The organism is Pseudomonas sp. MYb327 (assembly GCF_040438925.1).
GTDB lineage: Bacteria > Pseudomonadota > Gammaproteobacteria > Pseudomonadales > Pseudomonadaceae > Aquipseudomonas.
Window position 1 is genome coordinate 285,878 of record NZ_CP159258.1, and the last position, 57,671, is coordinate 343,548.

Sequence of the window (57,671 nt, forward strand, 5' to 3'; positions counted from 1 at the left end):
CGCGCCTTTTATTTGGAGAGATTACATGCCGTCGTTCGACGTGGTATCCGAACTGGACAAACACGAAGTCACCAACGCGGTCGAGAACGCCGTCAAGGAACTCGATCGTCGTTATGACCTGAAAGGCAAAGGCAGCTTCGAGTTCAAGGAAAAGGACCTGACCGTCAACCTGACCGCCGAAGCGGATTTTCAGCTCGAAGCGATGATTGAGATCCTCAAGCTGGCACTGGTCAAGCGCAAGATCGACGTGCAGTGCCTTGAAGTCAAGGATGCCTATGCATCGGGCAAGCTGATGAAGCAGGAAGCGGTCCTCAAGGAAGGCATCGACAAAGAGCTGGCGAAGAAGATCGTCGCTCACGTCAAAGACGCCAAGCTCAAGGTGCAGGCCGCCATCCAGGGCGAGCAAGTGCGCATTACCGGCAAGAAGCGCGACGACTTGCAGGAAGCCATCGCAGCGCTGCGTGCCAAGACGTTCGATATGCCGCTGCAGTTCAACAACTTCCGCGACTGACCTGCGGCGGGAACCTCTCGGCGTTTTCGGCGTCCGAGGCCCAAGCAACGGCAGAAACGATCGATCCGGGCAGGTTCGGTTTTTTCTGCCGAATTTTTTTCGAGTGTCAGATAGCCGCAAAGCAGGAGAACGTACATGGATTTAAATGCTGAAGTAGAAAACCTTGTCAAGGAATCCCAAACCTGGATTCCGATGATCATGGAATACGGCAGCCGCGTGCTGCTGGCAGTCCTCACCCTGGCCATCGGCTGGTGGTTAATCAATAAGGTCACGCAAAAGCTCGGTGGCCTGCTGGCCCTGCGTAACGCTGATCTGGCCCTGCAAGGGTTCATCAGCAGCCTGGCGAACATCATCCTCAAAGTACTGCTGATCGTCAGTGTGGCGTCGATGATTGGTGTGGAAACCACTTCGTTCGTAGCGGCGATTGGTGCGGCGGGTCTGGCCATCGGCCTGGCTTTGCAGGGCAGCCTGGCGAACTTCGCTGGCGGCGTGCTGATTTTGCTGTTCCGTCCGTTTCGTATCGGTGACTGGATCGAAGCCCAGGGCGTTGCCGGTACCGTCGACAGCATCCAGATCTTCCACACCGTGCTGCGTACCGGCGACAACAAGACCATCATCGTACCGAACGGCAACCTGTCGAACGGCATCATTACCAACACCAACCGTCAACCGACCCGCAAGGTGGTGTTTGATGTTGGCGTTGATTACGAAGCGGACCTGCAAAAGGCCCGTCAAGTATTGCTGGAACTGGCCAAGGATCCGCGCGTGTTGGCTGATCCGGAACCGCAGGCGGTCATCTCGACGCTGGGCGACAGTTCGATCACTGTTTCCCTGCGCGTGTGGGTAAAGACTGCGGATTATTGGGATGTGATGTTCATGTTTAACGAGCAATCCCGTGATCGTTTGAAAACCGCCGGTATCGACATTCCATTTCCACAGCGGGTTGTTCGCGTGGTTCAGGAAGCAACAGTGCAGTAAGCCTTGTTTTATTAGTTGGTACTGACAGTAATGAGCCCAGGAGATTAATAGTCTCTTGGGTTTTTTATGTCTTTCTATCAGTTCATTGAAAAAAGTTCTGATGTTATGCGGCGAAGTTGTTTGCTGGTGTATTCAGTATGTGGCAGGCATAAAAAAACCGCCCACCTGGAAGGGTGGGCGGTTTTTGTCTTAACAGTACTGCCGGTGTTACACCCTGATTACAGGATGCTCAGCGGGTACTCGACAATCAGACGCACGTCGTTGTTGTCCGCAGTGTAGTCAGCGTTGTAAGCACCGTTTGCACGGTAGATTGCGCTACGCAGACGGAAAGACAGGTCTTTTGCCGGACCTTCTTGCAGCACGTACTTGGTTTCGAAGTTGAACTCGTGTTCCTTACCTTCGGTGCCTTCGGACGTTTCGATGTTGTCACCGTATACGTAGCGAGTCATGAAGCTCAGACCAGGTACGCCGTAGGTGGCCATGTTCAGGTCGTAGCGAGCCTGCCAGGATTTCTCTTCCACACCGATGAAGTCGGAGATCTGGATGGAGTTGGATACGAAGATGGCACTGCCACCGTCAACACCGTACAGGTAGTTGGTGTCGCCGGACGAACGCTGGAACGCGAGGGTGAACTTGTGCGCGCCCAGGCTGTAGGCAGCTGCAAGGCTCCACAGTTTGTTGTCAAGCTCGCCGTACAGCGCCTGACCCTGATCTTTGGTGCGATAGGCGTTCAGGTCGAAGTTCAGCGACTGATCGTCATTGATCGGCAGGGTGTAGTTGGCGTTGATGTATTGCTTCTTGAAGTAGTCGTCAACGTCGGACGCAGCAACACCAGCAACGAAGTTATCGGTGAACTGATAGGTTGCGCCAGCGATATTGGCGGAGGTCAGGCCTGGGGTGTGCTTACCGTTGATGGTGTCTTTGCCCATGCCGGTTTGCGAGCTCATCGCAGTGAAATGGCCGGCGCTGAGTTCCAGGCCTTTGATTTCTTTGCTGGTGAGCAAGGTGCCTTCGGCGACTTCTGGCAGCAAACGGCTGTCATCGGTGGCGAATACTGGGCTGGCAACGAATTGACGACCGTACTTCAGAGTGGTGTCGGAGAGGCGGACTTTAACGGCACCGCCGGTCTTACCCTGGCTTTTTTCCGGGTTGCCATCGCTATCGGTGGCGAACAAACCGTTACCGGCACGACCTGAACCGCCGTCCAGCTTGACGGTGCCCATGGCCATGGCGTCGAGGCCGAATCCAACAATCCCTTGGGTGAAGCCCGATTCGTAGGTCAGCAACTGGCTGATACCGGTATCCTGACGATAGCCGCTTTTGAAGCCGCCAGCACCGTCGCTAATATTACCGGCGCCATTACGGAAATCGCGGTTCATGTATTCCAGACGTGTTTTGAGTTTCAGGCTCGAGTCTTCGATGAAACCCTTGGATTCGTCTTGGGAAGACGCTACTGCGAACTGCGAGGTACCAGCTGCAACAGCCAGTGCGATCATGCTCCACTTCATCACGCGCATCGTGATTTGCTCCTTTGGTTTTTAGAAGAGTACTGCCGTCCCACCTGTTTTATTATCTGGGCGGCTCTTTCTTTTTGTGTCGGCGCAAACTTATATCACGCCGACAATGTTGGCGATACTTGCACATCTAACCTTTCAGCTTCTTTACGACCCTGTCGCTAACAGCTTGCTAGATGTCGCAAATTTACAGCCCCGATGCAACCGGAGTGACAACTTTAGTGCTGTTTTCCTGGGGGCTAGCATCGGTAAAAAGAGTCCCTGGTGAAACGTTTGAATCTCCATTGGGCTACCCTGCCACTGTTTTTTTTGTCTAGAAGGTTCCGCTTCCAGCGGTGCCTTATAGACGATGTGGGTGTGAATGCAACAAGCGTGCACAAATCAAAGTTTTACCCGTATTTTTTTTTAAGAGCTGTCTGATACCGTAAAAACCTCATAAAACCGGGGGTCTCATGCTTCTGCCGTTCAGGGTTGACGCGATGGTTTGCATCGTGTTGACCTCCTTGTTACCGCCCGGTGACAACCAAAAACGTTACCGGTTCACCCCGCCAGTGAGTAATTGGCGGATATCGAAGCACTCAGCGTAGACGTGCTGTGCAGTTTTGGTGCAAAAAATTTCAATCACTGTACTGAATTCATACAGTTCGACGTTTCTCTAGGTTTGTACGGATCGGTGTTTATCAGTCATTCCGGCGGGCTTGTTCGGGATGCTGGTCCGGTAATGGTGCGCACTGGCAAGAAATGTTTCATCTCGGGGCAGGTTGTGGGCCATTCGGCGATCCTCGAGCGGGCTTCGGCTGTGGTTCGTCGTGAAGCCAGCGACGTTCGCAGGTATGCTGCCGTCCAGTCGCTTGATGCGCGGTCCCTCGGGATGGGCGCTAAGCTGAAAATGATAACCAGGCAGGAGTGCGCGCAGTGTTCGCTTTAGATCCACGACTTCAACAAGACACGTTACCGATCGGCGATTTCCCGCTTTCTCGGTTGTTGTTGTCCAATGATTCGAACTACCCCTGGTTCATCCTGGTGCCACGCCGCGACGATATCAGTGAGATATTTCAGTTGGATGTCGCCGATCAGCAGCAGCTGTGGCAGGAAACAACCGCGCTGGCGGAAGTACTCAAGGACTCGTTCGACGCGGACAAGCTGAACGTCGGCGCCCTGGGTAACGTGGTCAGTCAGTTGCACATGCATGTCATCGTACGCAAACGAGAGGATGCCGCCTGGCCGGCTCCGGTCTGGGGCAAACACCCGGCCATTCCCTACAGCGCAGAGCAGGTTGCCGTTATACGCAAGCGGTTGCGTCTGGTATTGACCGAAGATTTCACGTTTCTGGAGGGTTGAAACATGAGCCTGGAAGACCGCGTTACCGATTTGGAGAGTCAATTGGCGTTTCAGGATGACACCATCCAGGCGTTGAATGATGTGTTGGCAACACAGCAACGTGTGGTTGAGCGTCTGCAACTACAGATGACCGCATTGCTCAAGCGCCAGGAAGAAATGGCCGGCCAGTTCGAATCATTCGAAGAAGAAGCGCCACCACCGCATTACTAAAATGCAGGCAATAAAAAACCGCGAACAGTCAGGCTGTTCGCGGTTTTTTTATGCCTTGAATCAGCGTCGCGGCAGGGCGGCAATCACATCTTCGGCTTGCAGGCCTTTATCACGATTCATCACAGAGAACTCCACGCGCTGGCCTTCGACCAGGACGCGGTGACCTTCTCCGCGAATGGCCCGGAAATGCACGAAAATGTCGTCACCGGAGTCGCGGGAAATAAAGCCGAAGCCCTTGGAAGTGTTGAACCACTTGACGGTGCCGGTATCGCGGTTGCTCATGTCATAGCTTGGCGAGGCGGCGGCCGGTGACGATTTGTAGAAGCTGATGGTCAGGTGCAGAACAACGGCGATCAAGGCAGCGACCAGGCTGAACAGGACGGCAGGTTGACCAGCAATGACCGGCATTGGTGCGATCAGCGTCAGGGTTTGCAGAACAACGGCGAGTATCAGCAAGGCGCTAACCAGGTTTTGCAATTGATGGCGCGTGCCTTTGTTCCAGTTGGGGATGACAGGTGCAAGGGTGAGGTTGAGCAGGCCGAACAAGGCCAGATACAGCGCATCGGGTTGTTGCAGGTAAGGTACGGCTTCGGTTCGCAGGCTAGGGATGAAGGACAGCAGCAAGGCCGCTGCGCCCATTAGCAGGTGGACGATTTTCAACATTTTGATTAACTCACGTTAAGACGGATCACAAGGAAGAGCTGATGGGGTACGGTTCGCTTCAGAACAATAAAAGAGGCGTAGGGCACGTATCCGGTATCAGCCTATGCGCAGCGCCCGGAAAATATGGGCGCCAGCGACACGTTGTCTATTTAACAGCAAAGCTTGTGGCTACTCAAATCAAGGAGTCCAGCGGTGCATTCGGGGCGATTTGTCGCAACCTGACGGGTAATCCAGGGCTGCAGCGTGCCAACAGGCTTGCTAGAGTGCTTCTGCACCTGTCGGATGAAATCAATCACCTTTAGGGGAAAAGCATGGCAATCGATATCGGTATCAGTGAAGAGGACCGCAAATCCATCGTAGATGGGCTTTCACGTCTGCTGTCGGACACTTATGTGCTTTATTTGAAAACCCATAATTTCCATTGGAATGTCACCGGTCCCATGTTTCGGACCCTGCACTTGATGTTCGAAGAACAATATAACGAGCTGGCACTGGCGGTGGACTCCATCGCCGAGCGAATTCGCGCCCTCGGTTTTCCTGCGCCTGGCGCCTATTCCGTTTATGCGCGTCTTTCTTCTATTAAGGAAGAGGAGGGTGTGCCGGCCGCCGAAGACATGATCAAGCAATTGGTCGAGGGTCAGGAAGCGGTGACGCGTACGGCACGCGGGATCTTTCCGCTGCTCGATAAAGTCAGTGACGAGCCTACGGCTGACCTGCTGACCCAGCGCATGCAGGTTCATGAGAAAACCGCGTGGATGTTGCGGTCGTTGCTGGCAAATTAAGAGTCATTGGTGCGCGGGTAACGCCTTTCTGGCGTTGTTCGCGCCCTGCCTTTCCCCTCGATTTCCCCTGTTCGCCGAATGATCTTTCGCCAGTCAATGTGGGAAAAAGCCCGGACTAGGACGCTCTCCATGATCCGCCTTCTGTTGTTGGCTTATCCTACGTGGATGGTCATAAAGTCATCTGGATATAACTTTGCCCTCGCGGTTTTATAGGCCAACAGATTGCGCTTATGCAAAACCAGGGATGGCAAAGGAGTGTCAACGGTATGGTTTATGAAAGCAGGCAATGCGGGGGGAGGGTCAGTCCCTACAAGGACATCAGGATTGATCCGTTTGTCAGTGAATTCGACATGGGGTTGGCCCAGCCGCTATCCCGATCGGTGCGTTTGAACGGCTTCGCCACCTGTTTGCGACTTGAGCAGGTCTACTGGGATATTTTGGGCGAAATGGCCAGGGTCAATTGCTGCTCGGTCAGTGCGCTATTGTCCCATGTGGATCGACAAGTGCATTTGCGTCATGGCGGGGTGAAAAATTTCAGCGGGCTGGTGCGGGTCGTCTGTGTTGTGCACAGCCTTAAGGAAGAAGGATGTGTCGTGTTGGCTTAGCTAAGCCAGTAAAAGAGCGGAGTATCAGTCTGTGCAGTCTAACGGCTGCACAGGCTGCATTTAATGGATATAATCCCGCTCTTTGCCGCAAAACCCAGCGTGTGCGGTAGCAATCTGATCGCCGAGACAACCCCCATGCCGATGTACGATTATCAATGTGCTTCCTGTGGTCATCAGTTGGAAGCCATTCAAAAGATCAGCGATGCACCGCTGGTCGACTGCCCTGCGTGCCAGGCGCCAGAGCTTAAGAAGATGTTGTCCATGCCAGGTTTCCGCCTCAGCGGCAGCGGCTGGTACGAGACCGATTTCAAGACCGGTTCGAAGAAGAACCTGGCCGGCGGCGACAAAGCTGACTAGGGTCGAAAGTCTGAACTGAACGACACGCGTGAGTTCTTGCATCATCGGCCATCTGGTTCATGTGCAAGACCTCCAACCGAATTTCGAATTACGAGAAGTGAAACCACGACCATGATGCGCAGCCATTATTGCGGCCAACTGAACGAAAGCCTGGAAGGCCAGGAAATTACCCTTTGCGGATGGGTCCACCGTCGTCGTGACCACGGTGGGGTGATTTTCCTCGATATCCGTGATCGTGACGGTCTGGCCCAAGTGGTATTCGATCCGGATCGCGCTGAATCCTTCGCCGCTGCCGATCGCGTGCGCAGCGAATACGTTGTGAAGATCACCGGCAAGGTACGCCTGCGTCCAGCCGGTGCCACCAACGCCAACATGGCGTCGGGCATGATCGAAGTCCTCGGCTACGAGCTGGAAGTGTTGAACGAGTCGGAAACCCCGCCGTTCCCATTGAACGAATTTTCCGACGTCGGCGAAGAAACCCGCCTGCGCTATCGCTTCCTGGACCTGCGCCGTCCGGAAATGGCCGAGAAGCTGCGTCTGCGTTCACGCATGACCACCAGCATCCGTCGCTACCTGGACGAGAACGGCTTCCTCGACGTCGAGACGCCGATCCTGACCCGTGCTACTCCGGAAGGCGCGCGTGACTACCTGGTGCCAAGCCGTACCCACGCCGGTTCGTTCTTCGCCTTGCCGCAATCGCCGCAGCTGTTCAAGCAACTGCTGATGGTGGCCGGCTTTGATCGTTACTACCAGATCGCCAAGTGCTTCCGCGACGAAGACCTGCGTGCCGACCGCCAGCCGGAATTCACCCAGATCGACATCGAGACCAGCTTCCTCGATGAAAAAGACATCATGGGTCTGACCGAAGGCATGATCCGTAATCTGTTCAAGGAAGTGCTGGATCTGGAATTCGGTGAATTCCCGCACATGACCTTCGAAGAGGCCATGCGTCGTTACGGTTCCGACAAGCCGGACCTGCGTAACCCGCTGGAACTGGTCGACGTTGCCGATCAACTCAAAGAAGTCGACTTCAAGGTGTTCAGCGGTCCGGCCAACGACCCTAAATGCCGCATCGCTGCCCTGCGCGTTCCAGGCGGGGCGAGCATGCCGCGCAAGCAGATCGATGATTACACCAAGTTCGTCGGCATCTACGGTGCCAAGGGCCTGGCGTACATCAAGGTCAACGAGCGCGCCAAAGGCGTCGAAGGCCTGCAGTCGCCAATCGTGAAGAACATTCCTGAAGCCAACCTCAACGTGATCCTCGATCGCGTGGGCGCGGTCGATGGCGATATCGTGTTCTTCGGTGCAGACAAAGCCAAAATCGTCAGCGAAGCCCTGGGCGCGCTGCGGATCAAGCTCGGCCACGATCTGGACCTGCTGACCTGCAAGTGGGCGCCAATGTGGGTCGTCGACTTCCCGATGTTCGAAGAAAACGACGACGGCAGCTTTAGCGCACTGCACCACCCGTTCACCGCGCCTAAGTGCACGCCGCAAGAGCTGGAAGCCAACCCGGCGGCCGCTCTGTCCCGTGCCTATGACATGGTGTTGAACGGTACCGAACTGGGCGGCGGTTCGATCCGTATCCACCGCAAAGAGATGCAACAGTCGGTGTTCCGCCTGTTGGGTATCAATGAAGCGGAACAGGAAGAGAAATTCGGCTTCCTGCTCGATGCCTTGAAGTACGGCGCGCCTCCACACGGTGGCCTGGCCTTCGGTCTGGACCGTCTGGTGATGCTGATGACCGGTGCCCAGTCGATCCGTGAAGTGATCGCCTTCCCGAAAACCCAGAGTGCTGCGGATGTCATGACGCAGGCGCCGGGTGTGGTGGATGCCAAGGCGCTGCGCGAGCTGCACATTCGTCTGCGCGAAACGCCTAAGGCCGAGTAAGGCTGACCTGAAAGGGCGCATCTGAGGATGCGCCCTTTCTTTATAGATGGAACAGGTCGATATTTTTGTTTGCTGGCCGGCGCGATACCGCGTGGCGGGCAATGTTTCAAAGAGAATTCGGAGCGAGTTATGGCAGGTCATTCCAAGTGGGCGAACATCAAGCACCGCAAAGAACGTCAGGATGCCAAGAGAGGCAAGATCTTCACCAAGTGGATTCGTGAGCTGACCGTCGCTGCCCGTCAGGGAGGTGGTGATCCGGGCTCCAATCCGCGTCTGCGTCTGGCCCTGGACAAGGCTTTGGGCGCGAACATGAGTCGCGACATCATTGATCGCGCCATTGCCCGCGGTACCGGCGCTGCCGACACTGACGATGTGGTCGAACTGACCTACGAAGGTTACGGCCCGGGTGGCGTGGCGGTGATGGTCGAGTGCATGACCGACAACCGCAATCGCACCGCAGCGGCTGTCCGTCACGCGTTCAGCAAGTGCGGCGGCAACCTCGGTACCGACGGTTCTGTGGCCTACCTGTTTGAGCGCAAGGGGCAGATTTCCTTCGCGGCCGGTGTCGATGAAGACGCGTTGATGGAAGCGGCCATGGAAGCCGACGCCGATGACGTAGTGACTAACGAAGATGGCTCCATCGACGTATTCACTTCGTTTGCCGGTTTCTATTCCGTGCGTAATGCTCTGGAAACGGCGGGTTTCAAGGGTGATGATGCGGAAATCGTCATGCTGCCGACCACCAGCGCCGAGCTGGATCTGGAAGGCGCAGAAAAGGTCCTCAAGCTGATCGACATGCTCGAAGATCTGGATGACGTGCAGAACGTCTACTCCAATGCGGATATTCCGGAGTCGGTCGCCGCACAGCTCGGTTAAGGGCGAGTAGGATTCATTGTGGGAGCGAGCCTGCTCGCGATAGCGGTTTTTCAGGCAACATCGTTGCCGATTATGAAACCGCTATCGCGGGCAGGCTCGCTCCCACATTTGTTATTCGCTGTATTGAATATCGTGCTTTTACTTAGCCGCAGGCGTTATGACTTTAATTCTAGGTATCGACCCCGGTTCGCGCATTACCGGTTATGGCGTGGTACGCGATACCGGTCGTGGCTGTGTCTACGTGGCATCGGGCTGCATCCGCACGGGTTCCGGCGAGTTGCATGAACGCTTGCAGATCGTCTATCGCGGCGTTCGCGAAGTCATCCAGACCTATGGCCCGGTGACGATGGGCATCGAAAAAGTCTTCATGGCGCGCAATGCCGACTCGGCGTTGAAGCTCGGCCAGGCTCGCGGCGCGGCTATCGTCGCCGGTGCAGAAGAAAACCTGGAAATTGCCGAGTACACCGCGACCCAGGTCAAGCAAGCGGTGACCGGAACCGGTGGCGCGAACAAGGAGCAGGTACAAATGATGGTCATGCATATGCTGAAGTTGACCAGCAAGCCGCAAATCGATGCCTCGGACGCCCTGGCCATCGCTATTTGCCATGCGCACACCCGATCCAGCCTGTTGCCACATGGCTTGGGCACCGCACGCAGTCGTGGCGGGCGCCTGCGTCTCTGATAGCATCAGCAGTCAATTTTAGGGAATGAGGCTTTTGCGCCTGGGTTGTCGGCGCAAATCCCTTGTTGCCGTCAGACGCCAGCAACGATCTGGCCAACGCTCAAGGATCTGAAACGTGATTGGACGCTTGCGCGGCACATTGGCTGAGAAACAGCCGCCGCACCTGATACTCGATGTAAACGGTCTGGGGTATGAGCTGGAAGTGCCCATGACCACGCTTTATCGTCTGCCGTCGGTCGGTGAACCGCTGACGCTGCACACCCATTTGGTTGTACGCGAAGACGCACAGTTACTCTATGGTTTCGTCGGCAAGCGTGAGCGAGACTTTTTTCGCGAGTTGATCCGTCTCAATGGTGTGGGGCCGAAATTGGCCCTGGCCTTGATGTCGAGCCTGGAAGTCGACGAGTTGGTCCGTTGCGTGCAGTCCCAGGATACTTCGGCACTGACCAAGGTGCCGGGCGTGGGCAAGAAAACCGCCGAGCGCCTGTTGGTTGAACTCAAGGATCGCTTCAAGGCTTGGGAAACCGTTCCGGCCATGTTTGCCCTGGTGCCGAATCAGCCTGATGGACCCGCTCCGGTGAACACCGCCGAAAACGACGCGGTCAGCGCGCTGATTTCCCTGGGTTACAAACCGCAGGAAGCCAGCAAGGCGATTTCCGCGATCAAGGAGAAAGGTTTGAGCAGCGAAGACCTGATTCGTCGTGCCCTGAAGGGAATGATCTAAGTGATTGAAGCTGATCGTCTGATCGCCGCCACGGGTGCCCCTCGTGAGCGCGAGGAAGTCCAGGACCGGGCGATACGTCCTGTCAGCCTGGCCGAATACATCGGTCAGCCGACCGTACGCGAGCAGATGGAGTTGTTCATCCAGGCCGCTCGTGGGCGTAGCGAGTCGCTGGACCACACGTTGATTTTCGGTCCGCCGGGTCTTGGTAAAACCACCCTGGCCAACATCATCGCCCAGGAAATGGGGGTCTCGATCAAGAGCACCTCGGGCCCGGTTCTCGAACGCCCGGGTGATCTCGCGGCGCTGCTGACCAACCTGGAACCCCATGACGTGCTGTTCATCGACGAGATCCATCGGCTGTCGCCGATAGTCGAAGAAGTCCTGTACCCGGCGATGGAGGATTTCCAGCTCGACATCATGATCGGCGAAGGGCCGGCCGCGCGTTCGATCAAGCTGGATCTGCCGCCGTTCACCCTGGTTGGCGCCACCACACGTGCCGGCATGCTGACCAATCCGCTGCGTGACCGTTTCGGCATCGTCCAGCGCCTGGAGTTCTACAGCACCGCCGACCTGGCGACGATTGTCAGTCGATCGGCGAATATCCTCGGTTTGCCGCTGGATCCGGAAGGCGCCTTCGAAATCGCCCGTCGTGCCCGCGGTACCCCGCGAATCGCCAACCGCCTGCTGCGTCGGGTGCGGGATTTCGCCGAAGTTCGCGCCAAAGGTCATATCACCAAGCCGATTGCCGACCTGGCTTTGAATTTGCTCGATGTCGACGAGCGTGGCTTCGATCATCAGGATCGGCGTCTGTTGCTGACCATGATCGAGAAGTTCGATGGCGGGCCGGTCGGGGTCGACAGCCTCGCCGCAGCCATCAGTGAAGAGCGCCACACCATTGAAGACGTGCTGGAGCCGTATCTGATCCAGCAGGGCTACATCATGCGCACCCCGCGGGGGCGGGTGGTAACCCGGCATGCGTATCTGCACTTCGGCTTAAACATTCCGTCACGATTGGGCGAAATGCCCGTAGTAGACGAGTTCCTTGATGCCGTGGACGATTAATTAACTTTGCGTGCTGATTTTTTCGGGCAATGTGTGGTCCCAGGACCGTACTTTTGCGCGAAAGCCGCAGAACATCGAAAAACAGTTGCCTGGCCGGATTGGCAACCTGAGGAGTAAGCACTAGAGTATGCGCGCGCAAAACGGGCTTGAGCCTTTCGCACATCGTTGTCGCGTTTATTACGAGGACACCGATGCGGGCGGCATCGTGTATTACGTTAATTACCTCAAGTTTATGGAGCGGGCTCGAACCGAGCGGCTACGAGATCTGGGCTTTGCCCAATCGCAGCTGGCAGGGGAGGACCTGTTGTTCGTCGTGCATTCCAGCGAAGCGCGCTATCACGCGCCGGCGCGACTGGATGACGAACTGCTGGTAAGCGCTGAAGTAATCGAATTGAACCGTGCCAGCCTGCGTTTCAAACAGCAGGTCAGGCGGGCTACGGATGATGCGCTGCTCTGTGAAGGGCAGTTTCTGGTGGCCTGTGTGCGCACTGAAAGTTTAAAACCCCGGGCCATTCCCGAAGCTCTACGAGCGGCCTTTGCCGACGTGAGCGGCGCGGGTACACACTCAAAGCAGGAGATAAAGCGTGGAAGCTAACGTCGTCGACCATTCCTCCATGTGGAGCCTGGTCAGCAATGCCAGTATCGTGGTGCAACTGGTAATGCTGATCCTGGTAGCCGCATCGGTGACCTCATGGATCATGATCTTTCAGCGCAGCAATCTGATACGCGCCGGCCGACGTGCCCTGGAGAGCTTTGAAGAGCGCTTCTGGTCAGGCATCGACCTGTCCAAACTCTACCGTCAGGCGGGCAGCAACCCGGACCCGGATTCGGGTGTCGAGCAGATTTTCCGCGCCGGTTTCAAGGAATTCTCCCGTCTGCGTCAGCAGCCAGGCGTCGACCCTGAAGCGGTCATGGAAGGTGTGGCCCGTGCCATGCGCGTTGCCATCTCCCGCGAGGAAGAAAAGCTCGAGCAGAGCCTGCCGTTCCTGGCCACCGTCGGTTCCGTCAGCCCCTACATCGGTCTGTTCGGTACGGTCTGGGGCATCATGAACTCCTTCCGTGGCCTGGCGACTGCCCAGCAAGCGACTCTGGCCACTGTAGCGCCAGGTATCGCCGAAGCACTGATCGCCACCGCGATCGGCTTGTTCGCCGCCATCCCGGCCGTTATCGCTTACAACCGCTTCTCTGCTCGCAGCGAAACCCTGCTGAGCCGTTACTACACCTTCGCCGATGAATTCCAGGCGATCCTGCACCGCAAAGTGCACACCAGCGAAGAATAAGCAGGTAATTTCCAATGGCTTTAATCGCTCGAGCTCGACACAAGCGCAAGCCGGTCGCCGAGATGAACGTAGTGCCTTACATCGACGTGATGTTGGTACTGCTGGTCATCTTCATGGTGACCGCGCCGATGCTCAATCAGGGCGTGAAGGTTGATCTGCCCAAGGTTTCCAGCGAAGCCTTGCCGCAGGACAACAACACCCAGGTCCTGACCATTTCGATCAAGGCTGACAAGACCTACTACTGGAACCTTGGCAGCGAAGTCGACACAGAGAAGCAGCAAGACCGGGCCATGACCCTGCCGCAGATGACTGACGCCGTGACCAAGATCATTCGCGTCGGCAACGAAGGCGGCAAGCGCACGCAGGTCTTCATTCGCGGCGACAAGACGGTTGACTACGGTGCCGTCATGGGCGCCATGGGCGGGTTGCAGAAAGCCGGGGTCGGTAATGTTGGCTTGATTACCGAGGCGCCCTGATGCAGCAACAGCGAGAGCCGTCCGCCTCGGAAAGCTACTTCTGGCCTAGTGTTTGGGCGATTGGCTTGCACGTGCTGGTGTTCGGCATGCTGTTTGTCAGTTTTGCCTTCACCCCGGAATTGCCGCCGGCCAAGCCGATTGTCCAGGCGACCCTGTACCAGCTGAAATCGAAAAGTCAGGCAACCACCCAGACCAATCAGAAGATTGCGGGTGAGGCGAAGAAATCCGCCGCGCGCCAGACCGAAGAAGAACAGATGGAACAGAAGAAGGTCGAGCAGGAAGCGGTGAAGGCTGCGGAACAAAAGAAAGAAGAAGCGGCTCAAAAGGCCGAGGAAGCCAAGAAGGCCGACGAGTCGAAGAAAGCGGAAGAGGCGAAAAAGGCTGATGAAGCCAAGAAAGCCGATGAAGCGAAGAAGACCGCCGAGGCCAAGAAGGCAGAAGAGAAACAATTGGCTGATATAGCCAAGAAGAAAGCGGAAGAAGAAGCCAAGAAGGCTGCTGAAGAAGAGGCCAAGAAAGCGGCCGCTGAAGAAGCGAAGAAAAAGGTCGTAGAAGACGCGAAGAAGAAAGCCGCGGAAGACGCCAAGAAAAAAGCTGAAGCTGAAGAGGCGAAGAAGAAAGTCGCCGAGGAAGCGAAGAAGAAAGCTGCTGCCGATGCTGCGAAGAAGAAATCGCAGGATGCGGCGCGTAAATCCGCCGAAGACAAAAAGGCTCAGGCCCTGGCAGATTTGCTTTCCGACACGCCACAGCGTCAACAGGCCTTGGCCGATGAGCAGGGTGACGAAGTCGCCGGCAGTTTCGATGACTTGATTCGGGCTCGTGCAGCGGAAGGCTGGGCTCGTCCACCTTCGGCCCGCAAAGGCATGACGGTCGTATTGCAAATCGGCATGTTGCCGGACGGTACGGTGACTTCGGTCAGCGTGGCCAAGTCCAGTGGTGACGGTCCGTTTGACGCATCGGCTGTAGCGGCGGTGAAGAATATTGGACGTTTGACAGAAATGCAGGGAATGAAGCCGAGCGATTTCGCTCCGTATCGTTCATTCAAGATGACATTCACACCTGAGGATCTAGCCTTGTGAGAAACCTTCTTCGAGGAATGCTGGTCGTTATCTGCTGCATGGCAGGGATGGCGATGGCAGATGAGAAAAACATTCTGGTCACCAGCGGCAGCGATCGGGCAACTCCGATCGCCGTTGTGCCGTTCGGCAACCAGGGCGGCAGCGTACTGCCGGACGACATGGCGGAAATCATCGGTAATGACCTGCGCAACTCGGGTTACTACTCGCCGATTCCAAAGCAGAACATGATCAGCCAGCCGAGCCAGGCCAGCGAAATCATCTTCCGTGACTTCAAGGCGCTAGGCGCCCAGTACGTCATGGTTGGCAGCATTGTTCCGGCGGGCGGTCGCCTGCAGGTGCAATACGCACTGTTCAACGTCGCCACCGAGCAGCAAGTGCTGACCGGCAGCGTATCGGGCGGCGTTGATCAACTGCGCGACATGTCGCACTACATCGCCGACCAGTCGTTCGAGAAACTCACCGGTATCAAAGGTGCGTTCTCGACTCGTCTGCTGTACGTGACGGCCGAGCGTTTCTCCGAAAAGAACACTCGCTACACGTTGCAACGTTCGGACTATGACGGTGCTCGTGCCGTGACTCTGCTGCAATCGCGCGAGCCGATCCTGTCGCCGCGTTTCGCACCGGATGGCAAGCGTATCGCTTACGTTTCGTTCGAGCAGAAGCGTCCTCGCATCTTCATGCAGAACATCGACACTGGCCGCCGTGAGCAGATCACCAACTTCGAAGGCCTGAACGGTGCTCCAGCCTGGTCACCGGACGGCAATCGCCTGGCGTTCGTACTATCGAAAGACGGCAACCCGGACATCTATGTAATGAACCTGGGTTCGCGCCAGATCACTCGCGTCACTAACGGTCCTGGCATCAACACCGAACCGTTCTGGGGCAAGGATGGCTCGACCATCTACTTCACTTCCGACCGTGGTGGCAAACCGCAGATCTATAAAACCAGCGTGGGTGGCGGTGGTGCGGAGCGTGTGACTTTCGTCGGCAACTACAACGCCAACCCTAAACTGTCGGCGGACGAAAAGACCCTGGTAATGATTCATCGCCAGGACGGTTTCACCAATTTCAAAGTGGCGGCTCAGGATTTGCAGCGCGGTAGTGTAAAAATCCTCACTGATAGCACTCTGGACGAGTCGCCTACTGTTGCGCCCAACGGCACCATGGTAATCTACGCCACCCGCCAGCAGGGCCGGGGAGTCTTGATGCTCGTGTCCATCAATGGACGCGTAAGGCTCCCGCTTCCTACCGCACAAGGCGAAGTCAGAGAACCTTCCTGGTCCCCTTACCTGAACTGACGCGGCGCTATACGTTTTACTTAACACACTGGGGTTCATTAGGAGTTTCACGATGGAAATGCTGAAGTTTGGTAAATTTGCTGCGCTGGCTCTGGCCATGGCTGTAGCTGTAGGTTGCTCGTCCAAAGGCGGCGACAATGCCGGTGAAGGCGCAGTAGATCCAAACGCTGGTTACGGCGCAAACACTGGTGCAGTTGACGGCTCCCTGAGCGAAGAAGCTGCACTGCGCGCTATCACCACTTTCTACTTCGAATACGACAGTTCGGACTTGAAGCCAGAAGCCATGCGCGCTCTGGACGTTCACGCCAAAGACCTGAAAGCAAACGGCGCTCGCGTTGTTCTGGAAGGCAACACCGACGAACGTGGTACTCGTGAGTACAACATGGCACTGGGCGAGCGTCGTGCGAAAGCCGTTCAGCGCTACCTGGTACTGCAAGGCGTTTCCCCAGCTCAGCTGGAACTGGTTTCCTACGGCGAAGAGCGTCCAGTAGCTACCGGTAACGACGAGCAGTCCTGGGCTCAAAACCGTCGCGTCGAACTGCGTAAGTAATTCGTCATGCGAACGTGCCGTCGTGCTGTAACTGTTCTGGCTCTCAGCCTCGCGCCGCTTGCGGTGTGGGCTGCGGTTCCTGTGGTCGATAACAACTCCGGTTCCAACAGCGGGAGCAGTTATCCGCCTGCAGGTTACGGTACGAACGGCGCCTATGCCGGGGGAGGGGTTTCGGCCCCTGTCTCGGCACAGGGCGAGCTGTTCAACCAATTGCAACAAATGCAGCAACAAATCGAGCGCCAGCAAGGCGCGATCGAAGTTCTGCAAAATGATGTAGCGCGCATGAAGCAAGAAGGCCTGGAGCGATATCAGGATCTTGATCGGCGCATAGGAACCGGCGTTGCACCAGCCGCGACTCCTGAAAATTCTTCCGGCGGTGGCGATTTGAATGCCCCTGCCGCAGCAGCTGGCGCGAGTGCAGGGGCGGCAGCCGCTCAAGCACCTGCATCAGGTAGTGAACCGGCGGACCCGGCGAAGGAAAAGCTCTACTACGATGCTGCCTTCGACCTGATCAAAGCCAAGGATTTCGACAAGGCCAGTCAGGCTTTCGCCGCATTCCTGCGCAAATACCCGAACAGCCAATACGCGGGCAATGCCCAGTATTGGTTGGGCGAAGTGAACCTGGCAAAGGGCGATCTGCAAGGTGCAGGTCAGGCATTTGCCAAGGTTTCGCAGCTGTATCCCAAGCATGCCAAAGTGCCTGACTCGCTGTACAAGCTTGCTGACGTAGAACGTCGCCTCGGTCATACCGACAAGGTCAAAGGCATTCTGCAGCAGGTGGTTGCCCAATATCCGGGCACTTCCGCCGCTCAGCTGGCGCAGCGTGATCTGCAAAAAATGTAAGGGCTGCTTGACCCGTTTCGAAGAAACCCGCGCTTGTCGCGGGTTTTTTCGTTAGAATTCACCCCCTTTTTCTGACACACGCTTTTTGGGACCTGCGCATTGCCGGGGTTCCTTGAAGTGCCTGACGGAGGCGGACAGCCTGTTTAGCTGTTACGCCCGTGGCGACTATGCAAGACACATTGAGAATCACCGAAGTTTTCTACTCGTTGCAGGGTGAAACTCGGACCGCCGGCCTGCCCACGGTTTTTGTGCGCCTGACCGGTTGTCCGCTACGTTGCCAATACTGCGACAGCGCCTATGCGTTCACTGGCGGGACCATTCGCACGCTCGACGATATCCTTGAGCAGGTGGCCGGTTTTCGCCCGCGTTATGTCTGTGTCACGGGCGGCGAGCCCCTGGCGCAACCCAACGCCATCCCATTGCTCAAGCGGTTATGCGACGCCGGTTACGAAGTGTCACTGGAAACCAGTGGCTCTATCGACATCTCGGCGGTAGATTCCCGGGTCAGTCGCGTTGTCGACCTGAAAACTCCGGGTTCGAAGGAAGCGCACCGCAACCGCTACGAAAACATTGAGCTGCTCACGCCGAACGATCAGGTGAAGTTTGTCATCTGTTCGCGGGAAGACTATGACTGGTCCGTGTCCAAGTTGATCCAGTACGGTCTGGACCAGCGTGCCGGCGAAGTTCTGTTCTCGCCAAGTCACCATGATCTCAATGCTCGGGATCTGGCTGACTGGGTGGTGGCGGACAACCTGCCAGTGCGTCTGCAACTGCAGCTGCATAAGTATCTTTGGAATGATGAGCCGGGGCGCTGAAATGACGGAACAACTGAACATTGCTGAAAAACGTGCGGTCATCCTGCTGTCAGGTGGCCTGGACTCTGCAACCGTCGTGGCCATGGCTCGCGCTGAAGGCTACAGCTGCTACACCATGAGTTTTGATTACGGCCAGCGTTCTCACGCTGAGCTGTATGCCGCCGAACGTGTTGCACGGGACTTGGGTGTGATCGAGCACAAGGTGATCGGTCTCAACATGAATGGCATGGGCGGCTCGGCGCTTACAGATAGCAGCATCGATATTCCGGAAGAGTTGGGTGAGGGCATTCCGGTGACTTACGTGCCTGCGCGTAACACGGTGTTCCTGTCCCTTGCCTTGGGCTGGGCGGAAGTGCTTGGTGCACGGGACATCTTCATCGGCGTCAACGCGGTGGATTACTCCGGTTACCCGGACTGCCGTCCCGAGTTCATCGAGTCCTTCGAACGTATGGCTAATCTGGCGACCAAGGCCGGTGTGGAAGGGAACGGCTTTCGGATTCAGGCACCTCTGCAAAACCTGAGCAAGGCGCAAATCGTTCAGGCTGGCACTAAGCTTGGCGTGGACTACGGTCTTACTGTTTCCTGCTATCAGGCCGACAATGACGGCCGTGCTTGCGGCAAATGCGACAGCTGCCGACTGCGTGCTGAAGGCTTTGCGACGGCCGGAATCAGCGATCCAACACCTTATTTTTGATTTATTTCAAAATAGGTGTTGAATAGTCCTTAAAAATCAGTATTATACGCGCCACCACACAGCGGGTCGTTAGCTCAGTTGGTAGAGCAGTTGGCTTTTAACCAATTGGTCGTAGGTTCGAATCCCACACGACCCACCATTTTCAAGCAGTTTTAAAAGTCTGGAAGGCCCACGAAAGTGAGGATTTCCGGATTTTTTTTTGCCTGCGATTTAGTGCTTCGCCGGGGCTGCACCACGTAACGCAGGTCAGAATCATCTTTTGCATCCACTGGATATTCTGTAGCCTTGCCCAGCTTCAACGCTGTCCGTGCCTGATGAATACTCACTTTCCCGGCGGTACCCTGAAGGGTCCGGAGCCGGGTGTATACTCGACTTTCGCGCGAATGCGCCTGCAGGTCTTGCGAACATGACGCAAATTTCCGAACGCCTTCTGGTTCAAGCCCATCTCGACGCCAAGCAGCCCAAGCCGCTGACCGCTGACGAAGAGGCCTTTTATCGTGCTGCCATCGCCGCCGAGCTCAAGGCTCAGGACGCGGTGCTGGTTGCTCACTTCTATTGCGATCCGATCATTCAGGCTTTAGCCGAAGAAACCGGTGGCTGTGTTTCCGATTCGCTGGAAATGGCCCGTTTCGGCAACGCTCACCCCGCGAAGACCGTAGTGGTCGCCGGGGTGAAATTCATGGGTGAGACGGCCAAAATCCTTAACCCCGAAAAACGTATTCTGATGCCGACCCTGGAAGCGACATGCTCGCTGGACCTGGGTTGCCCGGTCGATGAGTTTTCCGCATTCTGCGATCAACATCCGGAGCGAACGGTGGTGGTTTATGCCAATACCTCCGCGGCGGTCAAAGCCCGGGCGGATTGGGTCGTGACTTCAAGTTGCGCGTTGGAAATCGTCGAAAGCCTGATGGATAACGGCGAAACCATCATCTGGGGCCCGGACAAGCATCTGGGCACTTACATTCAGCGCCAGACGGGTGCCGACATGCTGCTGTGGGACGGTGCCTGCATCGTTCACGAAGAGTTCAAGTCCAAGCAGCTCGAAGACATGAAGGCGCTGTATCCGGATGCGGCTATTCTGGTGCACCCGGAGTCGCCTACTTCGGTGATCGAGCTGGCGGATGCCGTTGGTTCCACCAGTCAGTTGATCGCGGCGGCACAGAGCCTGCCGAACAAAACCCTGATTGTCGCCACCGACCGAGGCATCTTCTACAAGATGCAGCAGTTGTGCCCGGACAAGGTCTTCATCGAAGCGCCAACGGCCGGTAACGGCGCAGCATGCCGCAGTTGCGCTCATTGCCCGTGGATGGCGATGAACACCCTTGAGCGCACGCTGAAGAGCTTGAAGGAAGGGACGAACGAGATCTTTGTTGATCCGGCGTTGGTTCCGCAGGCCATTCGGCCGCTGAAGCGGATGCTGGACTTCACCCAGGCTGCGCGGATGAAGCTGGCCGGCAACGCCTGAATTTAATCAGCCAGTAGAAAGACTGTGGGAGCGAGCCTGCTCGCGATGACGGACGATCAGTCACATGAATCTCGACTGATTCGCCTCTATCGCGAGCAGGCTCGCTCCCACAATGATTTGTGCAGTGCGAATTTATTTGGATTTCTTTGGAATGCGCACTAGCTGAGTATTTGAGTACATGTCATGCCAGCTGCGCTTCTGCTTGTCGAACAGAGACCAGACGAATCCCAGGCCAACGCACAGCAGCGAGGCGATCGATACTACGAAGCGCAACAAAGCTTGCCACAGGCTGATGGATGAACCATCTGCGTTTTGCACGCGAACGCCCCACACCTGCATACCCAGGGTCTGACCCGAGTGGGTCCAGAACTTGGCGAAGAAGCCGAAGAGCACGAATAGCAATACCGTCGAAAGTAGTGGATCGCCATCAAGCGCACCAGCTTCAGTGAGGGCGCGCATTTTGTCTTCGCCGATGATCGCCATCTGGATCATTTTGTAAATGCCACTGGTGACGATCAGCAGGGCGGTGCACAGCAAAAAATCATAAAACATCGCTGCCAGGCGACGACCCAGGCCAACGGTGGGGAAGTCGCCCTGGGGTTTGAGCAAGTGTTTCGACATGGCAGCCTCTGGGCGCAAAAGAAGCCATTTTACGGATTTACGCGCACAAAAAAGCCCCTGATGTCAGCATCAGGGGCTTTTTCGTTACAGAAGATTAGCCTTCTGCTTGTACTTCGTCAGCCTGCATGCCTTTCTGGCCTTGCACGGCGATGAAGGTCACTTTCTGGCCTTCTTTCAGGCTCTTGAAACCGTTGCCCTGAATAGCGCGGAAATGCACGAACAGATCCGGACCGCTTTCTGGAGTGATAAAACCAAAACCTTTCTCGTCGTTAAACCACTTGACGGTACCGCTCTGACGTTGGGACATTTCTTATTTCCTTTGACGCTAAAATTAATGACAGTCTCTTTCTGATGAAAGAGTACTGGGGCTGGTTGCAGGAGAGTAAGAAGACGTCGAACGGGATGTAGCTAACTTGTAGGCTACTGCCCAGGTCACGATTCCAAGCGACCCATGCAAACACAGTGAACAAACTCTACGCCAACTACGGGAGAAAAAACAAGCCCCCGAGAAGGCCCGTATTTGCTTAGGTTGGTGGCAGTTTTTCAGGCGTTGATGGCAGCTTATTCGATAAGCTTGTTCAATTGTTTTCGAACGTTATAAGCAAAGTTCATAATCGAAGCTTAGAGCCAAACGATGCACTATTTTATGGCGGTTGCGTTACACATTAGTGCACTGTTAACGCAACCGCGTTACTTATAGGAACATTCAATCAGCCGCGATAGTAGCGTTGTGGAACAAATGGCATTTTGCTTACAAGCAAAGGTACCTTTTTCCCACGAACAATTGCCCAAACCGGTGTATCGATAGCGATATAAGCGCTGTCGAGGTAACCCATGGCCAAAGGTCCGCCCAAGGTCGGGCCGAAACCGCCGCTGCAGACGGTGCCGATGATGTCGCCGGCTTCGTTGACGATCTCTGCACCTTCGCGCACCGGGGTGCGCTCCTGCGGCAACAGGCCAACTCGTTTGCGGCTGACGCCACCCTGTTGCTGAGCGAATACGCTTTCTGCGCCCGGGAAGCCCCCGGCACGCGCGCCATCGGCACGACGAGGCTTGGAGATAGCCCATAAAAGGCTGGCTTCGATCAGAGTGGTCTCGGTGTTCATGTCATGGCCGTACAGGCACAGGCCGGCTTCCAGGCGCAGCGAGTCACGAGCGCCAAGGCCGATGGCTTCGACTTCCGGTTCGGCCAGCAGAGCGCGGGCCAGGGCTTCGGCATTGGCGGCCGGTACAGAGATTTCGAAACCGTCTTCACCGGTGTAGCCCGAGCGGCTGACAAAACAGTCCACGCCCAGCAGTTTCACGCGAGCGAATTGCATGAAGGTCATTTTCGCCACTTCTGGCGCCAGACGTGCCAATACAGTGACCGCCACCGGGCCTTGCAAGGCGAGCAGGGCGCGTTCTTCGAACAGGGGCTCGATGCTGCACTGCTCGCCGATGTATTTGCGCAGGTGCGCCAGGTCCTGGTCCTTGCAGGCAGCATTGACCACCAGGAACAGTTCGTCGTTACCCAGGTTGGCGACCATCAGGTCGTCGAGGATGCCGCCGGTTTCGTTGGTGAACATCGCATAACGCTGCATGCCCACCGGCAGGTCGATGATATCCACCGGCACCAGGGTTTCCAGGGCTTTGGCAGCATTGGCGCCGGTCAGGCGGATCTGGCCCATGTGCGAGACATCGAACAGCCCGGCCTGGTCGCGGGTGTGCTGGTGTTCTTTCATCACGCCCAACGGGTATTGCACCGGCATGTCGTAGCCGGCGAACGGCACCATGCGCGCGCCGAGTTCGATGTGCAGGGCGTGCAACGGGGTTTTCAACAGTTGTTCGGTGGACATATTCAGCTCCTGAAAATGATGCAGATGCAGGTGAGCGCATCAGCACTCGATTATGTTGACCGCCAAGCCGCCACGGGCGGTTTCTTTGTATTTGCTTTTCATGTCGGCGCCGGTCTGGCGCATGGTGCGGATGACCTTGTCGAGGGAGACAAAATGGTGCCCGTCGCCCCGCATGGCCATGCGCACAGCATTGATGGCCTTGACCGAGCCCATGGCGTTGCGCTCGATGCAAGGCACTTGCACCAGCCCGCCAATCGGGTCGCAGGTCAGGCCGAGGTTATGTTCCATACCGATTTCCGCGGCGTTTTCCACTTGCTGCACGCTGCCGCCGAGAACTTCACACAAGGCGCCCGCCGCCATGGAGCACGCCACGCCAACCTCACCCTGACAGCCGACTTCGGCGCCGGAGATCGAGGCGTTTTCTTTGTACAGAATGCCGATGGCCGCAGCGGTCAGCAGAAAGCGCACTACGCCGTCATCGTTCGCGCCGGGAATAAAGCGCATGTAGTAATGCAGGACTGCTGGAATGATCCCGGCCGCGCCGTTGGTCGGTGCCGTGACCACGCGCCCGCCGTTGGCGTTTTCTTCGTTGACCGCCAGCGCGTATAGGTTGACCCAGTCCAGCACGGACAGCGGATCGCGCAGAGCCGACTCCGGGTTACTGCACAACTGGCGATGCAGTGCTGCGGCTCGGCGTTTGACTTTCAAGCCACCCGGCAGAATGCCTTCGTTGCGGCAGCCGGCAGCAACGCAGTCCTGCATCACTTGCCAGATTTTCAACAGGCCGGCGCGGGTTTCTGCTTCCGGGCGCCAGGCACTTTCATTGGTCAACATCACCTGGCTAATGGACAGCCCATAGATGGTGCAGTGACTAAGCAGGTCCTTGGCGCTTTTGAACGGGAAGGTCAGGGGGGTGACGTCTTCGACGATGCGGTCGGCGCCGGCAGCGTCTTCATCGACGACAAACCCGCCGCCCACCGAGTAATACTCGCGGCTGCGGATTTGCAGGCCGGCGGCGTCGAAGGCGCGAAAGATCATGCCGTTGGGGTGATAGGCCAGCGGTTTGCGAATCATCGCCAGGTGTTCTTTCTCGTTGAACGCAATGTTGTGTTCGCCAAGAAGGTTCAAGCGACCGCTGCTGCGAATGTCCTGCATGCGGGCGGCGACGGTTTCGGTATCCACGGTGTCCGGGTGTTCGCCTTCCAGGCCCAGCAGCACAGCCTTGTCGCTGCCGTGGCCCTTGCCAGTGGCGCCGAGTGATCCGTAGAGCTCGACTTTGACGCAGGTGGTGGCCGTCAGCAGTTCTTCACGCCGCAGACCTTCGGCGAATCGCGCGGCGGCACGCATCGGACCGACGGTGTGGGAACTGGAGGGGCCGATGCCAATCTTGAACAGGTCGAACACGCTTAACGACATGAGGTTCTCCGGTTTCTTGTTATTAGAGGATCGACAGCAATCCTGAATCGGCCTCGATCCTGTAGGAGCTGGCTTGCCAGCGATGGCGGTGTGTCAGGCAACATGTGTGTCGGCTGATCCTCCGCAATCGCTGGCAAGCCAGCTGCTACAGGGGGGTGTGGCGACGTTGAGGGGGCGGATGAATCCGCCCCCTCATTCGTTTAAGCGTAGCTTTCGATCGATGGGCAGGCGCAAACCAGGTTGCGATCGCCGAAGACGTTGTCCACACGACCGACCGGCGGCCAGTATTTGCCTTCGATCAGCGAAGCAACCGGATAAACCGCTTGCTCCCGGCTGTACGGATGCGACCACTCGCCGACGATTTCCGCCGCGGTGTGCGGGGCGTTTTTCAGCGGGTTGTCGTCCTTGTCCAGGGTGCCGTTTTCCACCGCGCGGATTTCTTCGCGGATGCGGATCATGGCGTCGCAGAAGCGGTCCAGCTCTTCTTTGGATTCGCTTTCGGTCGGCTCGATCATCAGCGTGCCGGCGACCGGGAAGGACATAGTCGGGGCGTGGAAGCCGAAGTCGATCAGGCGCTTGGCCACGTCGTCGACGCTGATGCCGCTGCTGTCTTTCAGTGGGCGCAGGTCGAGGATGCACTCGTGCGCGACCAGGCCGTTGCTGCCGGTGTACAGCACTGGGTAGTGCTCTTCGAGGCGGCGGGAAATGTAGTTGGCATTGAGGATCGCCAGCTGCGAAGCGCGCTTCAGACCGGCGCCGCCCATCATGCGGATGTACATCCAGGTGATCGGCAAAATGCTCGCGCTGCCGAACGGTGCGGCACAGACTGCGCCTTCCTTGCGCGCCATCTGCGCGTGGCCCGGCAGGAACGGCGTCAGGTGCGATTTCACGCCAATCGGGCCGACGCCCGGGCCGCCACCGCCGTGGGGGATGCAGAAGGTTTTGTGCAGGTTCAGGTGCGAGACGTCGCCGCCGAACTTGCCCGGTGCGCAGAGGCCGACCATCGCGTTCATGTTGGCGCCGTCGATGTACACCTGGCCGCCGTGGTCATGAATGATGCCGCAGATTTCGCGGATGCCTTCTTCGAACACGCCGTGGGTCGACGGGTAGGTGATCATCAGCGCGGCGAGGTGTTCGCGGTGCTCGATGGCCTTGGCGCGCAGGTCTTCGATGTCGACGTTGCCACGGGCGTCGCACGCGGTGACCACCACGCGCATGCCGGCCATTTGCGCGGTCGCCGGGTTGGTGCCGTGGGCCGAGGACGGGATCAGGCAGATGTCGCGACGGTCTTCGCCGCGGCTCTGATGGTACGCGCGGATCGCCAGCAGGCCGGCGTATTCACCTTGCGAACCGGCGTTCGGTTGCAGCGAGATCGAATCGTAGCCGGTGGCGGCGCAGAGCATCGCTTCCAGTTCATCGGTCAGTTGCTGGTAGCCGGCGCTTTGCTCGGCCGGGGCGAACGGGTGCAGGGCGCCGAATTCGGCCCAGGTCACCGGGATCATTTCGCTGGCGGCGTTGAGTTTCATGGTGCACGAGCCCAGCGGGATCATGGTGCGGTCCAGCGCCAGGTCCTTGTCCGCCAGCTTGCGCAGGTAGCGCATCAGCTCGGTTTCCGAGTGGTAGCGGTTGAACACCGGGTGGCTGAGGATCGGCGACTGGCGCACCAGCGCGGCCGGAAGGGTGCTGGTGACGGACGCGGCGAGGGCGGTGAAGTCCGGCAGCGCTTTGCCATTGGCGAACAAGGCCCACAGGGTTTCGACGTCGGCCTGGGTGCTGGTTTCGTCGAGGGACAGGCCCAGACGTTCAGCGTCGACCACGCGCAGGTTGATCTGCTGGGTGCGAGCCTGCTCGTGCAGCGCAGCGGTTTGCGCGCCGGTGTTCAAGGTCAGGGTGTCGAAGAAGTTTGCTTGCTCGACGTTCAGTCCGATGGCTTTCAGGCCTTGGGCCAGAATCGCGGTCAGGTGATGCACGCGGTTGGCAATCTGCGTCAGGCCTTTCGGGCCGTGGTACACGGCGTACATGCTGGCGATGTTGGCCAGCAGCACCTGCGCGGTGCAGATGTTCGACGTGGCCTTCTCGCGACGGATGTGTTGCTCGCGGGTTTGCATCGCCAGACGCAGCGCCGGCTTGCCGAAACGGTCCACGGAAACACCGACCAGACGGCCCGGCATGTCGCGCTTGAACGCGTCCTTGGTGGAGAAATAGGCCGCGTGCGGGCCACCAAAGCCCAGCGGCACGCCGAAGCGTTGTGCACTGCCGATGGCCACGTCGGCGCCGAACTCGCCCGGCGGGGTCAGCACGGTCAGGGCCAGCAGGTCGGCGGCCACGGCGACCAGGGCGTTGGCGGCGTGGAAACGCTCGGTCAGTTCGCGGTAATCAAAGACGTCACCGTTGCTGGCCGGGTATTGCAGCAGCGCGCCGAAGAATGGGGTCACGTCGCTCAGTTCACGCTCGTCGCCGACGATGACGTCGATGCCCAACGGTTCGGCGCGGGTGCGCAGCACGTCGAGGGTTTGCGGGTGGCAATGCACGGAAGCGAAGAACTGGTGGCTGCCCTTGTTCTTGCTCAGGCGTTTGCAGAAGGTCATGGCTTCGGCAGCGGCGGTGGCTTCGTCGAGCAGCGAGGCGTTGGCGATCGGCAGGCCGGTGAGGTCGCTGATCAGGGTCTGGAAGTTCAGCAGCGCTTCGAGACGACCCTGGGAAATCTCCGGCTGGTACGGGGTGTAGGCGGTGTACCAGGCCGGGTTTTCCAGGAGGTTGCGCAGGATCGGCGACGGCGTGTGCGTGCCGTAGTAACCCTGGCCGATGAAGGTCTTGAACAGCTGGTTTTTGCCGGCGATGCCTTTGATCATCGCCAGCGCGTCCGCTTCGCTCAGGCCGTCTTCGAGGCCGAGCACGCTGGTGCCCTTGATGCTGTCGGGAATGACGCTGGCGCTCAGGGCTTCGAGGGAGTCGAAGCCGAGGCTATTGAGCATGGCTTGCTCGTCACCGGCGCGGGGGCCGATGTGGCGGGCGATGAATTCGTTGGCGGTGGTCAGATTCAGTTGGGTCATGTCAGCGCTCCTCAGGCTTCGGCGTTGGCTTTGATCAGACGATCGTAGGCGTCCTGATCGAGCAGTTTGGCGACCGCCGCAGCGTCGGCCGGCTGGAAGCGGAAGAACCAGCCTTCGCCCAGCGGATCTTCGTTGACCAGTTCCGGGGAGCTGTCCAGCGCCGGGTTCACTTCCAGTACTTCTCCGTCCAGCGGCATGTAAACGCCGCTGGCGGCTTTTACCGATTCCACGGTGGCGGCTTCAGCGCCTTTGTCGTAGGACTGCAACTCAGGCAGTTGTACGAAAACCACGTCGCCCAGTGCGTTCTGCGCGAAAGCGGTGATACCGACCGTGACGCTGCCGTCAGCTTCGGTGCGCAGCCATTCGTGATCTTCAGTAAAACGCAATTCGCTCATGGAAACTCCTGGGGTCCAGACTCGTCGGGTGGACGCTGTTGAATGCTTGGGCAAAAAGCCCGGGTATGAAGGACTACATAGCAAGAACGCGGCCAACGTTGTTTTTACTATTTGAATCAATGATTTAGGCGGGTTGGCGAATCGCTGGAACGGGTTGCGTGTAGCGAAATCGATACGGCATCCGTCGTGGATAAAAGCTGAGGTGGATCAAAGCCTTGCACAGCCGTGATCGTAGAGGGGTGTAGCGATATCGTTCCGCTGTAGCGCTTTCAGTACAGGTGGAGGTCGCTTTTAAAACGATTTTGGATTGGAAAGCAGAGTTGTAGGAGCCGGCTTGCTGGCGATGGCGTCTTCAAAATCGCCATCGCCAGCAAGCCGGCTCCTACAGATTGAGGGGTAGCAGTATGAAAGTGTTTAGGGGCCAACAGCGATCACGGCTTGTTGGGGATGCCGTATTTGCGCAGTCGATGGGCAATCGCGGTATGCGAGGTCTGCAGCCGGTTGGCCAACTGGCGAGTCGAGGGATAGCTGACGTAGAGCTTTTCCAGCAGGGTTTTCTCGAACTCATCCATGGCCTGTTCCAGGCTGTCGACATCGTTGTCGCTCTGACGCGCGACCGAGGTGCCGGCAATGTCGAGGTCGCCGATGTCCACCAGGCTGCTTTCGCAAATCGCCGCGGCGCGAAAGATCACGTTTTGCAGTTGCCGCACGTTGCCCGGCCAGCGGTTGCCGAGCAGGGCCGGGTAAGTGCCCGGCGCGAGGCGACAGACCGGGCGCTGGATCTGTGCGCACGCCTGCTGCATGAAGTAACGGGCCAGCAGCAGAATGTCCTGGCCTCGCTCGCGCAGGGGCGGGACTTCGACGTTGAGTACGTTCAGGCGATAGAACAAGTCTTCGCGAAACAAACCTTCGCTGACCATTTTTTCCAGGTCACGGTGGGTCGCACTGAGAATCCGCACGTTGACCTTGACCTCACGATCACCGCCCACCCGACGGAAGCTGCCGTCATTGAGGAAGCGCAGCAACTTGGCCTGCAAGTACGGCGACATCTCGCCGATCTCATCGAGAAACACCGTGCCCTGGTTGGCCAGCTCCATCAGCCCCGGCTTGCCGCCCCGTTGTGCGCCGGTAAAAGCGCCGGGGGCGTAGCCGAACAGTTCGCTTTCGGCGAGGTTCTCCGGCAATGCCGCACAGTTCAATGCCAGAAACGGCGAGTTGTGTCGCGCGCTGATGGCGTGGCAGGCCCGCGCGACCAACTCCTTGCCGGTACCGGTTTCACCCTGGATCAGCAGCGGCGCATCAAGGGCCGCCACCCGTTGCGCGCGAACCTTGAGCGTGCGGATAGCCGGCGACTCGCCCAGCAACGCATCGAAACCTTCGGCGTGATCGTGATGCAGGGCCGACAGGCGTTCGCCGATGCGGTTCGGTTGGTACAGGGTGAGCAGGGCGCCGGCGTCGGTGATCGGCGTGGCATCCAGCAGCAAGGTCTGGCCGTTGACGGTGATCTCCCGCAGCGGCAAGCGAAAACCCTGTTCGAGCAACGCGTCGAGCAGCGCCGGATCGGCAAACAGATCGGCGACGCTTTCACCGGCCGGCTCGCGGCCGTACAGGGCGATCAATGCCGGGTTGGCCAGCAACACCTTGCCGGCGCTGTCCAGCGCCAGCACCGGATCGGTCATCGCCGCAAGCAACGCATCGAGCTGCAGGTGCCGGCGTTGGCCGGGCAGGATGTCGACCACGGTCATCGCCTGCACGCCACGCACGCTCAGTAGCGCGTCGCGCAGTTCTTCGAGGACTTCCGGGCTCAGGGTCGGGGCGTCGATGTAGACGTTCGGCGGGACCATTTCCACCGCATCCAGATTGAGGTTGCGCCCACCGAGCAAGGCCAGGACTTCCTGGGTGATACCGACGCGGTCGATGAAACTGACGTGGATACGCATGGGGCGGTTTCGGGTTCTGGAGTGCGGAGGGTGGCAAGTATGCCTTGGAGCAGGGGGTAAGGTGAAATCCAGCGCAGGACTTCAGGCCAACGATGATCCCTGTGGGAGCGGGCTTGCCCGCGATGACGGTGGCAGATCCGGCATTGAAGTGACAGATGTACCGCTATCGCGGGCAAGCCCGCTCCCACAGGATTTGTGGCTGATCAAAGAATATGTGTACAGGTCACTCAAAGTGTTCAGGGTTTACCGGGTCGCCGGATTTCATATCCAACTGCTTCCGAATGTCTTCAAACATCAAATCGTAATGCTTGTGGACCGAGCCGATTTGGCTGTGTGTCTTCGGAATGCCGTACTTCTCGGCAATTCTCGTTACATCCCTGGCGAAGTTGTAGGCCTCCTCCTTGGGCAAGAAGAAGGGTTCTGACATGTCCTTGCCCTGAATGCTGCCATGCATCGTGAACTGAATGCCTTTTTCACCTTTGTCATTCTTGCTGACTTCATAGTCCAGGTGAATGTTGTAGCTGACATCGTCCGGGGTCAGCGCATGACGTTCGATGTGCAAGTGACCTGGATCAAACTGTGCCATAGACGTCTCTCCCTACAAGTAAGTAATGCCAGGTGTCGCGGTGCTGATGCGGGTGCCAGCCTTGCCCTGGACGATAGCTTCGATGTCCGCGAGCGAGCCGATCACCGCGACTTTCCCAGTATGGCGTGCGAATTCGCAGGCTGCCTGCACCTTCGGACCCATGGAGCCGGCGGCGAAGCCGAGTTTTTCCATTTCGTCCGGGTGGGCCTGGGCGATGGCTTTCTGCGTTGGTTTCCCATAGTCGATGAACGCGGCGTTGACGTCTGTGGCAATCACCAGCAAATCGGCTTCCAGCTGTTCGGCCAGCAGCGCCGAGCACAGGTCTTTGTCGATCACCGCTTCGACGCCTTCCAGTTTGCCGGGCGCGGTGTACATGGTCGGGATGCCGCCACCGCCGGCGCAGATGACGATGCTGCCTTTTTCCAGCAGCCACTTGATCGGGCGGATTTCGAAGATGCGTTTCGGTTTCGGGCTGGCAACCACGCGGCGATATTTGTCGCCATCCGGGGCAATCGCCCAGCTTTTTTCGGCGGCGAGTTTTTCTGCCTCGTCCTTGCTGTAGACCGGGCCGATGGGTTTGGTCGGATTCTTGAAGGCCGGGTCGTTGGCGTCGACTTCGACCTGGGTCAGCAGGGTGGCGAAGGGCACTTCGAAGTCCAGGAGATTGCCCAATTCCTGTTCGATGATGTAGCCGATCATGCCTTCGGTTTCGGCGCCGAGTACGTCCAGCGGATAAGGTGACACCGAGGTGTAGGCCGCCGCTTGCAGCGACAGCAGGCCGACTTGCGGGCCATTGCCGTGGGCGATGACCAGTTGATTGCCGGCATGGATTTTGGCGATCTGTTCGGTGGCGATCCGGATGTTGGCGCGCTGGTTGTCAGCGGTCATCGGTTCACCCCGGCGCAGCAGGGCGTTCCCGCCCAGAGCAACGACGATACGCATGGTGCAAGTCCTTCTAAAAGAGAAGTAAGCGGGTGACTCCATCTCTGTGGGAGCTGGCTTGCCAGCGATGGCCGCACCTCGGTGTTTCTGATAGACCGCGGTGATCCCATCGCTGGCAGGCCAGCTCCCACATCGACCCTGTTCAGTCAGTGGGAGCCAGGTCAGCCGTTATAGGTCAGCCAGCGTCGACACCAGAATCGCCTTGATCGTGTGCATGCGGTTTTCCGCTTGCTCGAAGGCGATGCAGGCCGGCGACTCGAACACATCATCGGTCACTTCGATGCCGTTCTTCAGGTTCGGATACTGCTCGGCGATCTGCTTGCCGATTTTGGTGTCGCTGTTGTGGAACGCCGGCAGGCAGTGCATGAACTTGGTGCGCGGGTTGCCGGTGGCTTTCATCAGTTCGGCGTTGACCTGATAGGGCAGCAACTGCTGGATGCGCTCGGCCCAGGCTTCGACCGGTTCGCCCATGGACACCCAGACGTCGGTGTGGATGAAGTCCACGCCTTTGACGGCCGCTTTCGGGTCTTCGGTCAGCGTAATGCGGGCGCCGCTTTCTTCAGCGTATTTTTTGCAGCGCGCCACCAGGTCGTCCAGAGGCCACAAGGCTTTTGGTGCGCAGATGCGCACGTCCATCCCGAGTTTGGCGCCGATCAGCAGCAGCGAGTTGCCCATGTTGTTACGCGCATCGCCGAGGTAGACGTAGCTAATTTCATGGATCGGTTTGTCGGCGTGCTCACGCATGGTCAGCACGTCGGCGATCATTTGCGTCGGGTGATATTCATCGGTCAGGCCGTTGAACACCGGCACGCCGGCAAACTTGGCCAGTTCTTCGACGATTTCCTGTTTGAAGCCACGGTACTCGATGGCGTCGTACATGCGCCCGAGCACGCGGGCGGTGTCCTTCATGCTTTCCTTGTGACCGATCTGCGAGGAGTTCGGGTCGATGTAAGTGACGTTGGCGCCCTGGTCGTAGGCAGCGACTTCGAAGGCACAACGGGTGCGGGTCGAAGTCTTTTCGAAGATCAGGGCGATGTTGTTGCCCTTGAGGTGTTGCTGCTCGGTACCGGTGTACTTGGCGCGTTTGAGGTCGCGGGAGAGGTCGAGCAGGTAGCGCAATTCGCGAGGGGTGTGATGCTCCAGGCTCAGCAGATTGCGGTTATGAATATTGAACGCCATTTTGGATCTCCTAAGGTGTCGGTTATCCCTTCGGCCCGCACTCGGTAAGGGCGGGCCGAAGTTAATAGGTTAGTAGTCAATCGGATCGCGGATGATCGGGCAGGTCATGCAGTGGCCGCCGCCACGGCCGCGACCGAGTTCGCCGGCGCTGATGGTGATCACTTCCACCCCGGCCTTGCGCAGCAGGGTGTTGGTGTAGGTGTTGCGGTCGTAGCCGATGACCACGCCGGGTTCCACGGCCACCACGTTGTTACCGTCGTCCCATTGCTCGCGTTCGGCGGCGAAGCTGTTGCCGCCGGTTTCTACGACGCGCAGGGCTTTGAGGTTGAGGGCTTGGGCCACGGTGTCGAGGAAGTTGGTTTCTTCGCGACGGATGTCGATGCCGCCCGGTTTGCTTTCGTCTGGGCGCAGGGTGAAGGCAACAATCTGGTTCACCACTTCGGGGAAGATCGTCACCAGATCGCGGTCGCAGAAGCTGAACACGGTGTCCAGGTGCATCGCCGCGCGGGATTTAGGCAAGCCAGCGACGATGACTTTTTCCACGGCTTTTTTCTGGAACAGGTTTACCGCCAGTTGCGCGATGGCCTGGCGAGAAGAGCGTTCGCCCATGCCGATTAACACCACGCCGTTGCCGATCGGCATCACGTCGCCACCTTCTAGGGTGGAGTTGCCGTGGTCCTTGTCCGGGTCGCCATACCAGATTTCGAATTCGGCGTTGGTGAATTGCGGATGGAACTTGTAGATGGCGGTGGTCAGCAGGGTTTCCTGGCGACGTGCCGGCCAGTACATCGGGTTGAGCGTGACGCCGCCGTAGATCCAGCAGGTGGTATCGCGGGTGAATTGAGTGTTGGGCAGCGGCGGCAGAATGAAGCTTGTATGGCCGAGGAAGCCGCGGAACATCTCGATGGCCTTGCCGCCGAAACTGCTGGGCAAATCGTCACCCGACACACCACCGATCAGGAACTCGGCAATATGGCGCGGCTCAAGGCTGCGCAGCCACGAACTCGTTTCATTGATCAAGCCCAGGCCCACCGAATCGGCGGTGATTTTGCGTTCCAGAATCCAGTCCAGGGCTTCGGGGATGGCGACGATGTCGGTTAGCAGGTTGTGCATTTCCAGCACATCGACATTGCGTTCACGCATTTTAGTGACGAAATCGAAGTGGTCGCGCTTGGCCTGGGCCACCCACAACACATCGTCGAAAAGCAGTTCGTCGCAGTTGTTCGGGGTCAGCCGCTGATGGGCCAGGCCGGGGGAGCAAACCATGACTTTGCGCAGTTTGCCGGCTTCGGAATGGACGCCGTACTTAACTTTTTCCGTGGTCATTTCAGTGAACCTCCAGATGGCAAAACAGTCGTGTTACAGGGTCAGGAAGCCGTCGTAGAGGCCGTAGGCCGCCACCAGGGCGCACACGACCACCGCTACGAAAATCAGCTTCTCGACGTTGGTGAAAACCGGTTTTTTGAGTTCCAGCTTGGCCTTGGCGAACAGGATCGCGCCCGGGGCGTAGAGCAGGGCCGACAGCAGCAGATACTTGATGCCGCCCGCGTATAGCAGCCAGACCGCGTAGATCAAGGCGACGGCGCCAATGATCAGATCCTTCTGCCGTTCGCCCGCCGCACCTTCGTAGGTTTCGCCGCGCACGGCCAATAGCAGGGCGTAGGCGGCCGACCACAGGTACGGCACCAGAATCATTGAAGTGGCGAGGTAGATCAGCGACAGGTAAGTACTGGCTGAAAACAGCGTGATGATCAGGAATATCTGCACCATGGCGTTGGTCAGCCACAGGGCATTGACCGGCACCTGGTTGGCGTTTTCCTTGCGCAGGAAGGCCGGCATGGTGTGGTCCTTGGCGGCGGCGAACATGATCTCCGCGCACAGCAGCACCCATGACAGCAGCGCACCCAGCAGCGAAATGATCAGGCCGACACTGATCAGCACCGCCCCCCACTTGCCGACCACATGCTCCAGCACGGCGGCCATCGACGGGTTCTGCAGCTTGGCCAGTTCCGGTTGGGTCAGGATGCCCAGCGACAGCACGTTCACCAGCACCAGAATCAGCAGTACGGAGATAAAACCGATCACCGTGGCTTTACCCACATCACTGCGTTTTTCTGCGCGGGCCGAGAAAATGCTCGCGCCTTCGATGCCGATGAACACCCACACGGTGACCAGCATCATGTTGCGCACCTGGTCCATCACGCTGCCCAGGTCCGGATTCTTCACGCCCCAGATATCGGCCGTGAAGATGTCCAGCTTGAAGGCGAACAGGGCAATCAAAATAAACAGCACCAGCGGCACGATCTTGGCCACGGTGGTGACCAGGTTAATGAACGCCGCTTCCTTGATTCCCCGCAGCACAAGCAAATGCACGGCCCACAGCAACACCGATGCACCGATCACGGCGGCCACCGTGTTGCCTTCGCCAAACACCGGGAAGAAGTAGCCGAGGGTGCTGAACAGCAAAACGAAGTAGCCAACGTTGCCCAGCCAGGCACTGATCCAGTACCCCCAGGCTGACGAGAAACCCATGTAATCGCCGAAGCCGGCCTTGGCGTAGGCGTAGACCCCGCCGTCCAGGTCAGGTTTGCGGTTGGCCAGAGTCTGGAAGACAAAAGCCAAGGTGAGCATGCCGACAGCGGTGATCGCCCAACCAATCAGAATGGCGCCGACGTCCGCACTGGCCGCCATGTTCTGCGGCAACGAAAAGATACCGCCGCCAATCATCGAACCGACGACTAATGCAACCAGTGCGCCGAGTTTCAGTTTTCCGGGAGCTTCAGACATTGCATGACTCCATTGCAGGAGAAGTGAGACAACAGACTAAGTCCGCCAGCCTTTGAGTCGGCTGACTTAGATCAGTGCAGGTCTACATTCCGTTGTTAATAACTGAAAAATTAGCTCGCACAACGCTACAGCCTGTAATGCCTGTTCCAGAGACGTTGATGATTTTTTTGAAACTTTTTCGCATTCCCTGCGAATTATGACGCTAGTTCGTTTTTGCCAATCCGCAACTTTGCTTGTGATCGTTAGAACTGAATTTTCTTTCAGGCTTCTGTTTATAAAGCGAATAAATATATCGCCGTTGGCTCCGATGGATTGGGTAATAAAAAGGTCGTTTGTTGGCGTTATTCAGTAAACGTCATTACGCTTCAACCGTAAGTTAACGCCGGTTATGTGACGATCTCGCGGCGACTGCCGCCCCTTGGGAATGGAGACGCAGCCATGTCGCAATCGACGCAAAAGCTTCGACTGAGCGCACTGATCGCCTTGGTGGTGGGGTCGATGATTGGCGGCGGGATTTTCTCCCTGCCGCAGAACATGGCGGCCAAAGCCGATGCCGGTGCGATATTGATTGGCTGGGCGATCACCGCTGTCGGCATGCTCACGCTAGCTTTTGTGTTCCAGACGTTGGCCAACCGAAAGCCGGAACTGGACTCAGGGGTGTACGCCTACGCCAAGGCCGGTTTTGGCAATTACATGGGTTTCTCTTCTGCCTGGGGTTACTGGATCAGTGCCTGGCTGGGCAATGTCGGCTACTTCGTCCTGCTTTTCAGCACCCTTGGTTTTTTCTTTCCGGTCTTTGGCGAAGGCAACACGCCGATTGCCATCGCCTGTGCCTCGGTGCTGCTGTGGACCGTGCATTTCGTGGTGATGCGCGGAATCAAGGAAGCGGCGTTCATAAATTTGCTGACGACCGTGGCCAAGATCGTGCCGCTGATCCTGTTCGTCGTCATCGCGGCAGTGGCGTTCAAGGCGGACATCTTTACCCGGGATATCTGGGGCCGTAGTAACCCGAGTTTCGGCAGTGTGATGGATCAGGTGCGCAACATGATGCTGGTGACGGTGTTCGTCTTCATCGGCATCGAGGGCGCCAGTGTGTATTCGGCGCGGGCGGAGAAACGCTCGGATGTCGGTCGGGCGACGGTCATCGGTTTTCTCGGGGTACTGGCGTTGTTGGTGCTGGTGAATGTGCTGTCGCTGGGCATCATGAGCCAGCCGGAACTGGCCAGCTTGCAGAACCCGTCGCTGGCCTCGGTGCTGGAACATATCGTCGGCCCGTGGGGCGCTTTGCTGATCAGCGTTGGCCTGGCGATTTCGCTACTGGGTGCGTTGTTGTCCTGGGCGTTGCTGTGCGCCGAGATCCTCTTCGCCACGGCGAAAGACAAAACCATGCCGGCGTTCCTGACCAAGGAAAACGCCAACCATGTGCCGGTCAATGCGTTGTGGCTGACCAACACGATGATCCAGCTCTTCCTGTTGATCACGTTGTTTTCCGCTGGCACTTACACCAGCCTGATTTACCTCGCCTCGTCGATGATTCTGGTGCCGTACCTGTGGTCGGCGGCGTATGCGGTGCTGTTGAGCGGGCGCGGTGAAACCTACGAACAGGCGTCGGCGGAACGGACCAAGGATCTGCTGATCGGCGTCGTCGCCGTGAGTTACGCGGTGTGGTTGTTGTACGCCGGCGGCTTGAAGTATTTGCTGCTCTCGGCGTTGCTGTATGCCCCAGGGGTGATTTTGTTCGCCAAGGCTCGGCATGAGCAGGGTATGTCGGTGTTCACCACGATCGAAAAGGGCATCTTCACTTGCGTGATCTGTGGTGCGGGGCTGGCGGCGTATGCGTTGTATAGCGGGGTTTTGAGTCTGTGAAGGTGTTGCTGGCATTCGAGCCCCCCTATGACTGGACGGCGATGCTGGGGTACTTGTCGGCACGGGCGGTTGCCGGAATGGAAGTGGTGGCCGACGGTGTTTACTCGCGCAGTATCGGCTTGAACGGTGTTCACGGCACGCTATCGATCCAGCCTGCGACAGCGGACTCGCTGGAATTGACCCTGGATTTTCCCGACCCGAATGCGCTGTCCGAAATCGTCGCGCGACTGCGACGAATGTTTGACCTGGACGCCGATCTGCCCACGATGCAACGACATTTGACGCAAGATCCGCTGCTGGCCCGGCTGATTGCCGAGCGCCCGGGGTTGCGTGTACCGGGGGCGTGGGACGGTCTGGAGTTGGCGATTCGTGCGGTGTTGGGGCAGCAGATTACGGTGGTGGCGGCGATCAAACTGGCGGGCAAATTGGTGGCGCAGTATGGCGCGCCGTTGGTTTCGCCCCGGGAAGGTTTGACCCACGTTTTTCCGGATGCCTCGGTATTGGCGGCAGCGGACCTGGCAACGTTTGGAATCCCAAAAAGTCGTGGCCGGACGTTATCGGGTGTGGGTCAGGCGTTGCTGGATGACCCGTTGTTGTTTGAGCCGGGACGCGTGGGTGGGGTGGCGCGGTTGCTGGCATTGCATGGGATTGGCGACTGGACAGCGCAGTACATCGCCCTGCGGCAGTTGCGCGAGATGGATGGTTTTCCGAATGGTGATGTAGGGTTGCTCAATGCGTTGGCGGGATTGGAGGGTGAGCCGGTGACGGCTCGGCAGCTTTTAACGCGGGCGGAAAACTGGCGCCCGTATAGGGGATATGCGGCGCAGTTGCTTTGGACTTCGTTGAGTCGTGCGGATTGAGGCGTATCCTTTTTTTGTGTTGATTGGGCGGACGTTATCGCTGGCAAGCCAGCTCCTACAGGGGGACGTGGGACCTGTGGGCGCTGGCTTGCCAGCGATGTCGATCTGTAATTCACCACCATTGCGCGCGGTGTGAACCCAATTCCCCGGCCGCAATCGCCCACTGCAATGGCGTCCCGGTGATCTTCAACGGAACCTGCAACCGATGCGCCGGCCCCCAGGATGTCTGCTCCACCAGCATGCCCTGATCATGTTCATCTTCCGCCCGCAACGACTCCTCGATCCCTCGTCCATTGTCGATCAACAACTTCGCCGTTCGCGCCAACGACAACCGCGCCGATCCACCCTGTCCGCTGCTCAAGCGTTCTGACAACAACTTGATCGCACTGGCCGCCATCAAATATCCGGTGGCGTGATCGAGGGCTTGCAGCGGTAAGGGCATCGGCTTGTTCGAGCGCTTCCAGTGCATACCGGCTTCGGCAATTCCGCTGCTCATCTGCACCAGGCTGTCGAACCCCCGGCGGTTCTGCCACGGGCCGCTCCAACCGTAGGCATTCAGGCAAACGTCGATCAGGCCGGGGGCGAATCGTTGTCGCTCGGTGGCACCGAAACCCAGGCGTTCCAGCGCATCGGCGCGGTAGCCGTGGAGCACGATGTCGGCGTCCTTGAGCAGGCTTTCAAAGGTCATGCGATCCGTCTTATCGTGCAGATCCAGGCGCGCGCAGCGCTTGCCCAAAGTCATTTCCGGCACCACGCCGGGCTCGTTCCAGGTAGGAGGGTCGATACGCAAAACGTCGGCGCCGAGACCGGCGAGAAAGCGGCTGGCGACCGGGCCGGCGAGTACGCGGGTCAAATCCAGCACCTTGATGCCCGCCAGCGGTTGCGCCACCGAACCCTGCCACGCTTTGCCGTTGTGGCTGCTGTGATGAGCGAATCGAATCAACGGCTCGGCGTTTACTGCGCGTCCTTGAGGATGGGCCTGCCACTGTTCCCAAGTGCGCATTTCGGCGGCGCAACCACCGGCATCGACCACGGCTTGCTCCAGATCGCTTTTGGCCCATTGCGCCACTTTGGTCGCCATCTCGGTACGATCGGTACAGGCGCCGAGTACCGTTTCGGCTGCAGCGCGGTGATGGGGCGCGTTGGTGTGCAGACGGATCCAGCCGTCCTTGGCGGCGTAGTCCCCGGTGATCGGGTCCCACAGCGGCGGAACACTCCAGCCCAGTGGGCGGATCGAAGAAGAGAACCAGAACGAAGCGAGGCGCCGGTCGACTTCGATAGCAGGCAAGCGGCCGGTTTGTTGGTGCAGCAATTCACTGACCGCCTGGCCGGCGGCGGCGATGCTGGCGCAGGCCAGGTCTGTCACGGCAAACGCCGAGGGCAGGGCGCCTGTCGAGGTGAACGGGATCGGGGTGCGGGGCAAGCCGAGTGCGGCTTGAATGGACGTGAGCAAATCAGTCATCGAAGGCCCTCCGGAACGTGAGCCCGAGCATAAATCAAAAAAACCGCGAGCCGGATGAATTCCTCTGCAGGAGCTGGTAAGCCAGCGATGGCGGCATGGCATTCAACACCAAGTCGCCCGAACGGTCGCTATCGCTGGCAAGCCAGCTCCTACAGAGGTGGCGGGGTTACACGCGAAACTGATCCATCAATTTCATTTGATGAGTAGTCAGGTTGTTGAGTTGGCTGCTGATCTGCGCCGATTCGGTGGCCTGGCCGGTCAGGGTTTCGGTGACGGTGCGGATCGCCGAAACGTTGCGGTTGACCTCTTCGGCCACGGCGCTTTGCTGTTCGGCGGCACTGGCGATTTGCAGGTTCATGTCGCTGATCACCGTGACCGCATCGCTGATCTTGCTCAGCGCCTGCACCGCTTGCTGGATCTGACCGGCGTTGCTGTGGGCCTGGGTCTGACTCGAATGCATCGTGGCGACCACGCCGCGGGTACCGCTCTGGATGCGTTCGATCACCAGGCGAATTTCTTCCACCGAGTCCTGGGTGCGTTTGGCCAGGTTGCGCACTTCGTCGGCAACCACGGCAAACCCGCGCCCGCTTTCGCCGGCCCGGGCGGCTTCGATCGCGGCATTGAGCGCCAGCAGGTTGGTTTGTTCGGCGATGCTGCGGATCACCTCCAACACCGAACCGATCTGCTCGCTGTTTACCGCCAACGCTTCAACCTCGGTCACCGCTTTGCTGACTTCATCGGCCAGTTGATTGATGTCACGGGTACTGCGCTCGATGATCTGCATGCCGTCGCGGGCCGACTGGTCGGCACCCTTGGCCGCACTCGCGGCGTTCGAGGCGCTGTTGGCGACGTCATGGGCCGTGGCGCTCATTTCATTGGACGCGGTGGCCACCTGGTCGATTTCGCGGAACTGCACCTGCATGCCTTCACTGGTCTGGCGGGCGATTTCCGAAGACTGGTCGGCAGTGCCGCGCGCGTCGGTGATGCTTTGCTTGATCTGCGCAATGGTCGGTTGCAGCTTGTCGAGGAAACGGTTGAACCAGCTGACCAGTTCGCCCAGTTCATCCTTCTTGCTGTAGTGCAGGCGTTGGGTCAGATCGCCGTCGCCACTGGCAATCGCCTTGAGCATCTCGGCAACGCTGTTGATTGGCCGGGTGACGCCGGAAGCAGTCAGCCAGGTCAGCAGCAAACCGATCAGCCCGGCAATGATCGCCACGCCAACGGCTTTGATCGTGCCGCTTTGTTGGGCATCGTCGAGCACCGCTTGCAACTTCACCGAATCGGCTAGCAACACTTGCTTGGGCAGGTCGATGATCACGCCCCAGGCTTTGGAGTCGGCAATCGGACTGACCGGGTAAACCGCGCGGATCAGGTCGCCCTGTTGCAGAATTTTTGGTGTGCCAGCACCGAGCAGTTGCAGGATGTCCTTGCCGTCCGCGCCGAGGGTGTCACCGATGCTTTTGCCTACCTTGCCAGCGTCGACGCTGTAGGCCGCCATCACGCCCGTGCCTGAGACGATCAGCATGTGCCCGGCGCTGTTGAACAGTTCGCGCTGGGAGTCGACCGCCGCTGCTTGCAGGGCGTCGAGGGCGATGTCGATTCCGACCACACCGATGGACTTGCCGTCCACCAGCAGTGGCACGGAAATGGTGGTCATCAACACTTCCTTGTTACCGACCGTATCGGCGTACGGGTCGAGCAGGCAGATGCGCTTGCTGTCCCGAGGGCAGGTGTACCAGACGTTGTACGGCGTGCCACTGAGATTCAGGGTGGTTTTGGTCATGTCCTCTTCGACCATGATCGTGTTCAGCGCTTGCCCTCCGGCACGGCTCCAGTAGGTGGCGAAACGCCCGGCTTCGTTGGACTGGTGAGCGGCGTCATTGGCGAACTCGCTGTCCTTGCCATCCAGGCCATTGGGCTCGAACGCCAGCCAGATCCCCAGCACTTTGCTGTTGCGCTCGAACGCGGTTTTCAGGCTTTGGTTCAATTCCTCACGCAGCGCGCCAGCCTCCAGCGACCGCTTGGTGGCCATGGCGCGCATGTCCTTGATCTGATCGGCCAGGGCAGTCACCACCGTCAGCGTTTCGCCGAAGGTCTTCTGCACCCGCACCGCTTGCTCGGCTGCCTTGGCCTGCAGCAAGTCCTGCACGCTGTCGGTGAGCATCTTGCTGCTGGAATTGCTGACCAATTCGTCGTTTTCATTGGTTTGGTAGAAATTCATGCCGACGATCAACGCGACCACGCCAAGCAGGCACAGACCGGAGAGCAGGACAATTTTCAGGCGGATGGACAGTGAGTCGAACATGGGGCGAACTCGCGAATGGATGAGCTGTTGGCTAGGAGTCAGGGACGACTCAATACGCCAAATCCATTCAGCGCCATTCAATACTCATCGGCGTGGAGAGGAGATTGCATGAGGGACCTGCCGACGAACGGTAAGGGTTGAACGTTTGCGCGGGAAAATGTGCCGAAAAACGAAATAAAAACGGGGGAAATCACGGTTGGGCTGCGGGAGTTTGGCGGGGGCTGCCGTGATCAAGTCCAAGATTAACTAGCCCATTGCGCATAAGCGTCGGGTAAAAAGTCCTCAATTTGTCGAAAATCGCGAGGTTTGTTTTTGTGCTTTAAATGAATTTTACAAAAATATATATGTACCGCTTCTCATAAAGACCAAGGCGCTTAAATGCAGATGCCATTTCGGTGGAACCCTTTCGGAAGTTTTTAACTCCGGCGTCTGATAGTCATTAATCGGAAAACTTTATGTGGATTAGTTGTTTTAAAAAGACCGGGTTGCGCTCGGTATTGTTGTTTTGGGGGATGATGTTGGCGGCGGGAGCGGCGCCCGCAATGTCTTATTTGAATGCGGCGGCTGTTTCGAGTATTACCGCTCAAGTAAACCTGGGGGCCACCGCGCTGCCCGACAAGCTGAATACCCTTGAGGTCAGTCTGGCTGATGAATCGGAGGTGAAGCATTACAGCTTCACGGCCGTGCGAGGGCAGGATGTATGGATCAATGCGAAAGTGGTGAACGGTCGGTCATTGACCCTCGAATACAATCTCGATGGCGCCTGGTCTGCAATTCCTTGGGGGACACCGCTTACGGTGTCTGGCTTACAGCCGAACCAGGAAGTGCAGATTCGTATCTCGAAGTCAGCATCTGTCCCGTTCGTGGCAGGTGAAGCCTACCCAGTCGAGTTTGGTTCAGCGCCCTATTACACAGACAGTCTCGTGCGTGGCGACGCTAGTCAACTGCCGCTTTACTGGGCGACCACCCAAGTCTACATAGCCTTGAACTGGTCGGTCCGGTTGCAGGATTCGACAGGGCATGCGCTCGAAGGCGCTACCGCTACTTTGATATTGAACAAGGGCGCGGATGATGCAGAGTTTGACCTTATGACGGACAGTTCCGGTAATGCGGCGAGTGTCGTTCGGTTGGGCGAGTGTTACGGCAATCTAAAGTCCGACCCTTTCTGGACCCGCAGTGGCAAGTATAACTATCAGTGGGAACTTGAATATAACCTGGGGTATTGGTTGATCAAGGTTCAGGGAAAAGAGGCATCGGGAGTGGGCGGCCACAATGTGCCAAACGTTTCGTTGGCTCATATCTGTTATCAACGGATGCTGCGCAACTAGGCCTGTCACGCACCCGGCGAAGCGTTTGGCATTCGCTTTGCCGGGTTTTATCAAAGGGTCAGGCTTCGATATGCAGTCCCTGATTTTTTTCAATCGGATCTTTTTCGGCATTTTTATGTAATTGGTCCAGCCACGAGCCTGCGTATTGCACCTGAAGTGCACCTTTGTTCAGTAGCAATCCATAGTCAATCATCTTATGGAAGTTGGTCACGTCCAGCTTCACCTTGCCTTCGAACTGTTGCTTATCCTGCTGGACCAGTTCTATCACGGCCTTGGCGTGCTTCAGGGTCAAGAATTGCAAGTTTTTGTAGTCATTCAACAGAGTGTCCAACGTTTCCTTTTCCCGGGCATCCAGGGTGTTGAGCGGCGAAGTGACTTGCAATCGACCGTCCTCAGACACCGTGAAGCCGAAAACCTTATCGGCTAACGCGGGCCATTTACTGTGCAGGTCTTGTTTGAAATCAGAGTAAACCCTTTCCATTGTGCGAAGCGTCTCGGCTGCTCGAAATTCGTTACCCCGAAGGATTGTGTCTCTAAAATTTTCCATCCGATAACTTAGGTCACCGGATCCGGGGCCAAGACTGGTTGTTTTTAAAAACTCATCCAGTTCATCCAAGTCATCGATGCTGATACCCATCCGTTGCGGAGCCATCAGTTTCTCGATGGTTAATCGAGCCCTTCCTTCATTTATTTCCCGGCTTTCGACCTTCTCAAGTTGATGTTTTTCCGTGTTCGCCTTCAGCGGTTGGAGGGGGGTAATTTGAAAAGATGCAGCGGCATTTATATTCATCTCGGCTTCTCTTTCATGGGGGTTCCAAGATGCTTAACGGCCGGGCCCAGAAATGGGTGACCTGATAAACACGTAGGAGAAGTCCGAACAGGAAGTAGGTACTTTCAAATGCGCTTTTGTTTGCGGATTTGTATAGGTTTCAGGATGCTTTCGTCAGTGATTCCGGGCGCGACCAAATCCACAGATTGCCCAGGCCCATGCCGACGATCGCCAGATAAATGGGCCAGCCATGATCGAGCATCACCAACATCAGCGATGCACAGAGCAGCATGCTGACAGTGGCGCTGACCTTGGCCCGGCGCGCGATGATTTTGCCGTTGCGCCAGTTCCTGAGAATGGGGCCGAACAACCGATGGTTTTCCAGCCAGGCACTCAAGCGTGGCGAACTTTTGGTCGCGGCCCAAGCGGCCAACAGGATGAATTCGGTGGTGGGCAGGCCAGGGATGACGATGGCGATCAGGCCGATGCCAAGGCTGATGTAGGCCAGCAGACCGAAGAGCAGACGGGTGAGTTTTGAGGTGGCGGGCATGGGCTCAGGGGGCGAAAGAGGATCTACAGACTTGCTTCAATCCTTGTAGGAGTGAGCCTGCTCGCGATAGCGGTTTATAGCCGACATCTCTATTGAATGTCAGACCGTCATCGCGAGCAGGCTCGCTCCTACAGGGTCGGTGGTGTGTCAGGCGATTTCCGGAGTAGTGGCATAGGCCTGCTCCAACAACACCGTAAAGCGGTTGAACGCGTCAATGGCGCCTTTGTCCAGTTCGGATTCTTCCTCTGCGCTGAGCTCCAGTTCATCGAGGGTTTTGACGAAATTTTTCCAGCCTTGCGCGCGGCCACCAGCCGGTTCGCCAAGGTGACGGGCGCCGAAGGTTTCGCTCAAGCCAAGGCCCACTGCGCGTTTGATCAGGAACGCAGCGCCAAGCTTCGAACCTTCGGAAACGAAGAGCCATCCCAACGCTTCGGCCTTGCTCGGGTTGTTCACCGCGCCAGCGACCGGCGCCGGCACTTCGGTGTCCAGATCAGCGAGGTCAGCTTTGGCTGCCTCCGCACGGCAGCGAGCGGGCAGGTCCGGGACGATGGCGGTCAATTCGGCATCGTTGTATAGCGCTACAAGTTCTGACTGGAACAGGTACTGCGCTACCACGAAACGGGCGAAGTTGGCCTGGGTTTCGAACGGTGCGTGAGCTTTGACCAGAGCATCGAGTTTGCTGTGCGGTTCGTGGGTGATCTGGTTCAGGCGTTGCGAGCGCAAGGCCGGGCGTTGAGCCGTGTCCTGAGTGGTCATGAGAAATCCTTGAGAAAGAGATGAGCCTGGTAACGAGACGAATGAGCAGGTGCGCGACAGTAAAAAATCCTCACTGCGCAGCATTGATGAAATCGCGCAGTGAGGGGACGGGCTCAGATGTCCCAGATCAGATTGATTGCGAAGTTGCGACCCGGCTGAGTCAGGCGATCGAGGTTGGCTGGTTGTGTCACCGAGGCTTCACCTACGTTGTCGTAACCCCGCACGTCATCCCACAACCAGTATTTTTTGTCGGTCAGGTTGTAGACGCCACCGCTGAGGGTCACGTCGTTGGTCACTTTGTAGTAAGCGCTCAGGTCCAGAATGCCGAAACCCGGAGTCTTGAACTGGCTGCTGACGCCGTCCGGCGACTTGAAGTTGCTGTCGTCGACGCGATCCTTTTTCTTGACCAGGGTCCAGCTGAGCAGACCGCCGTAGTTGTCCTGGTCGTATCCGAGGCCGAACACGCCGGTCAGCGGGTTGACACTGTTGATCGGCTCGCCGTTGTCGTTGTTGCGGCCGTAGGCGTAAGCCACCGAGCCCTGGGTGTAGAGACCCTGTGGCGCGCCAAAGGCGTCGAGGTTTAGGCGACCCTTGATTTCAGCCCCCTTGATGGTGGCGTGCTTGATGTTGGCACTCTGGAAGGTCGGCTGGTCATAGCCAGGCGTGACGGCGTCTTCGTTGATGAAGTCGCGGTACTTGTTGTAGAACACCGCCACATCGAAGTGGCCCTGCTCGAAGTTGCCGCGTAGGCCGGTCTCGTAGCTTTGGCTTTTTTCCGGGTCCAGATCCGGGTTCGGTTCCACGCTGTAACCCGTCGTGGTGTTTTCGAAACGCCCGTACAGCGCCTTAGCGGTCGGTGTGCGGAAACCTTCGGCGTACTGGCCGTACCAGGTGTAATTGTCGTTGAAGGCGTAGGTCAGGCCGAACTTGGGCGAGACTTTGTGCCAGGTCTTGTTCTCGTCGCTAACGGTGCCGCGACCATCGGCGGACACGGTGTTGAGAAACTCCTGAGTGATCTCCGGCTTGAGCTCCGTATAGTCGTAACGCAGACCCGGCAGGAAGGTCCAGTTGTTCCAACTGATCTGATCCTGGGCGAACACGCTGTAGGTGTTGATGGTCGGGTCCGGGAAGTCGCTGGACTTTTTCAGCGCATCCGCTGCGCTGGTGGCGCCGATGGCGGTGCAGCCGCGACCGACGGCCAGGCAAGTACCATTCCCGCTGCGCGACCCTGTCACTTTCTGTTGCTTGATGGTGGTGCCGTAGGTCAGCAGATGCTCGGTGTCAGCAATGCTGAAACCCTTGTTCAACTGTGCGTCGAAGACCCACTGTTTTTCTTCGTAGATCGTGTCCCGGGTACGCAGTACCTTGCGGGTGATCGGGAAGTAGACCTCATCGGTACTCTGATCGGTCTTTGCGATCTGGTGGTTCAGGCTCCACTTCACGTTATCTACTAACAGGCTGTCGAGGGCGAAGCTGTGTTCCAGGCCGAAGCGTTCACGGGTAATGGTGTCGTTACCGGTTCGCGACTGGTACATGCCGCCGGGCAGAACGCTGTCTGGAATGGTCGGCGCGCCGGCAAAGTAAGGACCGCCGTAGGCGCTTTTCTGATCGGTATCGCGATCATCCTTGTACTTCTCGTAGGTCAACCCCAGGCGTGCGTCGTCCTTGTAGTCCCAGCCGACCTTGGCCAATACGTTAGTGGCGCGCACGTCTTCCGGGTTGGCGGCAGTGCGTGCCAGCCCTGTACCGTTGTTGCTGCCATAGGATTCGGTTTCGTGACCGTCGCGCTGGCTGTAATGCAGCAGGCCGTCGAACTGATCGGCGCGCCCGGCGACGGTGGCGGATTTGAGCCAGCTCTCGTCAGCCGAGCTGTAGCCGGTCTTCAGGCGAGCGCCGACGTCCTGACCGGGCTTGATGATGTCGTCCGGGTCGAGGGTGAAGTAGCTGACCGCGCCGCCGATAGCGTTGCTGCCGTAGAGCACTGAAGCCGGACCGCGGAGGATTTCGACGCGTTTCACGATCTCCGGGTCAACATAGTTGCGCTGTGTCTTGGCATATGGGCCGTTGAAGAATCCGTTAGGGATTTCGACGCCGTCGATCTGGGTCAAAACGCGGTTACCGTCGATGCCGCGGATGTTGTAGCCGCTGATACCACCGCGCGTACCGGCACCGCCCACCGAAACACCGGGCTCGTAGCGCACCAGGTCCTTGATGGTATTGACGTTATTGCGGTCCAGTTCTTCGCGGGTGTGAACGCTGACGGTGCTGGGCACGCTGGTCACGTCTTGTTCGTTGCGCGTGGCGCTGATGGTGACCTGTTGCAGATTCAGGGTGCCTGCGTTGGTGCGACGCTCCAGCACGATGTTGTTGTTGCCCAGTTTGCGATAGCTCAGGTTGGTCCCCACCAACAGGCGATCCAGTGCTTTCTCCGGCGGCAGCGACCCGCGTACACCCGGGGACGTCACACCTTCGCCCAGCTCTGCCGGCAAGCCGACCTGCCAGCCAGTCACGGTAGTAAAGGCATTGAGTGCCGACACCAGCGACTGCGGCGCAATGGCGAACGAGTAGTCGCCCATGTTGCGGCTAGGTTGTTCGGTGGTGGCGGCCATGACCGGTGCAGTGCCGGCCATCAGGATGGCGGCGGTCAACAATGACAGCACGCGGGAGGGTGAAGAGGCTTGGCGGGTAAGGCGAGAGGACATCGATAGCGCTCCGTGTCGCACGAATCTTTATAGGTGCTGATTGGCATCTTAAGATGCGAATCAATTGCATTGGCTATAACGAGACGTACGAGGAACGACTATCGAGTAAAAATAATTCTCATTTAGTTCAAAATCACCAGCGCCGGGAATTCCCGAAGCTTGGCGGAGGTAATGTGGGCGAGGGAACGCACCACGTCCAGCGGCTGATCGAGGCGATAATTGCCCGTCACCGCGACATCGGCCAACTGCTCGTTGTTGTTGATGATCCATCCTGGATAGTAGCGACGCAGTTCCGCCAGAACCTGGCTCAGCGGGCAGTTTTCGAACACCAGTCGACCCTGGACCCACGCCAGGTCGGTGGCCGCATCCAGCTTGGACGGACGGTCGAAACCGTTGGGACCGATGCGGATACTTTCCCCGGCAGACAGGCGAACCCGCGCGTCGTCGCGGGTGGCACGCAGGTCGACATCCCCGCGTTGCACCCGAACCTGCGTCACGCCATCCAGATAACGCACGGCAAACGCCGTATCGCGAACGCTCGCGGTCACAGGGCCGGCATCGATTTCCAGGGGCTGGCCGCGATGGGGTTGCACCTCGAAATACGCTTCGCCCTGATACAGGCGGGCCACGCGTTGTTGGTCGTTGATGGTGCTGGAAAACGCCGAGTTGGTATTGAGCAGGACTTTTGAACCGTCCTCCAGTTGCAGGCGCTGGCGTTCACCGACCACGGTCAAGTGATCAGCCTGCAAACGCATCGGCAGATTACTGAAGCTGAACAGGCCGAGAATCAGCACCGCAGCGGTGGCCAGTGGTTTCCAGTGTGGACGCAGGCGTGACAGGACGGTGACTTTCGCCGGGCGCGCAGCCAGGCTTTGCGCGCACTGCGCGACTTGCGGACCGTTCCAGATGGCTTGGGCCTTGGCGAATGCATCGGCATGCGCCGGATCGGCCGCGAGCCATTGCTGGAATTGTCGGGTTTGTTCTTCGCTCGGGCTGTCCAGCACGATCAGCCAGTCCAGGGCCTGGTCCATCGCGTCAGCAGCGTCCTGCGCCGTCGAGGGCTCAGGGGAGCGGTGGGTGTCCGTCACGGTGTTTCCTCGGCGTGTTCGTACACGACTGTTTTTTTAGTGAAGCGTAAAAGAGCGGCAAGGGTAGCCCTGATGAGCAAAACCGTCGAGCCACAGGTGACTCAGTGGCCGTTCGCCCGCTCGGCGACGCCGACGCACACCGTCATGATCAGCTTCAGTTCTTTTTGCACAGTGCTCAGCGACACACTGAGTTTCTCGGCGATCTCCAGGTAGCTGTGACCGTGCAGGCGACTGAGGATGAAAATCTGCTGTTGCCGAGGGCTGAGTTGACTGAGGCGCACGTTCAAACGCTCGAGCAGTTGTTCGGCATGGGCAGCGTCTTCGGCACTGCTGGCGGGGGCGGCGACGCTTTCCACCACCTCCAGCGGTACGTCGTCGACCATGGTGCGCGAATGAATGCGTCGCGCGCGCAAATGGTCCAGCGCCAGGTTTCGCGCGGTCTGGAACACGAAGGGTTCAAGGTGATCGATGGCCCGCTCGCTGAGCGCCCGGGTCACGCGCAGGTAGGTTTCCTGCAGCAGGTCTTCGGCGGTGCTGTGGTTGTTGACCATCCGCTCCAGCGTGCGCAGCAGAGAGATTCGCTGAGTGATGAAGACGTCGTTGAAGCGCGATTGACTCACGGGGAGGAAGGACCTGATCCATTTTGAGCGAATGATAATGCTTATCATCTGTATGGGTGGTCAAGTGTTTGTTTGTAAGGGTTGTCTTTACATTCGGAACGGGACCACGCGGATAAAGCGTCCGTCGCCTGGCAAAAAATTGCGCACTTTTATGCCCTGGAATCGCAGCAAAAGTCAGATATTTCAGAGCATGACGTAGGCGTGTTCCCAAACGTTTCCGCGGCCCTCAGACAGTTCTGGATCGCTGCTATACCCCTGTTGATACTTCGTTTTTCAGCGGATCAATTGGCAGGAGCATCAAGTGACGGCACTCCAGGACGGGCAAAAGTCAGTTATCAAAAGCGCGCCATCGTTGCGTGTCATACACCGGCAACTGGCTCGTGCAGTGACGATTTTCGCCTTGTCGCTCGCCGCTGGTGGCTGTGTTTTTGCCCCTGTGCAGAGCTTTACCTTGCAGGCCGACGTGCCAGCGGATTTTCGGGTCAAGGCGGACGCTTATTACGTGCCGGCCACCGGCGAAACTTGCGAAGCCCCGCCGCGCAAACGCGGGGAAGTGGCGCCGAATCGCAAGTTCTTCAAAAGTGAATACCAGAGCGTTGCGCGCACGGCGGAGTTCCAGATTCCGCTGACTACGCGTGCCGGGGGCTGTCCGCTGGTGTTGAGGAGTGTGAGGTTAAACCTCGATGCGAAGTGGGGCACGCGTTGGTCCGACATCGGTGGCGACTTTGCCAGCCTTTCCTTTCGTGACGTTCTTGGGGCTGATTTTCCAGCCCTTCCCGGCTCGGGGGCTCAGGAGTTTGAGGGGCAATGCCAGTGGTTGTTTCGTACCGTCGGGCCCAAACGCAATATCCGGAAACTCCTGCATTGTCGGGCTGTAGACGCGGACGGGCAGATGATGAAACGCATGGCGGGCGGGGTATTGCAGCGTGATCAGTTGCCAGGCAGAACGGTGAGGATGGTGTTCAAGATGGCGGAGCAGGAAGCTCCTTATTTTGATTTGTATTGGTTCAAAACAGCGGGCGGCTGGAAACCCTGTGGAGGGGTATGGGGACGAGATATCGAAGAGCTCTGTCTGGATCCACCTCAGTTCAAGGATTTCAAAATGCCGGACGGCAGAACCTGCACTGTCTACCCCAACTGCACTGAATAAGGGAGCAACAACATGAGCGACAAGGAACAAGTCGAAAGCTGTTTCAGCAAAAAGATACTGGCCTGCCCGCTGCGGGGGCATTGGACGAGTTTTCGTCTGGTTGACGAGCAAGGTAATGGGCGATTGGACGGTGAGGGTTTTGCAAGGATGGAAAATCACTACCGTGGACCGGTGGTGTTAACGATGGACAAACCACATTTGCGTACTTCTTTTTTCAGCGGTTCAGTTGGCAGGATCATCAAGTGACGGCACTCCAGGATGGGGAAAAGCCAGTTCTCAAAAACACGCCATCGTTGTGTGTCATACGCAGGCAACTGGCTCGCGCCGTGGCGATTTGCGCATTGTCGCTCGCCGCTGGTGGCTGTGTTTTCGCACCGGCACAAAGCTTTACCTTGCAGGCTGACGTGCCAGCGGATTTTCGGGTCAAGGCGGACGCTTATTACGTGCCGGCCACCGGCGAAACTTGCGAAGCCCCGCCGCGCAAACGCGGGGAAGTGGCGCCGAATCGCAAGTTCTTCAAAAGCGAATACCAGAGCGTTGCGCGCACGGCGGAGTTCCAGATTCCGCTGACTACGCGCGCGGGGGGCTGTCCGTTGGTGTTGAGGAGTGTGAGGTTGAACCTCGATGCGAAGTGGGGCACGCGTTGGTCCGACATCAGCGGCGACTTTGCCAGCCTTTCCTTTCGCGACGTTCTTGGGGCTGATTTTCCAGACTTTCCCGGCTCAGGAACTCAGGAGTTTCAGGGGCAATGCCAGTGGTTGTTTCGTACCGCTACCTCTACAAGAGGCATTTTAAAGATCCTTCATTGTCGAGCTGTGGGCGCTGACGGGCAGATGGTGAAACACATGGCGGGCGGAGTGTTGCAGCGCGATCACTTGCCAGGCAGGACGGTGAGGATGGTGTTCCAAATGGCGGCTGAGGAGCGGCCCGCGGGACAAGACAAATGGGTTCGCTTTCCTAATGGCTGGAAACGTTGTTTTGGCGAGAGTCTTGAAGACCAAGACGCGTTCTGTAACGGCAATACCACCGATTTCAAGTCTTTCAAAATGCCGGATGGCCGCGAGTGCAGCGTTTATCCCAATTGCACTGAATAATGGAGCAACAACATGGCAGACAAGGAACACGTCGAGAGCTGCTTTAGCAGCAAAATGTTGGCCTGCCCGCTGCGAGGGCATTGGACGAGTTTTCGCCTGGTTGACGAATTTGGCGACGGAAAACCCTATGGCGGCTTGCCTTATACCGTCATGGACAGTGTCGGTCAGGAATACACCGGGCGATTGAACGGTGAGGGTTTTGCCAAAGTAGAAAACCATTACCGTGGGCCTGTCGTACTCCTCATGGACAAGCGGTACAACGGACTCGAAAAACCATATGTACGACTGAAAACACGAGAGCACTACCCCCTCCCCATCACCGAACTCCAGGTCCGCGCCGAACAAACTCGTTTCTTCCACGCCGACGGATTTCGGCGCGAACACAACCCGGCGATCAAAGAAGCCGACGTCTTCATCCAGGTCGAAGTACGCGACCTGGTCCGTCATGGCGCGCACCTGCCACCGGTGGTCAAACGCTTCCACGAACCGCAAAGCACGTTGCTCCGGGCCATGGGCGAACTGGGTTTCGGCCCCGAGCATTCCTTTGGCATCGCCCTCAGCCCCAACCAGCACAACGTGCTGGAAGTGCGGCCGATGCGCGCCTTGCGGCCGATGCTGTCCACCGATGATTCGTTCTGTGCCCTGAACCTCTATCAATTGGCCTTGATGGCGACCTTGAGTTACACCGACTTCGCGCAGGACCCGGCGAAAAGGCCGCTGGACAAGGTGCGCTTCACCCTCGACCCGAGCATCGGCAATCTGTTTGGCGAAGCGTTGGCCGGTTTCCGGGAGAACTGGCGCGTCGATCGGGGGCAGTCCCAAAGGTTCTATCCGCTGTACGAAGACGTGCCGTATTCAAGACGCCTGGAAATCCTGCCGTTCGACCCGACGCTGTATGAGTCGAATCATCCGGACAAAGGCGAAGACCAGGAGCATCCCGCCAACCAGCATTTTTTCGATGACCAGGAAGACGGTGGCGATACCCAGGCGTTCATCTGTCATCACGACGAAGTCATTCTGATTTCCGTGCGTGGCACCGCGAGTTTGAAGGACGCGGTGCGTGATGTGGATGCGCTGCAAGTGCCATTTGAAGAAGGTGACGGCAAAGTTCACAAGGGCTTTTACGACGCGTTCAAGGCGCTGAAAGATTTCGTCTTGCGCTATCTGGATAAATTTCACGCCGGGCAAAAGATCATCATCTGCGGACACAGCCTCGGCGGTGCCATCGCCTTGTTGCTGGCCGAAGCTTTACGTCGTCGTCCAGGCTTTAACTACAGCATCCTCCTCTACACCTACGGCGCCCCACGCGCCGGCGATTCGACCTTCGTCGAGGGCGCCGCCGACCTTGTGCATCACCGCATGGTCAACAATAACGACCCGGTCCCTGGCGTGCCCGCGCCCTGGATGGACGCCAACTGGAAAGTCTGGCTGCCGGGCCTGACGCTGACGATCGCCAGCGGCTACGGCCTGTTGCTGTTCGGCGCGGGGCTGGTGCGGGTCGGCGGTGATCCCTATCACCATCACGGGCAACAGCAGCATTTCATGCCCGTGCATTTCGTCAGCCATGAGCCGTCGGCGGTGTTGTGGGACCCAGGTTGCGAGTCGATCGAAAATTACGCGTGCACCGCAATGCTGGAGCAGACCCGGCGCAACGATATGCCGGTGCGCGGCAACCTGCTGGCACAACTGATCGACTACAAAGACCACATGATGCTCGGCAGTTACATTCCTTTCGCCTGGGCGACCTTGCGCCGCTGGCAGCAAACCGAGGAAACCGGCGAAACCGTTGTCACCTCAAGAGAATACGAAGTGATCGACGATGCCCTGGCAGCGTTCAGGGAAAAACTCTACGAGCATACCCGGCAAATGCGCCATAACGAGGGCCCGCGAGGCGCGACGGCCAATGAACAAGCCGTCTTGAGTGCCTTGAACCGGGAGCAGGATCGGCTGAAGAGAACCCGCCAGCGCCTGCACACCTTGCGCTGTCGCGTCCTCTCCCTGACCGACGTCTACGGCAGCGCGGCGCAGTCACCGGAGTTCGCCGCGAGCATCGAGCGCTGGGCCAGACACACTGAAAATCAGCATTCAGTGCAATACGCGAATGTTCCCAAGCCCCTGGAGAGCGAACTGTTGCTGGCGGGCGAGCCGTTCGATATTGATTCGTACCTTTAAGTACCAATTTTTTAAAGGACTAAACCATGTTTGATCCACAGGCTCGACCACGCTTCTATTTCGATATCACCGGGTTGCGGCACGACTTTCAGGTGCTGGCGTTCAAAGCCAGTGAATCGATCAGCAACACTTACGAGGTCACTATCGAGTTAGTCAGCGAGCGCTCATCCATCGATTTCGAGGCGCTGCTGCACAAGCCTGCGTTCCTCGGCTTCGGCCCTCCGGGCGAGGGCTTGCATGGATTGATTCATAGCGTTGCGCAACACGAATCAGGTAACCGCTTGACCCGCTATGAGCTGACATTGGTCCCGCAACTGGCGTACCTGGCGCTGTGCAGTGACCAGCGAATTTTTCAGCAACGGAACATCGAGCAGATCATCACTGAGGTCCTGAAACAGCACGGCATACTCGGCGATCTGTTCAGTTTTCAGCTCGGCCCCACCCACTATGAACCGCGCGACTACTGCGTGCAGTTCAACGAAACCGACCTGGCCTTTATCGAACGGCTCTGTGAGGAGGCCGGTATTCACTATCATTTCCAGCACAGCCCCCACGGGCATCTATTGGTGTTCGGCGATGACCAAACCTGTTTTCGACGGTTAGCCCCGTCGTCGTTTCATCCCGCCAGCGGGCAGGTCGCCGAGTACCCGGTTATCAACCGCTTTAGCGTGCGCCAGGCCACTCGACCCAGCCACGTCATGTTGCGCGATTATAATTTTGAAAAACCCAATTGGCGTCTTGAAGGGAAGGCGGGCAGCCCGGCCACTCCGCATCTGGAGAAATACCAGGCGCCGGGACGTTTCATCGCTGGGGATGAAGGCAAGCGCCTGGCAACGCGCAGCCTGGAGCGGCAGCGCAGCGATTGCCGGTTAGGGGAAGGTGCCAGTGACCTTGGTTGCTTGCACAGCGGTCATTTCCTGGTCCTGCGTGACCATCATTGTGCTCAATGGAATGACCTTTGGCTCCTGACCAGCCTGACGCATCAAGGACAGCAATCCCAAGTATTTGAAGAAGCGATAGCCAGTCACATCCATGCCTCGGACTTTCAGGGCTATCGCAATACCTTTACCGTGACACCGTGGGATGCCCTGTATCGGCCGCCGATAAAACACACTAAACCGACCATTTCCGGCAGTCAGACCGCCAAAGTCACCGGACCGGCGGGGGAGGAGATCCACTGTGATCAATACGGTCGCGTCAAAGTGTGTTTTTACTGGGACCGGTCCAATCCGCAAACCGATAAAAGCAGTTGCTGGTTGCGAGTGTCGACCGTTTGGGCTGGCGACGGTTACGGGGTCGTCGCCGTCCCGCGTGTAGGAATGGAAGTGTTGGTCACCTTTATCGATGGCGACCCTGATCGCCCGATCATCTCCGGTTGTCTGCATCACCTCGTCAATCCAGTCCCCCATGCATTACCCGAGAACAAAACCCGCAGCGTCTTTCGCAGTCGCAGTTCACCCAAGAGCGGCGGGTTTAGTGAGTTGCATATTGAAGATCGCCTCGGACGAGAGCTGATCTACCTTCGCGCGCAGCGAGATATGAAACAGAAAATTGAGCACGACAGTCGGCTGGAAGTCGGTCACGTACGCCTGGAAACCATCAGGGGAGTCAGCACCAGTGTGTTCGAAGCCGAAGAGCACCGCACGACGACGGGTGATCGGAAAACCCGGCTGATGGCCAATGATCATCTGCATGTCGCGCAAAACAGCCACACTTATGTGGGTGAGGTGTTGGTCGCGGAGGCGGGGCAGGAGGTTCATTTCAAGGCTGGTGTGAAAGTGGTGTTCGACGCGAATGAAAACCTGACCTTGAGTGCTGGCGCGCACCATCTTGTGATCAATTCCAGTGGCATTTTCAGCAGTTGTGCAATCGAGGTGGGCGGCAGTCCAGCGCGGGGTACGCCTGCTGCGCCGTTGATACCGGGTGCAACGCAGGCATTGTCGTCTCACGCCGAACGGGCGCCAGTGATTGCTTTAATCCAACGGACCTTGATGGCAGTTGCTACCGAGCAGGGCGCAGACGTTTGTCCGCTCTGTGAAGCTTGTCGCGAAGGACTCTGTTCTATTGAAGGAGCGGCTTGATGAACAACGTGCCGGTAAAGTGGATGGCCAGCCAATTACAGCGGGGCCATATCCTGTGTCTGGTTCTGGATGCAGATGCAGTGCCCGAGTTTCACCAGCGCCTGCTGCGAGTGAGTCAAGGCGAGCAATATCGCAGCGTTTACAGCGCAACCACGGTCGCCAGCCTGGAGACGGCCGGTCCTTTCATTTTTCTGATAGGTGACCTCGATCTGTCATTGCTGAATGAATTGATCGAAGGATCTGTGCGTGATTGGGGATGGCTGGCGAGCCTTTGTGATCGTGATCTCGAGGGACTGGTCAGACACTGGCGCGAACGCTTGCTAGTCGGGCAACGGCCGCAACAGGCGCTGTACCGTTTTCACGATAATCGAGTGCTGGCGCGGGCACTGGCTCACCTTCCGGAGTCTGCATATCCGGAGTATCTCGGTCCGGTCATCAGTGTTTGCTACTGGCAGGGTGAGCACTGGGCGACTGCGGAAAATCCGGCTCCAGGTCACTATCCAGTCTCCGACAGCCCGCAATGGCTGGATGTTCCAGTGCCGGCAAGCCAGGGGAGGGCGATATTGTTGGCCAATATTGGTCAGTATTTGTTGGCCGAGCACAGTGAGGACCTGGCCCGAATGCCTGAAAACCTGTCGCCGAAAGCCTGGCTGATAGAACAGCTCGACCTGGCAGAACGATGGGGATGGCAGACGCCGGAGCAGCTGCAATTTTTGGTGGTCGAGCGTCTGCGGGAGATGCACACGCCTGGTATCAGAAACTGGGCTCCGCGACCCGAAGAGTCGGCGCAGGCTCATTTTGAACGCCTGCGCAGCATGGGACCTTAGGCGCGCTTTAACACCGACCCGACAAATACGCCGTGTAATCCGGAATCCGGTGCTCATGCGCCTGATCCATCAACGGGCTGCTGAGCAGGTAGTCGGCGCTGCATTCGTTACACGCTACCGGAATGTTCCACACCGCCGCGACGCGCAACAACGCCTTGATATCGGGGTCGTGTGGCTGCGGTTCGAACGGGTCCCAGAAGAACACCAGCATGTCGACCCGTTGCTCGGCGATTCGGCCGCCGAGCTGTTGATCGCCGCCCAATGGGCCACTGATCATGCTTTCTACGGGCAAGTCGAGGCGTTGTTGCAACAGCAACCCCGTGGTGCCGGTAGCGACCAGCTCATGCTGAGCAAGTTTGTCTTTTTGCCGCTCGGCCCAGTCCAGCAAAAACACTTTGCAGTGGTCATGGGCGACCAGGGCGATGCGCTTGCGCGCGGCCATGGTCTTTTGCGTAAAACTGATACCGATCATGGGGTGTTCCACAGGCGATTTGCGAGGGGGATGCTGAGGACGCCATCGCCAGCAAGCCGGCTTCTACAAGGTCCGTCGTATACGATCCCTGTAGGAGCCGGCTTGCCGGCGATGGCGATTTTG

General features: G+C 58.0%; 54 protein-coding genes and 1 tRNA gene. 32 read left to right on the forward strand and 23 right to left on the reverse strand.

Features of this window, described 5'->3' with window-relative positions; translation table 11 throughout:
- Positions 1–25 precede the first annotated feature (25 nt).
- Positions 26–511: a YajQ family cyclic di-GMP-binding protein gene (locus tag ABVN21_RS01230; protein WP_018926510.1), complete on the forward strand. Its 486-nt coding sequence runs from the start codon at positions 26–28 to the stop codon at positions 509–511.
- Positions 512–646: 135 nt separating this feature from the next.
- Positions 647–1,489, forward strand: coding sequence for a mechanosensitive ion channel family protein (locus tag ABVN21_RS01235; protein WP_339555347.1), 843 nt, complete (start codon positions 647–649; stop codon positions 1,487–1,489).
- 218 nt (positions 1,490–1,707) lie between these two features.
- On the opposite strand, the gene ABVN21_RS01240 is transcribed toward ABVN21_RS01235, so the two are convergent.
- The gene (locus ABVN21_RS01240; protein ID WP_339555346.1) at positions 1,708–3,006 is read right to left on the reverse strand and encodes an OprD family porin; all 1,299 of its coding nucleotides are present in this window, start codon (positions 3,004–3,006) and stop codon (positions 1,708–1,710) included.
- Between the two features lie 912 nt (positions 3,007–3,918).
- Between ABVN21_RS01240 and ABVN21_RS01245 the strand changes: the two genes are divergently transcribed.
- A complete protein-coding gene (locus ABVN21_RS01245; protein ID WP_339555345.1) occupies positions 3,919–4,344 on the forward strand; it encodes an HIT domain-containing protein in 426 nt (141 codons plus the stop codon).
- Between the two features lie 3 nt (positions 4,345–4,347).
- Complete coding sequence (locus ABVN21_RS01250; protein ID WP_339555344.1) at positions 4,348–4,554, forward strand: SlyX family protein; 207 nt, start codon at positions 4,348–4,350, stop codon at positions 4,552–4,554.
- Positions 4,555–4,614: 60 nt separating this feature from the next.
- Here the strand turns inward: ABVN21_RS01250 and ABVN21_RS01255 are convergent, their stop codons facing one another.
- Positions 4,615–5,217, reverse strand: a complete 603-nt coding sequence (locus ABVN21_RS01255) for a cold-shock protein (protein WP_339555343.1) — start codon at positions 5,215–5,217, stop codon at positions 4,615–4,617.
- 311 nt (positions 5,218–5,528) lie between these two features.
- Here ABVN21_RS01255 and ABVN21_RS01260 point away from each other — a divergent pair, with 311 nt between their 5' ends.
- From ABVN21_RS01260 to nadA, 19 genes are all read left to right on the forward strand, one after another.
- Positions 5,529–5,999, forward strand: coding sequence for a Dps family protein (locus tag ABVN21_RS01260; RefSeq protein WP_339555342.1), 471 nt, complete (start codon positions 5,529–5,531; stop codon positions 5,997–5,999).
- 266 nt (positions 6,000–6,265) lie between these two features.
- A complete protein-coding gene (locus ABVN21_RS01265; RefSeq protein WP_339555341.1) occupies positions 6,266–6,604 on the forward strand; it encodes a ribbon-helix-helix domain-containing protein in 339 nt (112 codons plus the stop codon).
- Between the two features lie 135 nt (positions 6,605–6,739).
- On the forward strand, positions 6,740–6,961 hold the full coding sequence (locus ABVN21_RS01270; RefSeq protein ID WP_060539757.1) for a zinc ribbon domain-containing protein: 222 nt from the start codon (positions 6,740–6,742) through the stop codon (positions 6,959–6,961).
- Positions 6,962–7,072: 111 nt separating this feature from the next.
- Complete coding sequence (gene aspS / locus ABVN21_RS01275) at positions 7,073–8,848, forward strand: aspartate--tRNA ligase (RefSeq protein ID WP_339555340.1); 1,776 nt, start codon at positions 7,073–7,075, stop codon at positions 8,846–8,848.
- 129 nt (positions 8,849–8,977) lie between these two features.
- Positions 8,978–9,724 (forward strand): YebC/PmpR family DNA-binding transcriptional regulator, encoded by a 747-nt coding sequence (locus ABVN21_RS01280; protein ID WP_339555339.1) that lies wholly within the window; start codon positions 8,978–8,980, stop codon positions 9,722–9,724.
- A gap of 157 nt (positions 9,725–9,881) precedes the next feature.
- A complete protein-coding gene (gene ruvC, locus ABVN21_RS01285) occupies positions 9,882–10,406 on the forward strand; it encodes a crossover junction endodeoxyribonuclease RuvC (RefSeq protein ID WP_034149140.1) in 525 nt (174 codons plus the stop codon).
- Positions 10,407–10,521: 115 nt separating this feature from the next.
- Positions 10,522–11,130: a Holliday junction branch migration protein RuvA gene (gene ruvA, locus ABVN21_RS01290; protein WP_034149141.1), complete on the forward strand. Its 609-nt coding sequence runs from the start codon at positions 10,522–10,524 to the stop codon at positions 11,128–11,130.
- Positions 11,131–12,192: a Holliday junction branch migration DNA helicase RuvB gene (gene ruvB / locus ABVN21_RS01295; protein ID WP_339555338.1), complete on the forward strand. Its 1,062-nt coding sequence runs from the start codon at positions 11,131–11,133 to the stop codon at positions 12,190–12,192.
- Positions 12,193–12,319: 127 nt separating this feature from the next.
- Entirely contained in the window at positions 12,320–12,787 is a 468-nt protein-coding gene (gene ybgC, locus ABVN21_RS01300) for a tol-pal system-associated acyl-CoA thioesterase (RefSeq protein ID WP_339555337.1), read from the forward strand.
- A complete protein-coding gene (tolQ, locus tag ABVN21_RS01305) occupies positions 12,777–13,472 on the forward strand; it encodes a protein TolQ (RefSeq protein WP_140667542.1) in 696 nt (231 codons plus the stop codon). Before ybgC ends, tolQ begins: the two co-directional genes overlap by 11 nt.
- Before the next feature lie 23 nt (positions 13,473–13,495).
- Entirely contained in the window at positions 13,496–13,948 is a 453-nt protein-coding gene (gene tolR, locus ABVN21_RS01310) for a protein TolR (protein ID WP_223504805.1), read from the forward strand.
- Positions 13,948–15,027, forward strand: a complete 1,080-nt coding sequence (tolA, locus tag ABVN21_RS01315; RefSeq protein WP_339555336.1) for a cell envelope integrity protein TolA — start codon at positions 13,948–13,950, stop codon at positions 15,025–15,027. The genes tolR and tolA overlap by 1 nt, the downstream gene beginning before the upstream one ends.
- A 17-nt stretch (positions 15,028–15,044) precedes the next feature.
- Positions 15,045–16,325 (forward strand): Tol-Pal system beta propeller repeat protein TolB, encoded by a 1,281-nt coding sequence (gene tolB / locus ABVN21_RS01320; RefSeq protein ID WP_339555424.1) that lies wholly within the window; start codon positions 15,045–15,047, stop codon positions 16,323–16,325.
- A 52-nt stretch (positions 16,326–16,377) separates the two neighbouring features.
- A complete protein-coding gene (gene pal / locus ABVN21_RS01325; protein WP_003178634.1) occupies positions 16,378–16,875 on the forward strand; it encodes a peptidoglycan-associated lipoprotein Pal in 498 nt (165 codons plus the stop codon).
- A gap of 6 nt (positions 16,876–16,881) precedes the next feature.
- Entirely contained in the window at positions 16,882–17,718 is an 837-nt protein-coding gene (gene ybgF, locus ABVN21_RS01330) for a tol-pal system protein YbgF (RefSeq protein ID WP_339555335.1), read from the forward strand.
- Positions 17,719–17,885: 167 nt separating this feature from the next.
- The gene (gene queE / locus ABVN21_RS01335; protein WP_007995628.1) at positions 17,886–18,533 is read left to right on the forward strand and encodes a 7-carboxy-7-deazaguanine synthase QueE; all 648 of its coding nucleotides are present in this window, start codon (positions 17,886–17,888) and stop codon (positions 18,531–18,533) included.
- Positions 18,534–18,552: 19 nt separating this feature from the next.
- Positions 18,553–19,227: a 7-cyano-7-deazaguanine synthase QueC gene (queC, locus tag ABVN21_RS01340; RefSeq protein WP_339555423.1), complete on the forward strand. Its 675-nt coding sequence runs from the start codon at positions 18,553–18,555 to the stop codon at positions 19,225–19,227.
- A gap of 63 nt (positions 19,228–19,290) precedes the next feature.
- Positions 19,291–19,366 (forward strand) — tRNA-Lys (locus ABVN21_RS01345).
- A gap of 267 nt (positions 19,367–19,633) precedes the next feature.
- Positions 19,634–20,692, forward strand: a complete 1,059-nt coding sequence (gene nadA / locus ABVN21_RS01350) for a quinolinate synthase NadA (RefSeq protein WP_339555334.1) — start codon at positions 19,634–19,636, stop codon at positions 20,690–20,692.
- Positions 20,693–20,824: 132 nt separating this feature from the next.
- Here the strand turns inward: nadA and ABVN21_RS01355 are convergent, their stop codons facing one another.
- The 12 genes from ABVN21_RS01355 to arcD (ABVN21_RS01410) all read right to left on the reverse strand — a co-directional run bounded on the left by ABVN21_RS01355 (position 20,825) and on the right by arcD (ABVN21_RS01410) (position 35,446).
- Positions 20,825–21,313, reverse strand: coding sequence for an RDD family protein (locus tag ABVN21_RS01355; RefSeq protein WP_339555333.1), 489 nt, complete (start codon positions 21,311–21,313; stop codon positions 20,825–20,827).
- Between the two features lie 94 nt (positions 21,314–21,407).
- Positions 21,408–21,620, reverse strand: a complete 213-nt coding sequence (locus ABVN21_RS01360) for a cold-shock protein (protein ID WP_007931076.1) — start codon at positions 21,618–21,620, stop codon at positions 21,408–21,410.
- Between the two features lie 403 nt (positions 21,621–22,023).
- Positions 22,024–23,148: a glycine cleavage system aminomethyltransferase GcvT gene (gcvT, locus tag ABVN21_RS01365; RefSeq protein WP_339555332.1), complete on the reverse strand. Its 1,125-nt coding sequence runs from the start codon at positions 23,146–23,148 to the stop codon at positions 22,024–22,026.
- 39 nt (positions 23,149–23,187) lie between these two features.
- A complete protein-coding gene (locus tag ABVN21_RS01370) occupies positions 23,188–24,564 on the reverse strand; it encodes an L-serine ammonia-lyase (protein WP_339555331.1) in 1,377 nt (458 codons plus the stop codon).
- 200 nt (positions 24,565–24,764) lie between these two features.
- Positions 24,765–27,617: an aminomethyl-transferring glycine dehydrogenase gene (gene gcvP, locus ABVN21_RS01375; protein WP_353637215.1), complete on the reverse strand. Its 2,853-nt coding sequence runs from the start codon at positions 27,615–27,617 to the stop codon at positions 24,765–24,767.
- Between the two features lie 11 nt (positions 27,618–27,628).
- On the reverse strand, positions 27,629–28,012 hold the full coding sequence (gcvH, locus tag ABVN21_RS01380; RefSeq protein ID WP_339556876.1) for a glycine cleavage system protein GcvH: 384 nt from the start codon (positions 28,010–28,012) through the stop codon (positions 27,629–27,631).
- A gap of 431 nt (positions 28,013–28,443) precedes the next feature.
- Positions 28,444–29,952 (reverse strand): sigma-54-dependent transcriptional regulator, encoded by a 1,509-nt coding sequence (locus tag ABVN21_RS01385; protein ID WP_339556071.1) that lies wholly within the window; start codon positions 29,950–29,952, stop codon positions 28,444–28,446.
- 223 nt (positions 29,953–30,175) lie between these two features.
- Entirely contained in the window at positions 30,176–30,538 is a 363-nt protein-coding gene (locus ABVN21_RS01390) for a DUF5064 family protein (protein ID WP_339556072.1), read from the reverse strand.
- A gap of 12 nt (positions 30,539–30,550) precedes the next feature.
- On the reverse strand, positions 30,551–31,480 hold the full coding sequence (gene arcC / locus ABVN21_RS01395) for a carbamate kinase (RefSeq protein ID WP_339556073.1): 930 nt from the start codon (positions 31,478–31,480) through the stop codon (positions 30,551–30,553).
- Positions 31,481–31,648: 168 nt separating this feature from the next.
- A complete protein-coding gene (locus ABVN21_RS01400; RefSeq protein WP_339556074.1) occupies positions 31,649–32,659 on the reverse strand; it encodes an ornithine carbamoyltransferase in 1,011 nt (336 codons plus the stop codon).
- Between the two features lie 69 nt (positions 32,660–32,728).
- A complete protein-coding gene (arcA, locus tag ABVN21_RS01405; RefSeq protein WP_339556075.1) occupies positions 32,729–33,985 on the reverse strand; it encodes an arginine deiminase in 1,257 nt (418 codons plus the stop codon).
- A 33-nt stretch (positions 33,986–34,018) separates the two neighbouring features.
- On the reverse strand, positions 34,019–35,446 hold the full coding sequence (gene arcD, locus ABVN21_RS01410) for an arginine-ornithine antiporter (RefSeq protein ID WP_339556076.1): 1,428 nt from the start codon (positions 35,444–35,446) through the stop codon (positions 34,019–34,021).
- Between the two features lie 438 nt (positions 35,447–35,884).
- Here arcD (ABVN21_RS01410) and arcD (ABVN21_RS01415) point away from each other — a divergent pair, with 438 nt between their 5' ends.
- Positions 35,885–37,312: an arginine-ornithine antiporter gene (gene arcD / locus ABVN21_RS01415; RefSeq protein WP_339556077.1), complete on the forward strand. Its 1,428-nt coding sequence runs from the start codon at positions 35,885–35,887 to the stop codon at positions 37,310–37,312.
- Positions 37,309–38,172 carry a DNA-3-methyladenine glycosylase gene (locus ABVN21_RS01420; protein WP_339556078.1) on the forward strand — a complete coding sequence of 288 codons (864 nt, stop codon included), beginning with the start codon at positions 37,309–37,311 and terminating at the stop codon, positions 38,170–38,172. Before arcD (ABVN21_RS01415) ends, ABVN21_RS01420 begins: the two co-directional genes overlap by 4 nt.
- A 112-nt stretch (positions 38,173–38,284) precedes the next feature.
- On the opposite strand, the gene ABVN21_RS01425 is transcribed toward ABVN21_RS01420, so the two are convergent.
- Both ABVN21_RS01425 and ABVN21_RS01430 read right to left on the reverse strand, forming a co-directional pair.
- Positions 38,285–39,634: a CoA transferase gene (locus ABVN21_RS01425; protein WP_339556079.1), complete on the reverse strand. Its 1,350-nt coding sequence runs from the start codon at positions 39,632–39,634 to the stop codon at positions 38,285–38,287.
- 166 nt (positions 39,635–39,800) lie between these two features.
- Positions 39,801–41,939, reverse strand: coding sequence for a methyl-accepting chemotaxis protein (locus ABVN21_RS01430; RefSeq protein WP_339556080.1), 2,139 nt, complete (start codon positions 41,937–41,939; stop codon positions 39,801–39,803).
- 542 nt (positions 41,940–42,481) lie between these two features.
- Between ABVN21_RS01430 and ABVN21_RS01435 the strand changes: the two genes are divergently transcribed.
- A complete protein-coding gene (locus tag ABVN21_RS01435; RefSeq protein ID WP_339556081.1) occupies positions 42,482–43,267 on the forward strand; it encodes a hypothetical protein in 786 nt (261 codons plus the stop codon).
- Positions 43,268–43,325: 58 nt separating this feature from the next.
- On the opposite strand, the gene ABVN21_RS01440 is transcribed toward ABVN21_RS01435, so the two are convergent.
- From ABVN21_RS01440 to ABVN21_RS01465, 6 genes are all read right to left on the reverse strand, one after another.
- Positions 43,326–44,057, reverse strand: a complete 732-nt coding sequence (locus ABVN21_RS01440; RefSeq protein WP_339556082.1) for a hypothetical protein — start codon at positions 44,055–44,057, stop codon at positions 43,326–43,328.
- A gap of 139 nt (positions 44,058–44,196) precedes the next feature.
- On the reverse strand, positions 44,197–44,586 hold the full coding sequence (locus tag ABVN21_RS01445; RefSeq protein WP_339556083.1) for a YbaN family protein: 390 nt from the start codon (positions 44,584–44,586) through the stop codon (positions 44,197–44,199).
- 147 nt (positions 44,587–44,733) lie between these two features.
- Positions 44,734–45,342, reverse strand: coding sequence for a biliverdin-producing heme oxygenase (locus tag ABVN21_RS01450; protein ID WP_339556084.1), 609 nt, complete (start codon positions 45,340–45,342; stop codon positions 44,734–44,736).
- Positions 45,343–45,455: 113 nt separating this feature from the next.
- On the reverse strand, positions 45,456–48,044 hold the full coding sequence (locus ABVN21_RS01455) for a TonB-dependent receptor (RefSeq protein WP_339556085.1): 2,589 nt from the start codon (positions 48,042–48,044) through the stop codon (positions 45,456–45,458).
- 122 nt (positions 48,045–48,166) lie between these two features.
- On the reverse strand, positions 48,167–49,132 hold the full coding sequence (locus tag ABVN21_RS01460) for a FecR domain-containing protein (RefSeq protein ID WP_339556086.1): 966 nt from the start codon (positions 49,130–49,132) through the stop codon (positions 48,167–48,169).
- Between the two features lie 101 nt (positions 49,133–49,233).
- Entirely contained in the window at positions 49,234–49,752 is a 519-nt protein-coding gene (locus ABVN21_RS01465; RefSeq protein WP_339556087.1) for an RNA polymerase sigma factor, read from the reverse strand.
- Positions 49,753–50,053: 301 nt separating this feature from the next.
- Here ABVN21_RS01465 and ABVN21_RS01470 point away from each other — a divergent pair, with 301 nt between their 5' ends.
- Genes ABVN21_RS01470 through ABVN21_RS01495 form a run of 6 tightly spaced genes read left to right on the forward strand, consistent with a single transcriptional unit; the run spans position 50,054 to position 57,076 of the window.
- Positions 50,054–50,902 (forward strand): hypothetical protein, encoded by an 849-nt coding sequence (locus ABVN21_RS01470; protein WP_339556088.1) that lies wholly within the window; start codon positions 50,054–50,056, stop codon positions 50,900–50,902.
- Between the two features lie 12 nt (positions 50,903–50,914).
- A complete protein-coding gene (locus tag ABVN21_RS01475; protein WP_339556089.1) occupies positions 50,915–51,148 on the forward strand; it encodes a hypothetical protein in 234 nt (77 codons plus the stop codon).
- Positions 51,145–51,996: a hypothetical protein gene (locus tag ABVN21_RS01480; protein ID WP_353637216.1), complete on the forward strand. Its 852-nt coding sequence runs from the start codon at positions 51,145–51,147 to the stop codon at positions 51,994–51,996. Before ABVN21_RS01475 ends, ABVN21_RS01480 begins: the two co-directional genes overlap by 4 nt.
- 12 nt (positions 51,997–52,008) lie before the next feature.
- Complete coding sequence (locus ABVN21_RS01485) at positions 52,009–54,168, forward strand: lipase family protein (RefSeq protein ID WP_339556091.1); 2,160 nt, start codon at positions 52,009–52,011, stop codon at positions 54,166–54,168.
- A gap of 26 nt (positions 54,169–54,194) precedes the next feature.
- On the forward strand, positions 54,195–56,249 hold the full coding sequence (gene tssI, locus ABVN21_RS01490; RefSeq protein WP_339556092.1) for a type VI secretion system tip protein TssI/VgrG: 2,055 nt from the start codon (positions 54,195–54,197) through the stop codon (positions 56,247–56,249).
- Positions 56,249–57,076 carry a DUF4123 domain-containing protein gene (locus ABVN21_RS01495; RefSeq protein ID WP_339556093.1) on the forward strand — a complete coding sequence of 276 codons (828 nt, stop codon included), beginning with the start codon at positions 56,249–56,251 and terminating at the stop codon, positions 57,074–57,076. Before tssI ends, ABVN21_RS01495 begins: the two co-directional genes overlap by 1 nt.
- A gap of 7 nt (positions 57,077–57,083) precedes the next feature.
- Here ABVN21_RS01495 and ABVN21_RS01500 read toward each other — a convergent pair whose 3' ends face one another.
- Positions 57,084–57,548 carry a methylglyoxal synthase gene (locus tag ABVN21_RS01500; RefSeq protein WP_339556094.1) on the reverse strand — a complete coding sequence of 155 codons (465 nt, stop codon included), beginning with the start codon at positions 57,546–57,548 and terminating at the stop codon, positions 57,084–57,086.
- Between the last annotated feature and the right edge of the window lie 123 nt (positions 57,549–57,671).

Bases quoted from the DNA above. Each gene is read 5' to 3' on its own strand.
- ABVN21_RS01440 (WP_339556082.1), bottom strand. From the start codon at position 44,057: ATGAATATAAATGCCGCTGCATCTTTTCAAATTACCCCCCTCCAACCG.
- ABVN21_RS01250 (WP_339555344.1), top strand. From the start codon at position 4,348: ATGAGCCTGGAAGACCGCGTTACCGATTTGGAGAGTCAATTGGCGTTT.
- ABVN21_RS01270 (WP_060539757.1), top strand. From the start codon at position 6,740: ATGCCGATGTACGATTATCAATGTGCTTCCTGTGGTCATCAGTTGGAA.
- ABVN21_RS01230 (WP_018926510.1), top strand. From the start codon at position 26: ATGCCGTCGTTCGACGTGGTATCCGAACTGGACAAACACGAAGTCACC.
- tolA (WP_339555336.1), top strand. From the start codon at position 13,948: ATGCAGCAACAGCGAGAGCCGTCCGCCTCGGAAAGCTACTTCTGGCCT.
- tolB (WP_339555424.1), top strand. From the start codon at position 15,045: ATGCTGGTCGTTATCTGCTGCATGGCAGGGATGGCGATGGCAGATGAG.
- ABVN21_RS01425 (WP_339556079.1), bottom strand. From the start codon at position 39,634: ATGACTGATTTGCTCACGTCCATTCAAGCCGCACTCGGCTTGCCCCGC.
- ABVN21_RS01450 (WP_339556084.1), bottom strand. From the start codon at position 45,342: ATGACCACTCAGGACACGGCTCAACGCCCGGCCTTGCGCTCGCAACGC.
- ABVN21_RS01265 (WP_339555341.1), top strand. From the start codon at position 6,266: ATGGTTTATGAAAGCAGGCAATGCGGGGGGAGGGTCAGTCCCTACAAG.
- ABVN21_RS01355 (WP_339555333.1), bottom strand. From the start codon at position 21,313: ATGTCGAAACACTTGCTCAAACCCCAGGGCGACTTCCCCACCGTTGGC.
- tssI (WP_339556092.1), top strand. From the start codon at position 54,195: ATGTTTGATCCACAGGCTCGACCACGCTTCTATTTCGATATCACCGGG.
- pal (WP_003178634.1), top strand. From the start codon at position 16,378: ATGGAAATGCTGAAGTTTGGTAAATTTGCTGCGCTGGCTCTGGCCATG.
- arcD (WP_339556076.1), bottom strand. From the start codon at position 35,446: ATGTCTGAAGCTCCCGGAAAACTGAAACTCGGCGCACTGGTTGCATTA.
- ABVN21_RS01255 (WP_339555343.1), bottom strand. From the start codon at position 5,217: ATGTTGAAAATCGTCCACCTGCTAATGGGCGCAGCGGCCTTGCTGCTG.
- aspS (WP_339555340.1), top strand. From the start codon at position 7,073: ATGATGCGCAGCCATTATTGCGGCCAACTGAACGAAAGCCTGGAAGGC.
- ABVN21_RS01235 (WP_339555347.1), top strand. From the start codon at position 647: ATGGATTTAAATGCTGAAGTAGAAAACCTTGTCAAGGAATCCCAAACC.
- ABVN21_RS01400 (WP_339556074.1), bottom strand. From the start codon at position 32,659: ATGGCGTTCAATATTCATAACCGCAATCTGCTGAGCCTGGAGCATCAC.
- ruvC (WP_034149140.1), top strand. From the start codon at position 9,882: ATGACTTTAATTCTAGGTATCGACCCCGGTTCGCGCATTACCGGTTAT.
- ABVN21_RS01260 (WP_339555342.1), top strand. From the start codon at position 5,529: ATGGCAATCGATATCGGTATCAGTGAAGAGGACCGCAAATCCATCGTA.
- arcD (WP_339556077.1), top strand. From the start codon at position 35,885: ATGTCGCAATCGACGCAAAAGCTTCGACTGAGCGCACTGATCGCCTTG.
- gcvP (WP_353637215.1), bottom strand. From the start codon at position 27,617: ATGACCCAACTGAATCTGACCACCGCCAACGAATTCATCGCCCGCCAC.
- ABVN21_RS01475 (WP_339556089.1), top strand. From the start codon at position 50,915: ATGAGCGACAAGGAACAAGTCGAAAGCTGTTTCAGCAAAAAGATACTG.
- ABVN21_RS01500 (WP_339556094.1), bottom strand. From the start codon at position 57,548: ATGATCGGTATCAGTTTTACGCAAAAGACCATGGCCGCGCGCAAGCGC.
- ABVN21_RS01495 (WP_339556093.1), top strand. From the start codon at position 56,249: ATGAACAACGTGCCGGTAAAGTGGATGGCCAGCCAATTACAGCGGGGC.
- ybgC (WP_339555337.1), top strand. From the start codon at position 12,320: ATGCGCGCGCAAAACGGGCTTGAGCCTTTCGCACATCGTTGTCGCGTT.
- gcvH (WP_339556876.1), bottom strand. From the start codon at position 28,012: ATGAGCGAATTGCGTTTTACTGAAGATCACGAATGGCTGCGCACCGAA.
- arcA (WP_339556075.1), bottom strand. From the start codon at position 33,985: ATGACCACGGAAAAAGTTAAGTACGGCGTCCATTCCGAAGCCGGCAAA.
- ABVN21_RS01370 (WP_339555331.1), bottom strand. From the start codon at position 24,564: ATGTCGTTAAGCGTGTTCGACCTGTTCAAGATTGGCATCGGCCCCTCC.
- ybgF (WP_339555335.1), top strand. From the start codon at position 16,882: ATGCGAACGTGCCGTCGTGCTGTAACTGTTCTGGCTCTCAGCCTCGCG.
- ABVN21_RS01445 (WP_339556083.1), bottom strand. From the start codon at position 44,586: ATGCCCGCCACCTCAAAACTCACCCGTCTGCTCTTCGGTCTGCTGGCC.
- ABVN21_RS01485 (WP_339556091.1), top strand. From the start codon at position 52,009: ATGGCAGACAAGGAACACGTCGAGAGCTGCTTTAGCAGCAAAATGTTG.
- ABVN21_RS01240 (WP_339555346.1), bottom strand. From the start codon at position 3,006: ATGCGCGTGATGAAGTGGAGCATGATCGCACTGGCTGTTGCAGCTGGT.
- ABVN21_RS01280 (WP_339555339.1), top strand. From the start codon at position 8,978: ATGGCAGGTCATTCCAAGTGGGCGAACATCAAGCACCGCAAAGAACGT.
- ABVN21_RS01360 (WP_007931076.1), bottom strand. From the start codon at position 21,620: ATGTCCCAACGTCAGAGCGGTACCGTCAAGTGGTTTAACGACGAGAAA.
- ABVN21_RS01455 (WP_339556085.1), bottom strand. From the start codon at position 48,044: ATGTCCTCTCGCCTTACCCGCCAAGCCTCTTCACCCTCCCGCGTGCTG.
- ABVN21_RS01385 (WP_339556071.1), bottom strand. From the start codon at position 29,952: ATGCGTATCCACGTCAGTTTCATCGACCGCGTCGGTATCACCCAGGAA.
- ABVN21_RS01435 (WP_339556081.1), top strand. From the start codon at position 42,482: ATGTCTTATTTGAATGCGGCGGCTGTTTCGAGTATTACCGCTCAAGTA.
- gcvT (WP_339555332.1), bottom strand. From the start codon at position 23,148: ATGTCCACCGAACAACTGTTGAAAACCCCGTTGCACGCCCTGCACATC.
- nadA (WP_339555334.1), top strand. From the start codon at position 19,634: ATGACGCAAATTTCCGAACGCCTTCTGGTTCAAGCCCATCTCGACGCC.
- ABVN21_RS01390 (WP_339556072.1), bottom strand. From the start codon at position 30,538: ATGGCACAGTTTGATCCAGGTCACTTGCACATCGAACGTCATGCGCTG.
- arcC (WP_339556073.1), bottom strand. From the start codon at position 31,480: ATGCGTATCGTCGTTGCTCTGGGCGGGAACGCCCTGCTGCGCCGGGGT.
- ABVN21_RS01430 (WP_339556080.1), bottom strand. From the start codon at position 41,939: ATGTTCGACTCACTGTCCATCCGCCTGAAAATTGTCCTGCTCTCCGGT.
- queE (WP_007995628.1), top strand. From the start codon at position 17,886: ATGCAAGACACATTGAGAATCACCGAAGTTTTCTACTCGTTGCAGGGT.